This window comes from Pseudomonas sp. CC11G (genome assembly GCF_056174845.1).
Genome location: NZ_JBWBZC010000003.1, coordinates 57672 through 112934, shown reverse-complemented (window position 1 = coordinate 112934; position 55263 = coordinate 57672). Strand labels below are relative to the sequence as shown.

Here is a 55263-nt window from a genome sequence, read left to right as displayed (position 1 = left end):
GCCCTGCCAAGGAGTTCACCATGCTTCGCAAGCTCGTAGTTGCATCCCTGCTTACCCTCGCCAGTGCTCAAGTGTTCGCCGCCGACTGTTCCGTAAACGTCGACTCCACCGACCAGATGAGCTTCGACACCAAAGAAATCAAAATCAGCAAAAGCTGCAAAACCTTCACCGTTAACCTGACCCATAGCGGCAGCCTGCCGAAGAACGTCATGGGCCATAACGTGGTGATCGCCAAGACCGCCGACATGGCCGGCGTTACCGGTGACGGCATGGGCGCTGGCATCGACGCCAACTACCTGAAAGCCGGCGACGACCGCGTGATCGCCCACACCAAAATCATTGGTGCCGGCGAGAAGGATTCGGTGAGCTTTGATGTGAGCAAGCTGAAGGCTGGGGACGACTATTCCTTTTTCTGCTCGTTCCCGGGCCATTCCTCGATGATGAAAGGCGCGGTTACTTTGGTGGACTGAGGACTCAGTCTTTACACCGTCGTCCCCGCGCAGGCGGGGACCCAGAATCTGTCGTCGAACACCTTTCCCTTCAAAATTCTGGATTCCCGCATTCGCGGGAATGACGGAGGTTTTTACGCCTTACTCAAACAATGCACACCGTCGTCCCAGCGAAGGCTGGGACCCAGAATGGGCCGGCGAACGAAGTTTCCCTGATTCCGAAGCGTCGGACCGCCGCCTACGCGGGAATGACGGTGGTTTTGTTCGGGTTAGCGCGTAAGTGATCCTTAGCGCGAGTCAGTCATCTTGAAAATCCCCTGCGCATTGCTGCTATCAAAGTGCAGATCCAACTCCCCGTCTCCTCATCCACTTCCCGCTGAATAAACTCCACAAACGAGCCCGGCACAGTCCGCTGCACGGTCTGCCCGTGGGCGTCGATAAAGTCGCGCTGCACCTGCACGGCCTTGTAGGCGGTTTGCATCACGCGGCGGGAGCTGGAGATTTCGATGCTGTCTTTCATCGGTCGCAGCAGGGTGCGCTGGTGGTCGACCACCGCTTGTAGATCGCTCACCCGGTCGGTGAGGTGGTTGAAGCGGTTGCCTTCGGTGGCGATCCAGGCCATCTCGGCGCTTTCGCTTAGCAGGGCGTGATAGTCGCTTTCCTGCGCGCTGGAGTGCTGGCAGTCGAAGGCCTGGTACAGCGCGGGCATCAGTTCCAGCGCGTCGGCCAGGGTGCAATGGCGGGATTTCCGCAAGGTTTGCAGCGTTGCCTTGTGCACGGCCGACAGCGGATCACGGCTGGTTTCACACACGCGGGTCACCGCTTTCTGGAAGGCTTCGCTGAAGCGCCCCGGATGCAGCTCCGACACAAAGAACTGAGCGATATCCGCCGGCAGGTCCATTTGCCGATACGCATACCCGGTCATTTTCAGCTTGGTGAGCGGATAGGTGCGCACGTCGGTAAAACCCAGCGGCTCCAGCAGGCGAGTAAACGCGTGGCGACCCCGCGGTAGTTCACCGTTTTCCGGCCAGTCGACGGTGCGAATGGCGCCGTGGTCGAACACCACCTGGCGGCCGTCCTGCAGTTGTTCTTCCACATACAGCCGGCCATTGGGCACCGCATCCACCAGCTTGTGGAACAGACAAAGGTTCAGCGCTTCGGCCAGCCAGGCGCGGTGCAGTTGCTGTTCGTTGTTAGCGAACTGGCTCAGGCCGTCGGGAATGGCGACATGGGCAAACACCCACTCGGCGGCGGCTTCACCAATGGCGGCGGCAACTAGCTGGAAGAGATGGGCATCGCGGGACATGACGAAAAGCTCTGGGCTGAGTGCGAGCCGCTATCAAACCTGTCGCCACGGCAGCGGACAAGCGAAAAAAACTGCCGGGTTCATTCCATAAATTCCTGCTGCTGGCCTAGGCGAGCTGCTCGTTAATCCAGCGCACAAAGTCGCGGACCTTGGGCACCTCGGCGGCGTGTTCGGCAAAGGCCAGGTAATAGGCGCTGTTGCTGGTCAGGCTGTGCTGCCAGGGAATCACCAGCTTGCCTTCGGCCAGCTCCTCTTCCACCAGAAAGCGCGGCAGAAGGGCGACGCCGCAACCCACCTGAGCGGCGCGAATGCACATATAAAAACTGTCGAAACGCGGCCCGTGGTAACTGTGTTCCGTGTGCCGGTTTTGGCTGTGAAACCACTCGTGCCAGGCCTCGGGGCGGGTGGCGTTTTGCAGCAGCACCAGGTCGGTGAGCTGGGTCGGGTCGGTGAACGGCTGCGTCGGCAGTACGCTCGGCGCGCACACCGGCACCATTTCCTCACCGAACAACCGCAAGCACTCGGCACCGGGGCGGGCGCTCTGGCCGAAGTAGAACGCCACGTCGCTGCGGCCCTGGGCCAGTTCGTCCGGCTCCACTTCGTTGAATACATCCAGGTGGATATTCGGATGGCGCAGCCGCCAACCCTTTAATCGCGGCACCAGCCAGCGCGCGCCAAAGGTCGGCAGCGTGGCTACTCGTAGCACTTCGGTTTCGCCGCCGTAGGAGCGCAGGTAGTGGGTGGACATCTCCACCTGGGTCAGAATTTTGCGCACCTCGGCCAGGTACAACGAGCCCGCCGGGGTCAGCTGCAAACTGCGCCGCACCCGGCGAAACAGCAGGTGCTGCACCACTTCTTCGAGCTGCGCCACCTGCTTGCTTACGGCACTTTGGGTGAGCGCCAGTTCTTCGCTGGCGCGGGTAAAACTCAGGTGGCGGGCCACTGCTTCAAAGCATTGCAGGGCAGTGAGCGAGGGCATATGGCGCTTGAGCATGGGCATCGGCCGGCGAGATAACGATTTGGCATTACTAAACGGAATGATGTGTGGAGTAAAGGTCGTTTGTTGGGGGCCGCCAGCCAGCTATTACTGCTGCCATCGAATTCACCCGTTATCCATAAGGTGCCGAACACATGGTTGCTGCATTGCTGAACAAACTGGGCGTTGCCCCGTCGAGTTATCAACAGGGCGCCCATGGCGTTTTTTCTCCCATCGATGGCAGCCAGATTGGCTCGGTGCAGTTGCAGGACGCCGCTTCGGTGCAGGCGCAGATCGGCCAGGCCGAAACCGCCTTCCAGGCCTGGCGCCAAGTGCCGGCGCCGCGTCGCGGTGAGTTGATTCGTCTGTTCGGCGAAGCGCTGCGCGCCAACAAGGCCGAGCTAGGCGAGCTGGTGTCGTGGGAAGCCGGCAAGATCACCCAGGAAGGCCTGGGTGAAGTGCAGGAAATGATCGACATCTGCGACTTCGCTGTCGGCCTGTCGCGCCAGCTCTACGGCCTGACCATCGCCTCCGAGCGCCCCGGCCACCATATGCGTGAAACCTGGCACCCGCTGGGCGTGGTCGGCGTGATCAGCGCCTTTAACTTCCCGGTCGCGGTGTGGGCGTGGAACACCACGCTGGCGCTGGTGTGTGGCAACTCGGTGGTGTGGAAACCGTCAGAAAAAACACCGCTGACCGCCCTGGCCTGCCAGGCGCTGTTCGACGGCGTGGCCAAGCAATTCAGCGATGCGCCGGCCAACTTGAGCCAGGTGATTATCGGCGCCCGCGAGGCCGGTGAAGCGCTGGTGCAGGACAGCCGCGTCGCGCTGGTCAGCGCCACCGGCAGCACCCGCATGGGCCGTGAGGTGGCGCCGGTCGTGGCCGCCCGTTTCGCCCGCTCGATTCTGGAGTTGGGCGGTAACAACGCGATGATCCTCGCCCCCAGCGCCGACCTCGATCTGGCCGTGCGCGGCATTCTGTTCAGCGCCATCGGCACCGCCGGCCAGCGCTGCACCACGCTGCGCCGCCTGATTGCCCACGAATCGGTCAAAGACGAAATCGTCAGCCGGCTGAAAACCGCCTACGCCAAGGTGCGTATCGGCCATCCATTGGAAGGCAATCTGGTCGGCCCGTTGATCGACAAGCAAGGCTTCGACGGCATGCAAGCCGCGCTGCGCCAGGCTGAACAGGAAGGCGGTACGGTCTTCGGCGGCACCCGCCAGCTCGAAGATAAATTCCCCAACGCCTACTACGTCGCCCCGGCCATCGTCGAAATGCCCGAGCAAAGCGCCGTGGTCCGCCACGAAACCTTCGCCCCCATCCTTTATGTACTCGGCTACAGCGAATTTGCCGACGCCATCAAACTGAACAACGACGTGCCCCAGGGCCTGTCGTCCTGCATCTTCACCACCGATGTGCGCGAGGCCGAGATGTTTATGTCGGCGGTGGGCAGCGACTGCGGCATTGCCAACGTGAACATCGGCCCGAGCGGTGCCGAGATTGGCGGCGCCTTTGGCGGCGAGAAGGAAACCGGCGGCGGCCGTGAGTCGGGGTCGGATGCGTGGCGGGCGTATATGCGGCGGCAGACCAACACGGTCAATTACTCTCGCGAACTGCCCCTCGCCCAAGGCATCACCTTCGACTGACTCCTACGGCGGGCGTGCTTTTTTGTAGGAGCCAGCTTGCTGGCGAATGGGGTGCGGCGCAGTTGCTTGGGTTTCCTTCGCGTGGGGTCTGGTTATGCCGTTGAAGCAATCGTGTTTGTGGGAAGAGCTAACGCCGCAGCGGCCAAAGGCCGAGGCGTTGGCGGGCGAGCTAAAGGTTGATGTCTGTGTTATCGGCGCCGGCTTTACCGGGTTATCCACAGCCCTGCATTTGCTGGAGCAGGGCAAGCGCGTGGCCATTCTCGAGGCCTATGAAACCGGGCACGGCGGCTCCGGGCGTAATGTCGGGCTGGTGAATGCCGGCATGTGGATCGCGCCCGACGATGTCGAAGCCGGGCTCGGCGAAGCCGTTGGCAGCAAGCTGGTGGCCGAGATGGGCAACGCACCCTCCTTGGTGTTTTCGCTGATCGACCGCTACGAAATCGACTGCCAGGCTAAGCGCCACGGCACCCTGCATATGGCCCACAACGCCAGCGGCACGTCGGACCTGGAAAGCCGTTGCGCGCAATGGGTGCGTCGGGGTGCGCCGGTGGAAATGATCACCGGCGCTGCCTGCCATGCGGCTACCGGCACCCAACGAATTGATGCCGCCTTGCTCGACCGCCGCGCCGGCACGCTCAACCCGATGGCGTATGTCAGCGGGTTGGCCAAGGCGGTGGTGGGGCTCGGTGGTTTGCTTTATCACCACTCGCCCGTCACTCGCCTTGAGCGCCAAGGCGCCGATTGGCTGGTGGCAACGCCCACTGGCGTGGTCACCGCCGAAAAGGTGGTGCTTGCTTCCAACGCCTACACCGAAGGCGAATGGACCGAGTTGCGACGTAACTTTTTCCCCGGCAGCTATTACCAGGTGGCCTCTGTGCCGCTAAGTGGTGCGGCCGCCGAGGCGATTTTGCCGGGCGGCGAAGGCTCGTGGGATACCCGCCAGGTGCTCAGCAGTATTCGCCGCGATGCCGAGGGCCGGTTGTTACTCGGCAGCCTGGGCAGTGCGGCGAACAAACCGCTGTGGGCCGTGCGCGCCTGGGCCGACCGGATTCAGCAGTTCTACTTCCCGCAATTGGGCAAAGTGGAATGGCAAAGCACCTGGACCGGCACTATCGCTTTTACCCCCGACCACCTTATGCGCCTGTTCGAGCCGGCGCCTGGGTTGGTGGCTGTTACCGGTTACAACGGCCGCGGCGTCACCACCGGCACCGCCGTGGGGCGTGCGTTTGCCAACTATTTGCTGACTGGTTCGCGCGATGCGTTGCCGATGCCGTTTCAACCCATGGACGGCATCAGTGCGCCGGGGCTGCGCAGCGGGTTGTATGAGTTGGGGTTCTCGCTTTATCACGCGGGGCAGTGTTTGCGGGTGGTTATCTAGCGCCGGCCGTTCTAGCTCTATGTGGAAGAGGCTTTAGCCGCGATGCTTTTGATTTTAAAAGCATCGAGGCTAAAGCCTCTCCCACAGGAATTGTGTTTGCTTTAGATGCAACCAGTACAGCTATGTGCTCTTTTTCGTCGTAAATGCGACCCCCTTCGCGCATTCCTCAATCCCTGCACTAGCCTGTATTGGTGCGCGTGCAGGTGATTTGCGCACCAGCGGTGTGCACTTCGGTGACAAGTACAGTTACGACGAGTTGCCCTGATTGGGGTGGCTGGTTGCTATTGCCTGATCGTTAGGTTGCTCTTTATTTTCGCGAAAGGTTGCACCTTGCTGTTTTGCGGGGTTGCACCTGTGCGATTTAGGGCCTTTCGAAACCGCCTGTAACTCCATTCAAAGTTTTTTCGGCAGTTCAAAAGTGTGTGGCACGCGGCTTGCTCAAGGCTCTGTGCCTTCACATAACCCCTCAGGAGCAAAACTCCATGCCTCACAAGAAAACTTTTAAGAAAGGTATTCTGGCGTTCGCGGTTGCCAGTGCTATGAGCCTGACTTCCGTAGCCTTTGCCGATGTCGTTATCGGCGTAGCCGGTCCAATGACCGGTGGTAATGCTGCCTTTGGTGAGCAGCTGTGGAAGGGCGCTGAACAGGCCGCCGCCGATATCAACGCCGCAGGCGGTATCAACGGTGAGCAAATCAAACTGGTTAAAGGCGACGACGCCTGCGAGCCGAAACAGGCCGTAGCCGTAGCCAACCGTCTGGTGGACTCGGACAAAGCAGTCGCCGTCATCGGCCACTTCTGCTCCTCGTCGACCATCCCCGCTTCCGAGGTTTACGACGAAGCCGGCATCATCTCCATTACTCCAGCCTCCACCAACCCGACTGTTACCGAGCGCGGCCTTACCGGCGAGTTCCGTATCTGCGGCCGTGACGACCAGCAAGGCGTGGTGGCTGGCGACTACATCGTCGACAAGCTGAAAAAGACCAAGGTTGCGATCATTCACGACAAAGACACCTACGGCCAAGGCCTGGCAGACGCCACCAAAGCTGAGCTGAACAAGCGTGGCGTGAAAGAAGTGCTGTACGAAGGCCTGACCCGTGGCGAGAAAGACTTCAACGCCCTGGTTACCAAAATCCGTTCGGCTGGTGCTGAAGTCGTGTACTTCGGTGGCCTGCACGCTGAAGCCGGTCCTCTGGTCCGTCAGTTGCGCGAACAAGGTTCGACTGCCCTGTTCATCTCCGGTGACGGCATCGTGACCGACGAACTGGTGACCACCGCAGGCGGTGCGCAATACACCAAAGGCGTGCTGATGACCTTCGGCGCCGACCCGCGCAACATCGCTGACGGCAAGCCAGTCATCGAGAAATTCCGCGCCAGCGGTTACGAGCCGGAAGGCTACACCCTGTACTCCTACGCAGCCGTGCAATCCGTTGCCGCCGCCTTCACCGGCATCAAAGGCACCGACGGCGCCAAGGCCAGCGCCTGGCTGAAGTCCAACCCGGTGAAAACCGTTATGGGCGTCAAAGAGTGGGACAAGAAAGGCGACCTGAAAGTCTCCGACTACGTCATGTACGAGTGGGATGACAAAGGCAAATACCACCAGCAGTAAGAACTAGCTCGGCTAATCGCTCAGGTACTACCCGTACCTGGGCGATTAGTGCTTCTGGGCACTGCTGGCGTTCGATTGCATACGCTGCCGATGGTAGCGTTTGTATCTAGCAGTACCCGTCTATCACTAGAGGCGGCAGGCCGAACCCCAAGGCCCTGACCCCAACAGACGAGACTGCGTCAATGGACGGTATTTTCCTGCAACAACTGATCAACGGGTTGACCCTGGGATCGGTCTACGGACTGATTGCCATCGGCTACACCATGGTTTACGGCATCATCGGCATGATCAACTTCGCCCACGGCGATGTGTATATGGTCTCTGCCTACCTCACGGCCATCGGCCTCGCGGTACTGACCTTTTTCGGTCTCGAATCGTTTCCGTTCCTGATCCTCGGCACGCTGATCTTCACCATTGTGGTGACGGGCGTGTACGGCTGGACCATCGAACGCATCGCCTACAAGCCACTGCGTAATTCCACGCGCCTGGCCCCGCTGATTTCCGCCATCGGCATGTCGCTGATCCTGCAGAACTACGTGCAGGTTTCCCAAGGCGCGCGTCAGCAAGGCGTACCCACCCTATTGGAAGGGGTGATCAAGTTTCATGTGGGCACCGGCTACGTGCAGCTGACCTACACCAAGCTCTTCATCATCATCGTGTCGCTGGTGGGCATGGGTGTTCTCACCTACATCATCCAGAACACCAAGCTCGGCCGTATGTGCCGCGCCACCCAGCAAGACCGCAAGATGGCGTCGATCCTCGGCATCAACACCGACCGCGTGATCTCCTACGTGTTTGTCATCGGCGCCTGTATGGCCGCCCTGGCCGGCATGTTGATCACCATGAACTACGGCACCTTCGACTTCTACGCCGGCTTCATCATCGGCATCAAAGCCTTCACTGCAGCCGTACTCGGTGGCATCGGCTCGCTGCCCGGCGCCATGCTCGGCGGTTTGATTCTCGGCGTGGCCGAGGCGCAGTTTGCAGGCCTGGTGAACTCGGACTTCAAGGACGTGTTCTCGTTTTCCCTGCTGGTAATGATCCTGATTTTTCGACCGCAAGGGCTCATGGGTAAACCCCATGTGGCGAAGGTGTAAGCATGTCGGCAAGCAACTCTATTGATATCAAGCGCTGCCTGATCGACACCGTTCTCGCTGGCCTTATTTCCCTGATCGTTTTCGGCCCCATCGTCGGCATCGTGCTGCAGGGCTATAGCTTCGATCTGCACCCGCAACGCTTGGCCATTCTGGTCGGCATCGTGATGGCTGGGCGCTTCTGCCTGAGCCTGTTCCTGCAAACCGCTCAAGGGCAAAAAATTGCCCATTCCATGCAAAGCAAAGACAGCGGCGTGCACGTGCTGCCGGCCGGCCACAAGTCGGCCCTGCGCTTTGTGATTCCTGTGCTGATTCTGCTGGCGATCTGTTTCCCGTTTTTCGCCAACAAATACCTGCTGTCGGTGGTCATTCTCGGCCTCATCTACGTGTTGCTGGGCCTGGGCCTGAACATCGTGGTGGGCCTGGCTGGCCTGCTTGACTTGGGCTTTGTCGGCTTCTACGCCATCGGCGCTTATGGCCTTGGCCTGGGCTACGAATACCTGGGCCTGGGCTTCTGGGCGATGCTTCCTTTGTCGATGCTGCTGGCCGCATTTGCCGGGGCGTTACTGGGGTTTCCGGTGCTCAGGATGCACGGCGATTACCTGGCCATCGTTACCCTCGGTTTCGGTGAAATCATTCGTCTGGTGCTGAACAACTGGGTGTCGCTCACCAACGGCCCCAACGGCATTCCAATTCCCGGCCCAACCCTGTTTGGCCTGGAGTTCGGCAAGCGCGCCAAAGAGGGCGGCGTTCCCGTTCACGAATGGCTGGGCGTGGCCTATAACCCCAACGCCGAACTGATCTTCACGTTCGTGGTGTTGTTCATCGTCGTAATGGCCGTGCTTTACGTAAAACACCGCCTCACCCATATGCCCGTCGGGCGTGCCTGGGAAGCGCTGCGCGAAGACGAAATCGCCTGTCGCGCCATGGGCCTCAACCACGTGTTGGTGAAGCTGTCGGCCTTTATGATCGGCGCCTCAACCGCCGGCCTGGCCGGGGTGTTCTTCGCTACCAAACAGGGCTTTATCGACCCCTCGTCGTTCACCTTCTTCGAGTCGGCGCTGATCCTCGCGATCATCGTGCTCGGCGGCCTCGGTTCGACCGTGGGCGTGGTGATTGCCGCCTTCGTACTCACCGTGGCGCCAGAGCTTCTGCGCAGCTTCGCCGAGTACCGGGTATTGATGTTCGGCATCCTGATGGTGCTGATGATGATCTGGCGTCCGCGCGGCCTGGTACGTATCAGCCGCAACGGTTACGCGATTCGTAAAGGAGTGAAGCCGTGAGCAACGACGTCATTCTCTCGGTCGAGCATCTGATGATGCAGTTCGGCGGCATCAAGGCCCTGAACGATGTGAGCTTCAATATTCAGCGCGGCTCGATTTCGGCGCTGATCGGCCCAAACGGCGCCGGCAAAACCACCGTGTTCAACTGCCTGACCGGCTTCTACAAAGCTACCGACGGTGACATCACCCTGGACGCCCAGGCCAAGCTCACCAGCGTCGGCAAGATCATGGGCGAACCCTTCGAAGTCACCGACTTCGTGTCGCCGCCCAAGTTTTTCAATCGCCTGTTCTACAAGATGTTCGGCGGCACCCACCTGGTAAACCGTGCGGGCCTGGCCCGGACCTTCCAGAACATTCGCCTGTTCAAGGAAATGTCGGTGGTGGAAAACCTGCTGGTGGCCCAACACATGTGGGTCAACCGCAGCATGCTCGCCGGCATTCTCAACCTGCCCGGCTACCGCCGTGCCGAAGAAAAAGCCCTGGATACCGCGTTCTACTGGCTGGAAGTGGTCGACCTGGTGGACTGCGCCAACCGCCTGGCCGGTGAGCTTTCCTACGGCCAGCAGCGCCGCCTGGAGATCGCGCGTGCCATGTGTACGCGCCCGGAAATCATCTGCCTCGACGAACCGGCAGCAGGTCTCAACCCGGCTGAAACCGAAGCCCTGAGCGGCATCATTCGGCGCCTGCGCGAAGAACACCAAATCACCGTTCTACTGATCGAACACGACATGGGCATGGTTATGAGCATTTCCGATCACATCATCGTGCTCGACCACGGCGCGCTGATTGCCGAGGGCAACCCGGAAGAAATCCGCAATAACCCGAAAGTGATTGCTGCCTACCTGGGCGCTGACGAAGAGGAAGTGGCATGAGTAAGCCGATCCTCGAATTCAAAGACGTCGACGTGTTCTACGGGCCCATCCAGGCCCTGAAAAAGGTCAACCTGCATATCAACGAAGGTGAAACGGTGAGCCTGATCGGCGCCAACGGTGCGGGTAAATCCACGCTGCTGATGTCGATCTTCGGCCAGCCGCGCGCCGGTGGCGGCAGCATCGTTTACAACGGCATCGACATCACCAACAAGAGCTCGCACTTCGTCGCCTCCAACGGCATCGCCCAGTCGCCGGAAGGCCGCCGGGTGTTCCCCGATATGAGCGTCGAAGAGAACCTGTTGATGGGCACCATCCCGATTGGCGCCAAGTACGCAGACGAAGACATGCAGCGCATGTTCGAGCTGTTTCCGCGCTTGCTGGAGCGGCGTAATCAGCGGGCCATGACCATGTCCGGCGGCGAGCAGCAAATGCTCGCCATCGCCCGTGCGTTGATGAGCCGGCCGAAGTTGCTGCTGCTGGATGAACCGAGCCTGGGCCTGGCGCCGATTGTGGTGAAACATATTTTCTCCACCCTCAAGGAGCTGGCGAAAACCGGCATGACCATCTTTCTGGTGGAGCAGAACGCCAACCACGCGCTGCGCTTGTCGGACCGTGGGTACGTGATGGTCAACGGCGAAATCCGCATGACCGGCACCGGCCAGGAACTGCTGGGTAATGAGGAAGTGCGTAACGCCTATCTGGGCGGGCACTGATCACGTACCCCCTCGGGGGCGCGTCTTTTGAATTTCGATACTGTCCCGATGCAGCGTCGCGTTCATCGCGGCTGAAACCGCTCCTACAGGTCTCTCGGCCCCTTGTAGGAGCGGCTTCAGCCGCGAGCTCTTAGCGCCCATGCGAGGGCAGCTGGAGCACACCAACCATGAACACCTTGCGTTTTTTCACCAACGCCGACGTCGCTCGCGCGCTGGATTACGCCCCCCTGATCGAAGCCCTGCGCACCGGCCTGGCCGCTGCCTGTGAAGCCCCTGTGCGCGGTTGCCACGACCTGCCGCACGACGCCAGCCTGCTGCATATGCCTGTGTGGCAGAAGGGCCAAGGCATCGGTGTGAAGTTGGTTACCGTATTCCCCCACAACAGCGCCCGCCAACTGCCCTCGGTGGCGGCGGTGTTCACCCTGTTCGATGATGAAACCGGTCAGCCGCTGGCACTGCTGGAGGCCTCGGAGATGACCGCACGGCGCACCGCCTGCACCTCGGCTCTGGCGGCCGACTATCTGGTGCGCCACGACGCCGAGCGGCTGCTGATTGTGGGGGGCGGCACCCTGGCTGCGCATATGGTGCGGGCCCATTGCTGCGTGCGGCCGTACCGGGAGATTCAGATCTGGGCCCGTAGCCCTGAGAAACTCTCTCCACTAGTGGCCCAGCTGCAGACCGAGGGCTTCCCGGTAAGCGCGAGCAGTGATCTGCAAACGAGCGTTCAGCAGGCCGACAGCATCACCTGCATCACCACCTCGCGCGAACCGCTGGTGCTGGGCGCCTGGCTGCAACCCGGCACGCACCTGGATCTGGTGGGCGCCTTTCTGCCGAGCATGCGTGAAACCGACTCGGCGGCGGTGGCGCGAGCGCGCATTGTTGTGGATACCCGCGATGGCGCGTTGCACGAAGCCGGCGATTTGCTGTTCGCCATTGCTGATGGGGTGATCAGCGAGCAGGCGTTGAACACCGAGCTCAAGGACTTACTCAACGGTCGGGGCCAACGGGCCGACGAGCAGGAAATTACCCTGTTTAAATCGGTCGGTTTCGCACTCGAAGACCTCATCGCTGCACGGGCCTTGTTGGCTCAGCATCCACAGGCCTGAACTGTCCCCAAAAGCTGTGGGGCAATCTGTGGGTAAGGTGGGCAAAGGTAGGATTGAGCCGCTATTCACGGGCCCTGTAGAAAACTGTAGGTTTTTTGTACAGGCGCTGTTTTTGCGTTGATTTCAACGTTAAAACAACGCCTTGGCAGCCCTTTGCGCCTGTAAGGCCGCCATGCGGGGTTAAACCCACAAGTTGCCCCCAACAACTGTGGGTAGTGTTGTGGATAAGCGCGGGAGCAATCGCCAGGCCCCAGCAAACACGCGCTGTTCAGCGCATTGCGCAGTAAACGACCAATCCCCTTGAACCCCGCCTAGCGGCACACACGTGCCCTCCACACAAGGGTTTTCCACCGTGCGCGGTGTTTTCCCCATAAAACAAAATTTGCTGTGGATGTAAGCAGAAAAACCTTGTGTATCGCCCCCGGTTTTGCCCACATCTCCGGGCTGTGGAAAAACTGTCCCCAAAACCTGTGGATAGTTCTGTGGGCAAAATGGGGAAAGGTGCGTTTGAGCCCGTAAATCCGTGGCCTGGCGAAATCTGTAGGTTTTTTGACCAATAGATTTTTTGCTCGCAAATCAGCGAATTACCTGGCTTCCAGGCCATTTGTGCAGTAGCTCGACGGAAAAACTAGCGGCCTGTGGATATAACCAGTGGTTTTGGGCCGCCTGTGCATATCAGGGTAAAACACGCCGCAAAAGCAAGGGTTTTTCGGCTGTGTATCCACAGTTTTCCACCGGGGCTCTGTGCAACTGTCCCCAAAAGCTGTGGGGCGTTCTGTGGATAAGGTGGGTAAAGGTGGCAAGGAGCCCCAATTGACGGGGCCTGGCGCAAACCGTGTGTTTTTTAACCAGACGTCCTTTATCGCATTAAAACAGTGAGTTATTCACTTTCCACGCGGGCATAGCCGCATTTTTACCCAGTTGCCCCCAAAGTCTGTGGGTAGAGTTGTGGATAACGGTGGGAGTACTTGGCGGGAGCCTTGCAGCACTAGGTGTGCGCGAAATCGTACAGGAATTGAGCAGGTGGGAATAAAAGCCGGGAGGGGCACTTATGCACAGCCGGGGTCAAACGATATTCGAGGTTTTTCAGCCGGTTAGTGACCGTTTTCTTGACCGGTTGATAAGTTATCCAAACGGCCTGTGGATCAAACTGTGGATAAGGTGGGCGTAAGCTGTGGGTCGTTGCCGTGAACTTTTTAGAGCGCGTTGTTTGCTCGTGCAAGAGCGTTGTGGTTTCTCGAGATTCTGGATCCCAGCCTGCGCAGGGATGACGGTGGAAGGTGCGAAAACCTCCGTCGTCCCAGCGCAGGCTGGGATCCAGGTGCGCAGATCCACAGGGGGCGGCCTTGTACACACTTGCCCCCAAACTCTGTGGGCAGAGTTGTGGATAACGCTGGGAGTACTACTCAGGAGCCGCGTGGCCCGTGGCCTGGCGAAATTCGTACGGTAATTGATCAATTAACCGTGCGTGCCCGTTACGGCACTTATGCACAGCCATCGTCAATCGATATTCCAGGCTTTTCAGCGAGTTAGCGCCGTAAGTTGCCGGGCGATCAAGAAGTTATCCCGTGTGCTTGTGGACGGAGCTGTGGGAAAGGTCGGCATAACCTGTGGATGACTACCCGTGAACCTATCCTGGCGGGCCTTGGGGAAAACTGTACGTTTTGTACCCAGAACCGCGTCCGGCGAGGTATTCAGGGCTGATTGGCGCCCAAAACAGTCGAGCGACCGAGCAATTGCAGGGCGCGGTCGGGGTAATCGGTAATTAGCCCCTGAGCGCCGATGTCGAGCAGATGGCGCATGGCGGGTTGCTCGTTGATTGTCCACAGGTGCACGGTGAGGCCGCGTTCCTGCGCGTCTTGAATAAGGCTCGCATCCACCACCATCGGCCCGCGTTTCTCGGGCACGGCCAGCACTTGGTAAGACGGCGACAACAGCCGCTCCAACCCCAGCCAGTGCAACACCACCAACAACTTGGCGGACGTGGGGCCGGCCCCGGTAGCTACGGTGGGGCAGTGCTCACGGAAGGCTTGCAGGCTGGGCTCGTGGAAACTGCTGACCACGGTGCGCTGCAGTTGATTGGCGGCGGTGAGCAATTGGCACAGTTGCTCGGCGGCGGCGGGATCGGCGTCTTTGATTTCGATCGACTTGGCGATATGCGGGTACTGCGCCAGTACCTCGGCAAATGCCGGAATGCGAATGCCTTGATTGCGATAGGGATAGCTTTCGCCGCCGTCGGCGGTCCATTGGTAGCCGGCGTCCAGCTGCTGCAATTGGGCAAGGTCCAGGTTGGCGACCAGGCCGCTGCCATTGCTGGTGCGCGCCACATCGGCGTCATGGATTACGGCGAGCTTCCCGTCGCGGGTGCGGCGCAGGTCCATTTCCAACATATCCACATCCAGCGCGGCGGCGCGCTCGAAGGCGAACAGGGTGTTTTCCGGCCACAAGCCCATGCCGCCGCGATGGGCGATCACCAGGGGCGCGCTGCCCAGGCTGGTCAAGGCAATCGGCGGAATGGCCGGTTTGCTCGTCAGCAGCAACACGCCAAGGGCGATGGCCAGCAGTAATACCGGCGCAAGGAGAAAACGAGCGACACGCAACATGGCAAGCATCCAAACCTGAAAGGGGCGTGCTGCGACTATGCCAAAGGTGTGCCAGCAAAACCGTGACAGCGACGGCTCTTGTGCACCGTGGCGCTTAGACGCTACCCAACCCTTGCCAATGCTTGGAGCCGATGAAGATAAAGCGCAGCTGCTGCGTCATCTTGGCTTGCGGGGTGAGGTGTTCGGGCAGCTCAACGGCTAGCGGGTCGATCAGCTCGGGCAGGGTGGCAAACACGGTTTTCACCACCAGGTCGGCAATCACCGCTTGAGCGGCCACATCCAGGTGCGGCAGCTTGGGCATATGGCCCAGGTCGCTCACCAGGTCGGCGGTAATGCCTTCGCGCAGTGCCCCGATGGCCTGACGCACGACTTTGGAGCCGCCGTACTGCTCACGGGCGAGAAACAGAAACTGCGAACGGTTGGCGGAGACATTGGTGAGGAAGATGCGCACCGAAGCGTCGATCACGCCACCCATCTGCATTTCGTTGTGGCGCACCTGGCGAATGGCTTCGCGAAAGGTTTCGCCCACTTCGGTTACCAGGGCCAGGCCCAGTTCATCCATGTCGGTGAAGTGGCGATAGAAACCGGTGGGCACGATGCCTGCGTGGCGGGTGACCTCACGCAGGCTCAGGCTGCCAAACCCACGGCCGCTTTCCATCAGATACCGCGCGGCATCGAGTAATGCCTGGCGCGTCTGCTGCTTCTGTTCGGCACGAGGTGACATGCGTGGCGCGGTTCCCTGCGTTGGTGTGCCGCGCACTCTAGCAAAAGCATTTGGTGGGCGTCGAACTCGTGCTAAACCTTGGTTCAGTGAACGAGTGTTGACTGAAACGGGTGGCTCTGGCAGTTTGGTGAACAGTTGTTCACCCAATGTGACATTCCCCAGGTGCGCTCCATGACCTTTATCCCTTTTGCGCTGGTGCGCCGCAGTGCGCGCTGGCTAGCGCCGCTGCGTGTGCTGGTGGCCCGTGGCTGGCTGCGCGAGGCCAGTGTCGACGCGGTGTTGGCCGTGCTGCACCCGGCCTGGCGGCTGAACCGGGTGTTCGCCCGCCTGCAGGCCCGCCGCTGGGTAGCGGACGATATGCTGGCCCTGACCCTCAAGCCCAACGGCAACTGGCGCGGCGCCGAGCCTGGGCAACATATCCAGGCGTATGTGGAAGTGGCCGGCGTGCGCCTCAGCCGCAGCTACAGCCTTACGGCGCTGAATGCCGATGGCAGTGTGGAAATTGCCATCAAGCGTCATGCCGGCGGACGTCTGTCCAATCGCTTGCTGGATTACCTGGCCGTGGGGGCTGTGCTGGAAATCGGCGAACCGTTCGGTGAATTGCACTGGCCGCACCAGGCTGAATCGGTGCTGTTGTTGGCCGCTGGCAGCGGCCTGACGCCGTTACTCGGCCTGCTGCGTAACGCCCTGCAGAAAGGCTTCAGCGCCCCGGTTGAATTGCTGCATTACGTGCACGACGCCGGCCAGCAAGCTTTTGCCGACGAGCTCAACGCGCTGCAGCAGCAATACCAGAACCTGCGGGTGCGCCCGATGCTCAGCAGCCAGTTGGGACGGTTTGCCCCGAACACGTGCACGGCAGCGGCGCCACCGAAGTGCTCACCTGCGGCCCCTATGGGTTTGTCACCAGCGTGCGCGAGTGGTGGGGCAGCAGCGGCGGCACCCCCCCCGTTCAAGCCGAATCATTTTCCCCGCCGACCCTGAATGGCGAAGCCGGCCATAGCCCCCTGCTGATGCGCTTTGCCCGCGCCCAGCAAGAAGTGCTCGGCGACAGCGCCCGCTCGCTGTTACAGCAAGCCGAAGCCGCCGGGTTGCGCCCGGCCCACGGCTGCCGTCAGGGCATCTGCGCCAGCTGCACCTGCCTGCTGCTCAGCGGTGTGGTGCGCGACTTGCGCAGCGGCGCACTGCTCAGCGAGCCCGGCCAGGCCATTCGGCTGTGCGTGAGCGTGCCGATGGGCGATGTGGTTGTGGATATTTAGGAGAGCCTTATGCGAGTTGACCGCCAGCTAACCCCTGCCGAACTGCAAAGCTTCGCCGCCGAACTTGACGACCTAGGCCGCCGCACCCGCGCCGATCTGGGCGAGGTGGACGCCCGCTATATTCGCCGCCTGCGCACCGTCATCCGCCTGTTTACATTCGCCGGCCGTGGCCTGCTGTTCTTCGGCTGGTTCCCACCGACCTGGCTGCTCGGCACCCTGCTGCTCGGCCTGGGCAAGATTCTGGAAAACATGGAGCTGGGCCATAACGTGATGCACGGCCAGTACGACTGGATGAACGACCCGGAATTCAGCGGCCGCACCTACGAATGGGATATCGCCGGCCCTTCGGATTTCTGGCGACATACCCACAACCATATCCACCACACCTACACCAATGTGTTGGGTATGGACGACGATATCGGCTACGGCGTGGTGCGCCTGTTTCCCGAGCAACGCTGGAAGCCGTTCTACCGTTGGCAGCCGCTGTGGGTAACCATCCAGGCGCTGCTGTTTCAGTACTCGGTAGCGGTGCAGCACCTGCGCTTGGACAAGGTCTACAAAGGCAAGATGAGCCGCGCCGAACTGCGCCCGCTGCTCAAGGTATTCACCGCCAAGATCGGCCGGCAGTGGTTCAAGGACTACCTGTTTTTCCCGCTGCTGGCGCTGCTGATTGGCGCCAACGCTTTCGCCGTATTGGCCGGCAATGCCGTGGCCAACTTGCTGCGCAATCTGTGGACCTTTCTGATCATCTTCTGCGGCCACTTCACCGAGCGTGCGGCCGTATTTCCTAAAGAGATTGTGGTCGATGAAAGCCGTGGCCATTGGTACCTGCGCCAGCTGCAGGGCTCCAGCAACCTCAGGGGCAGCAAGCTGTTTCATATCCTCAGCGGCAACCTCAGCCACCAGATCGAACACCACCTCTACCCGGACCTGCCGGCACGCCGTTATGCGGCGATGGCGGTGGAAGTGCGCGAGATCGCGCGGCGCTATGGGCAGACTTACAACTGCGGTTCGCTGGCTGCGCAGTTCGGTACGGTGATGCGGCGGATCTGGGTGTACCGGCGTCCCAATGTGGTGGAGCCGATGCCAGCAAGTTGAATCAATTGGCCATCCACTGAGTCGATAACTCTATAGCGCCAAACCAGGCCGTTGCCGAAGCCTGTGGACAATGGAGAGTTGTGGATGACGTTGGCCCGTAAGATTGTGCTTTGGTGCCTGGCCATTTTCCTGGCCCTGGTGGCGATTGTGCTGGTGGTCGTGGCCACCTTTGACTGGAACCGGGTGAAGCCGACCCTCAACGAAAAGGTCAGCGAACAGCTCGGCCGCCCGTTCGCCATCAACGGCAATCTGGCGGTGCTCTGGTCCCGCGCGCCGGAAGAGACTGGCTGGCGCTCCTGGCTGCCCTGGCCGCGTTTTGTGGCCGAAGACATCACCCTGGCCAATAGCGAATGGGGACAGGCACCGCAGATGGTCAGCCTGAAAAAAGTCGAGTTCCGTCTCGCCCCGCTGCCACTGTTTTTTCACACTGTCACCATTCCGCGCATCGACCTCACCGAGCCCACCGCCAGTCTCGAACGCCTGGCCGATGGTCGCAATAACTGGACCTTCACCCTGAAACCCAGCGACCCCAATGAGCCGCCATCGGAGTCGCCGTGGGTGATGGATATCGGCACCATCGGCTTCGACAAGGGCCAGGTGAACGTTGACGACCAGAGCCTGAAAACGAAGGTCGAACTGCTGATCGACCCGCTGGGCAAACCGGTACCCTTCGCCGAAATCGCCGGCAAGCCCAAGGCCGATCAAGCCGCAGAGCAGGGCGCCGCACCGCAGGACTATGCGTTCGGCTGGAAACTCAAAGGCCAATACAAAGGCCAGGCGTTGAGCGGTAACGGCAAGGTCGGCGGCCTGCTGGCGCTGCAAGACAGTCGCCAGCCCTTCCCGGTGCAAGCCAATGTGCAGATCGGCACCACCAAGGTGTCGCTGGTGGGCACGCTCACCGACCCGAAAAACTTCGGCGCCCTGGACCTGCGTTTGCAATTGGCCGGCACCAGCCTGGGCAATCTGTACCCGCTCACCGGCGTGACCTTGCCCGATACCCCTGCCTACGCCACCGACGGCCACTTGCGCGCCCAACTGCGTGACCCGGCCGGCATGCAATTTCACTACGAGCAATTCAACGGCTCGATTGGCGACAGTGATATCCATGGCGACCTGAGTTACGTGGCCGGAAAACCACGGCCCAAACTGACCGGCGTGCTGACCTCCAACCAGGTGCGCTTCGCCGACCTGGCGCCGCTGATTGGCGCCGACTCCAAGGCCGACCAGAAAGCCCGTGGCGTCACCAGCAACCAGCCGACCGACAGGGTGCTGCCGGTGGAAGAATTCCGCACCGAGCGCTGGCGCGACATGGATGCCGACGTGACCTTCACCGGCAAGCGCATCGTGCACAGCGAGAAGCTGCCCTTCAGCGACCTCAACGCCCATGTGCTACTCGACGACGGCAAACTGAGTCTCGACCCACTGCGCTTTGGCGTGGCTGGTGGGCAACTCAACTCCACCATCCGCCTCGACGGCAGCCGCACGCCCATGCAGGGCCGGGCGCAGTTGAGTGCGCGTAATTTCAAACTGAAAGAGCTGTTCCCCAACTTTGAACCGATGCAAACCAGCTTCGGTGCGTTGCAAGGCGATGTAGATCTGGCCGGTACCGGCAACTCGGTGGCGGCGTTGCTCGGCACGTCCAATGGCGATGTGCGCATGTTGATCAACGACGGCGCCGTCAGCCGCGAGCTGATGGAGTTGGCAGGGTTGAACGTGGGCAACTACGTGGTCGGCAAACTGTTTGGCGACAAGGACGTGAAGATCAACTGTGCCGCTGCCGATATGGGCGTGAAGGACGGGCTGCTGACGACGCGGTTGGTGGTGTTCGATACCGAGAATGCGTTGATTCATGTCGACGGCACGGCGAACTTCAAGACCGAGCAGCTGGATATGACGATTGACCCGCAGTCCAAGGGCGTACGGATTATTTCGCTGCGCTCGCCGTTGTATGTGCGCGGGACGTTCAAGAAGCCGGATGCCGGGGTGAAGACGGTGCCGCTGTTGGCGCGTGGGGCGGGGATGTTGGCGTTGGGGGCTATCGTTGCGCCGGTTGCCGGGTTGGTCGCTCTGGTGGTGCCGAGCGGGGGCGGTGATCAGGTGAATGAGTGTGCGCCGTTGTTGGAGAAGATGAAGGCAGGGAAGTTGTAGTGGCGCCTTTGGCGCGTTCTTTCCAGATTTGGCATTCTGCATTACCGCGTGCGCTGGGCGTTTTGTTTCGCGCCTTACGCGCGAGTCACTTTTAGCATCGCCCTAAAAGTAACCAAAAGGTCTAGCCCCCACCTTGGGTTTTCACTGCGTGAAAACTCCCCTCGCTCCATCGCTGCTCCGGGGGCACGCCACGACGGGCCGTCCCTGGCCCATCGTGCCTCTCGCGGCTTCCCTGCCGCTCAACCCCCTCCACAACGATTCCACTCGGCCGGCGCTCAAGGGGCGGGCAGATCAAGATCAAAAGCCAGATCAACAGCCAATCAACGGCCCCTCTCCCCAGCCCTCTCCCGCAAGCGGGAGAGGGGGCAAATCGGAGTGGATTTTTCGCCCTACTTCACCCCTCGCCCGCGTGCGGGAGAGGGGCCGGGGGAGAGGGGCATTTGATCTGGCTTTTGATTTGCCCGCCCCTTTAGCGCCAGGCCGAGCGTAGTCGTTGCGTAAGGGGTCGTAGCGGCCGGGAGCCGCGGAGAGGGCTGGGGCCATGGATGGCCCTCAGCCCGACCCCTGGAGCAGCGACGGAGCGAGGGAAGTCGGAGCGCAGCGCCGACCCCAGGTAGGGGCAAGCCGTTTTGGTTTCTTTTATGGCGACTGATAAAAGAAACTCGCGCGTAAGGCGCGAAACAAAACGCCCAGCACACGCGGTAAAGCAGACCCACCAAAGAACCAAACTCAAACGTTCCCCGGCAACACCGGCAACCGAGCCAACCGCGCCGAAACCCCCAACGCCCCAATAAGCAGCGCCCCAATAAACACCCCAACCCCCAACCACCCATAGTGATGCCAGAACACCCCACCCAAAGTCCCCGCCACACTGGACCCAAGGTAGTAGCAAAACAAATACATAGAAGAAGCCTGCCCTTTGGCAACAAAAGCCCGCCGCCCAATCCAGCTACTGGCCACCGAATGCGCGCCAAAGAACCCAAAGGTAAACAGCAGCATGCCAGCCAGAATCAACGGCACCTGCGCAAACATCGTCAGCAGCAACCCCACAAACATCAACACAATCACCGCCCACAACACCTTGCGCCGCCCCAGCTTGTCCGCCAGCGAGCCCACCCAGGCCGAGCTGTAAATGCCCGAGAGATACACCACCGACAACAACCCCACCACCGCCTGGCTCATGTGGTACGGCTCACCCAGCAGCCGATAGCCGATGTAGTTGAACAGCGTGACAAACGCCCCCATCAGCAAAAACGCTTCCAGAAACAGCCACGGCAACCCCTGGTCACGCAGGTGCAGGCCGTAGTTGCCGATCAGGTTTTTCAGGTTCAAGGGCGTCGCGCGAAAGTGTTTGCTCTCGGGCAGGATGCGCCAGAACAACAGCGCCCCCAGCAACGACATCACCCCCAGCGTGCCAATCGCCACCCGCCAGTTCACGAAGTCCACCAGCACCCCGGCAATCAACCGCCCGGCCATTCCGCCAATGGCATTGCCGCCGATATACAAGCCCATGGAAAGACCTATAAACCGCGGATGAATCTCTTCGCTCAGGTACGTCATACCCACCGCCGCCAACCCGCTTAGCGACAGCCCGAGCAAGCCGCGCATCAGCAGCACGCCATGCCAGGTCGGCATGCACGCGCTGGCCAGGGTGAACAGGGCCGCCGAGAGCAGTGAAATCACCATGATCTGTTTGCGGCCCAAGGCGTCGGAAATCGGCCCGGTAATCAGCAGCCCGATGGCCATCATGATGGTCGAGATCGACAGCACCAGGCTGCTCTGCGCGGCGTTGAGGTCGAATTCTTTCGACAGCACCGGCATCAACGGTTGCACGCTGTACAGCAGGGCAAAGGTGGCGAAGCCGCCGGCGAACAGGGCCAGTGAGGTGCGCACGAATTGCGGGGTGCCTTTTTCGATAAAGGCTTCGGTTTGTTCAACCGTGCTGACGACATCGGCCGCCGCATCACGGGCGGCGTCGATCAGAGCGGGGGAAGCGGAAGGGCGCACACAGACCTCGGGGGTTCTTGCTGGAAAAGCCATGTGCAAAGAATAGAGAGCGGTGTTTATTATCTCCAATATATTGTTCGTGTTGATTGATCTGTTCTACGACCTAATCGCCTGGAGAATCCGCCCATGGAATTGCGCCATCTGCGCTACTTTGCCGCCGTTGCCGAAGAGCTGCATTTCGGCCGCGCCGCTGAGCAACTGGGCATCTCTCAGCCGCCGTTGAGTCAGCAGATTCAGGCGCTGGAAGAAGAGATTGGCGCGCGCCTGTTCGAGCGCACCAATCGCCGTGTAGAGCTCACTGAAGCGGGGCGGCTGTTTCTCGATGAAACCCGGCAGATTCTCGCCCAGGTGGAAAAGGCCACGCAGATTGCCCGCCGCGCGCAGCAGGGCGAAATCGGCGAACTGAATGTGGGTTTTACCGCTTCGGCGCCGTTTACCTCGACCATCCCGCGCAGCATTTTCGCCTTTCGCCAGACCCACCCGGACGTGCACCTGAGCCTGCGGGAGATGAGCAGCAAGGAGGTGATCGAATCACTGCAGGAAGAGGCCGTGCAGGTCGGCGTCATCCGGCCTTTTCCGCTGCCGGACAACATCAAGGCCGTGGAGCTGTTCCGCGATCCGCTGGTGGCCGTCCTGCGAGCGGACCATCCCTTGGCGCAGGAAAACGAAGACGGAATTTCCATCGCGGCACTGGCCGACGAGCCCTTTGTATTCTTTCCGCGCAGTTACGGCACCGGCCTCTACGACCAGTTGATCGGTCTGGCGCGCAATGCAGGCTTTAGCCCGCGCATTGCCCAGGAGGCCAGCGAGGCGATGACCATTATTGGCCTGGTGGCTGCGGGGATGGGCGTGTCGATGTTGCCGGCGTCGTTCCGCCGTACGCGGGTGGACGGCGTGGTGTATCGCACCCTGCTGGATGAGGGGGCGACCAGTGCGGTGTGGCTGGTGGTGCGCAAGGATCAGCGCGCGCCGTTGGCGCTGGCGTTTGTGGAGCAGGTAACGCGGGAAGCGGCGGCACTTCAAGCCGGCAGAGGGGCAGCAGAAGATCAACAGCATCGAGGCTAAAGCCTCTCCCACCGGAACAGTTGCCGCCTGTGGAAGAGGCCTTAGCCTCGATTGTTTTCGGGCGTATTACTTGACCGAAGCCAACTGCGCCTTCAGCGCAATACCGGCCATGATCGCGCCAGCGTGGCACTCATAGTTGTCCGGGTTCTTGTATTCCACGCCCTTGTAGTTGCTGGCGATCTCGATCACCGCGTTGGCGCCGGCTGCCTTGGCCGCGTTGGCCAGTTTGATCACGGCCGATTGCATGGCCCAGGCGCAAGCTTCTTCGTCGCTTTTGCCGAAGGCGTTGGTTTTCTGGCTGGTGGTGATCTGGGGGTTGATCACGTTCACTTTGCCCGCAGGCTTCTTGCCGGCCATGTAGAACTTCACGGAGCCATCCAGCTTGCCAGCGGCGGTCGCCTGGGCGACTGCAGCTTCCAGCGGCAGGTAGTGGACGGTGTCGCGCGCCTGGCTGATACCGGGAATGGTGGCCAGCAACAGGGCTGCAGCGGCGGTGAGGCTTTTCAAGTGCATAGTCGTCTCCTTGACGGCGGTTGGGTGTTTTTTATCTGGGTGTAATCACTTCCAGCGGCGGAAGATCAACGAGGTATTGACCCCACCAAACGCAAAATTGTTGTTCATCACGAATTCGTTGTTCATCTGCCGCGGTTCGCCGCGCAGGTAGTCCAACTCGGCGCACTGCGGGTCAACGGTGTCGAGGTTCAGGGTGTGGATATAACGGTCGCTGTTGAGCATTTCGATGCTGAACCACGACTCCAGTGCCCCACACGCGCCCAGGGTGTGACCCAGGTAGCTTTTCTGCGAGCTGATGGCCATGCCCGAGCCGAACAGGCTGGCGGTGGCGTGGGTTTCGGCGATATCGCCTTGCTCGGTGGCGGTGCCGTGGCCGTTTACGTAGCCGATGGCGTGTGGGTCGAGGTTGGCATCTTGCAGGGCCAGTTCCATCGCGCCGCGCATGGTGACTTGCTCGGGCTTGGTGGCGTGCTGGCCGTCGGCGTTGCAGCCAAAGCCAACGATCTCGGCATAGATGGTGGCGCCGCGTGCCTTGGCGTGTTCCAGCTCTTCGAGCACCAGCATGCCGGCGCCTTCACCGATTACCAGGCCGTCGCGGCCGCTGTCGTACGGGCGCGGCGAGGTGTGCGGGGCATCGTTTTTCAGGCTGGTGGCGTACAGCGCATCGAACACCATGGCTTCGGTCGGGCACAGCTCTTCGGCGCCGCCGGCGAGCATCATGGGCAGGCGGCCGAACTTGATCGCTTCGTAGGCATAACCGATCCCCTGGCTACCGCTGGTGCAGGCGCTGGAGGTGGGAATCAGACGGCCTTTCAAGCCAAAGAAAATGCTGATATTCGCCGCCGTGGTGTGCGGCATCATGCGGATATACGAGTTGGCGTTCAGGCCGTCAGCCACCGAATTGAGCAGCATATTGCCGAAGGCTTTGATCTCTTCGGTGCTGCCGGTGGACGAGCCGCAGGCAACTCCCATGCGGCCATCGCGAATGCTTGCATCGTCCAGCAGGCCGGCGTGGGCCAGGGCTTTTTCCGCCGCCATCACCACCAGCCGCGACACCCGGCCCATGCTGCGCAATTGTTTGCGGTTCCAGGTTTTGGGTACTACGAAATCGTCGATGGGGCCGGCCAGACGGGTGTTCAGTTCGGCGAAGCGATCCCACTCATGCATGCGGCGAATGCCGCTCTTGTTGGCGCTGAAGTTGGCTTCGATGCTGGCCCAATCGCTGCCCAGGGATGTGATGCCGGCCATGCCGGTAACTACCACGCGTTTCATCAGCACAGGCCTCCATTGACCGCGAGCACTTGGCGGGTGATGTAGGCAGCTTCGTCCGACATCAAAAAGTTAACCGCGCCAGCGACTTCTTCCGGGGTGCCCATACGTTGGGCGGGGATCATCTTCATCATTTCTTCAATCGGCAAATCGTCGTCGAGCATGGCTGTGTCGATCAGGCCCGGCGCGACGCAGTTCACGGTGATCTTGCGTTTGCCCAGTTCGACGGCCAGCGCCTTGGCGGCGCCGATAACGCCGGCTTTCGAGGCGCTGTAGTTCACCTGGCCACGGTTGCCGATCATGCCGGAAACCGAAGTGATGCAGACAATACGCCCTGGCTTGCGACGACGAACCATCGGCATGACCAGCGGATGCAGGATGTTGTAAAAGCCGTCGAGGTTGGTGCGCAGCACCACGTCCCAGTCTTCTTCGCTCAATGCCGGAAAGGCGCCATCGCGGGTCAGTCCGGCATTGCACACCACGCCGTAATACGCGCCGTTGGCTTCGACATCGGCCTCGAGAATTTCCCGGCAGGCTGGGCGGTCGGCTACATCGAATTGCAGGATGCGCGCTTGCTGGCCGAGGGCGACCACTTCGGCTTGCACCGCCTCTGCGTCGGCACGGCCGCTGCGGCAGTGCAGCACCAGGTCGAAGCCGGCGCGGGCCAGACGCAAGGCGATGGCGCGGCCGATGCCACGGCTGGAGCCGGTTACCAGAATGGTGTCAGTCATGTGCGGGTTCTTCCAGATAGCTGGCCACGTGCGGTGGGCGGAAAACATTGAGGCGCGCCTCGGCATGAATGCCGGGGCCGGTCAGGTGGCATTCGAACACGCCCATGCCGTTGTCATCTTGCAACGAGCGCAGGGCGTGAATCTGCAACTCGGCACCCAGCGGAAACGCCTCGACATTGCATTGGTAATTACGCGTGCCGAGCAAAAAGCCCAGCTCCACCGGCAGGCCAACCTGACGCGCCTGGCAGCCGGCAAACGCGGCCACGCTTTGCGCCATCAGCTCGATGCCGACCCAGGCCGGCAAGCTGCCGTCGGGCTGGTTGAACAGGCCGCCAGCGCGCACCTGCAAACGGGTGGTGACTTCTTCGTCGGCGAAGCTCAGCACTTCGTCCACCAGAATCATGTCACCGGCGTGCGGGACCAATTCGGCAATCGGCCAAATCGTCATACGTCCACCTGCCCGAGGATCAAACTGATGTTGTTGCCGCCAAAGGCGAAGGAGTTGCTCATCATGCGGTGTGGGCCAGGGCCATTCAGGTGGGTGTTGCTATCGGTGAACGAGAGGGCGGGCAATTGGTCATCGCTCTGGCCATCCCAACTGTGCGGGGGCAAGCGTTTGGCGGCGAGGCTCAGCCAGCAGAAGGCGGCCTCCAGCGCGCCGGCTGCGCCCAGGGTGTGGCCGGTGAAAGCCTTGGTCGAGGAGCACAGCACGCCGGCCGGGAAGACGTTGGCCACGGCCAGGCTTTCCATGGCGTCGTTGTGTTGGGTGGCGGTGCCGTGCAGGTTCAAGTAGCTGATGTCTTCGGCGTTCAGGTTGGCTTTTGCCAAGGCCTGGCGCATGACGAATTCGGCGCCTTTTCCGGTGGGGTCCGGCGCAGAAATATGGTGAGCGTCGGAGTTGGCGGCGGCGCCGAGCAAGGCAATCGGTGCCGGCGTTTTACTCATCAGGAAGAGTGCGGCGGCCTCGCCGATGTTGATCCCACTGCGGTTACGCGAAAACGGATTGCAGCGCTCATCCGACAGCGCTTCCAGCGAGCCAAAGCCATTGAGCGTCAGCTGGCACAACGAATCCACGCCGCCACACAACACGGCATCGCATAGGCCGCTATTGAGCAAACGCTGCGCGCTCAGCAGTGCGCGGGCGCTGGAAGTGCAGGCGGTGGAAATCACATAGCACGGCCCGGCAAGATCGAGCTGCGCGGCGAGAAACTCGGCCGGCGCGGCCAGTTCCTGTTGGCCGTAGTCGTAGCTGTCGGGAAACACGCCATCTTGCAGATAACGGCGGATGCCTTGCGTGGCTTCATCGATGCCGGTGGTGCTGGTGCCGAGCACCACGCCGATACGGGCACGGCCATAGCGTTCGATTGCCTGCTGAATATCGCCCTCGATCTGCTGCGCGGCGGCCAGCAAAAGTTGGTTATTGCGGGTGTTATGTGCCGTGCTCACGCCGTGCAAAACCGGTAACTCGGCCTGCACCGCGCCCACCGGCAACGGGCGCTCCGGCACCCAGCCGGCTTGCACCTGCATGCCGCTGGTGTCGCCGGCAAACAGGCGCTCGCTCACCTTGAGTTTGTCGTTGCCCAGGGCGCACAGCAGGCCCAGGGCATTGAGGTAGGCAGTCATGGCAACATCTCGACGCGGTAGTTCGGACCCGCTTGGGTGCGAAGCTGGAAATTCATGGGCTCTTCGTAAATCACCTGCCAACGCGTACCGGCGCTTTCGCGTAACCAGCGCTGTTGGCCGTGTTGCTGCCAATCGGCGCCGGGGTAGTGCGCGGGCACCTGTTCCGCCGGGGTAAAGGCGAACAGCAAGGCGGCGAACAGTTCGCGCGCCTCGGGGTTGGGCGGCAGCAGGCCGTCATTCTGCCACTGGTTGCCGGTGAGCAGTTGCCGGGCCAGCGGAATGCCCATTGGGTCCATCAGCGACCAACGCAGCGCCGGCCCTTCCTGTTGCACCACCAAGAGCCAGTCTTGCGTCTGCCCAGCCTGTTCACGCTGCACATGCAATTGCATGGGCAGGTCCAGGCGCGGCGGTGTTTCCGGCAGCGGCGCTTGCTGGGCGCAGGCGCTCAGCAACAGCAGCAGGAAGAGGGGCAGTAGTCGGCTTATCACAGGGGCATTCACAACGGTTTGCGCACAGCAGCGTTAACCAGGGTTTCATTGCGCAGGCCCACGGCCTTGGGCTTGAGCAGCTTCCAGCGCTCCAGCAACCCGAAGTCGCTGGAACGGCTCCACCACAGGTACGGGTAGGAGACATTCTCTGGGCCGAATTCAAAGCCCTGGTCACGCAGCATCTGCAAATATTCCTCGGCGGTACGCTGCACATGCATGGGGTGGCGGAACAGCCAGCGGATCACCCACGTATCGATGTAGTACTTGGTCGACTCGGCAAACAGCAGCCAGCCACCGGGTTTGAGCACCCGCCAGAACTCGGCCAGTGCCGCTTCCTGTTCCACCAGGTGGTGGAAGGTCTGGTGGCAAAACACCACGTCGACGCTGGCGTCCGGCAGCTGGATCGACGCGCAGTCGCTGCTGTGCAGCTGCACCGCCAAGCCTTCGCGTTCAGCTTCAGCGCGGCTCATCACCAGGCTGTGCGGGTCGGCATCCAGGCCCAACAGCTGGGCCGGGGCAAAGGCGTTCTGCAACAGGCGAAAGGACTTGCCCTGGCCGCAGCCGGCATCCAGCAGCACCGCGCCTTCGGGCAGCGGTTGTCCGAGCAGGTTTTTCAGGTCGTTGATCGCCACGCGCAGCACATGGTGCTGCCATACGTGGCTCTGCAGAAACCAGAAGCCGAAGCGGGTTTCCTCGACGTACTTGTTGCCCGCCGGGTTGTGGGGCACGGGCTGCATCGGTGCATTCATGGCGTCCCTTCCTGTCTGGTTACGAGGTGGCGCAAAGCTCGGCCAATACCCGCAGGCGGCGCTTGGGCTCGGCGACGTAGGGGTTTTTCAGGTCCCACGCGTAGCCTGCAAGAATCGAGCTGATCATGCGGCGAATTTCCGGCGAGCTGCCGCGATGGTAGATCACGTCCTGGAAGCTCTCGTCGTACCAGCCTTCCACATACGCGCGGAACGCATCCACGCCGCGCTTCAGTGGCGCGGCGAATTCCACTTCCCAGTCCACCGTCTCGCCATTCAACTGACGATTGAGCAAACCGGCAGCCATGCTCGCCGACCGCATGGCGATGGTGACGCCGGAGGAGAACACCGGGTCGAGAAATTCAGCGGCATTGCCCAGCAGCGCAAAGCCCGCGCCGTGCAAGGTTTTGACGTTGGCCGAGTAGCCACCGAGGCTGCGCACCGGGGTGTCCCACACGGCGTTCTTGATCAGGTTGCCCAGGCTTGGCGTCTCGGCGATAAAGCTGCGCAGCGCAGCTTCCAGGTCTTCCGGGCGGCCCTGGTAGCGCTCGCTGGAGGCGACTACGCCCATCGAGCAACGGCCGTTGCTGAACGGGATCAGCCAGAACCATACGTCACGCATGGTCGGGTGGGTGGTCACGAGGATTTTTTCGCGGTCGAAGGTCGCGTCGTCGATGCGGTCTTCGATATGGGTAAATAGCGCCTGGCGCACCGGGAAGGCCGACGGCGCTTCCAGATCGAGCAAGCGCGGCAGCACGCGGCCATAGCCGCTGGCGTCGAGCACGAAGTCAGCCTGCACCTGGTACTCGCTACCATCCAGACGGCGCACGGTGGCGGTCGGTTTGGCGCTGAAATCGGTGGCGATGATTTCTTCTTCGTAGCGGATTTCCACGCCCTGCAATTCGGCCTGATCGGCCAGCAGTTTGTCGAAGGTGGCGCGCTGCACCTGGAAGGTCCAGCCCTTGCCTCGGTGAATTTTTCGCGGAAGTCAAAATGCGTACGGCGCTCGCCCCAGGCAAATGCGGCGCCGTTCTTGCGCTGGAAACCAGCGGCTTCGACGGCCTCGAGCATGCCGGCTTCTTCGACAAAATCCAGGCAGTGGGCCAACAGGCTTTCGCCGATCGAGAAGCGCGGGAATTGCTGGCGCTCGATGATCAGCACGTCGTGCCCGTTGCGTTTGAGCAAGGCCGCGGCGATAGCACCCGACGGACCTGCGCCAATAACCAGAACGCGGCGCTGTTCCACTTCAAGCGACACCATGGGACCTCCTTGTAGGCGAAAAAATACGGCGTTTACCCACACCCAACAGTGCCGGCAACAGGGTAGAAAACAGGCTCATCAGCAGCAGGCTGAAATAGGTCAGGGCGTCGATCAGTTGCAGTTGCAGCAACAGGTTGAGGAACACCACTTCGGTCAGGCCGCGAATATTGAGCAGCACACTTTCCGACCATTTCAGACGCTGGCTGGCACCGGGCATGGCCCAGTGCAAACCGAGCCAGCTGCCGAGCAGTTTGCTCAACACCGGCAGCATCAACAGGGCTCCCAGGTTGAGCCAGGAATAGCTGTCGCCGATGCCGTGAAAATCCACCCGCAGCACGCCGCAGGTAAGAATCAGCGGAATGGCCAGGCCGTTGAGCAGCAGCTTCCACTGGCGCGCCGGCAGGGGCAGGGCGAAGGGTTGTTTCAGCCAGGCCAGGCACAGCATATAGCCGATGCCAAACACCAGGGCATTGAGCTTGAGCTGCTGGAACACCAGCATCAGGGCGAAGAACGGCAGGCTGTAAAACAGCGCGTGGCGCAGGCGTAGCAGCTTGTGCAACACCAGCGGCAACGCGGCGGCGAGCACCGGCCACAGCAGGGTATGCGGGTCGGCGCTGCCTTGCGCCAGGCCGAACAGGCTCCAGCACATCAGGTCCATCAGAATGGCCGCGTGCAGCAGGCGTTTGATGCCTTCGGGCGGGTACTGAATGTTCTGCAAATACAAAAACAGCACCGGAATCGCGGTGATGGAAAACAGCAGGCCGATGCCAATCGCGCTCAGCCAGCTGCGCTCACCGGGCAGCAACCACAGCGCCGCCGCCAGGCCCGCCAGCAGCGGCACGAGAAAACTCGGCAGGGCGATTTTCAGGCTGGAACTGCTCACCTCAAGGTCGACCACATCGCTGAGGATATAGCCCAGCAGTAGGGCGAAACTCAGGTTGTACAGCAGGCTTAACCAGGTCGGTGCCAGCAGGTCTTTGGCAGTCAGTTGCCAGTGCGGCTCCACCCAGCCGAGCAGCAGCGCAGGAATGGCGATGCTCGCCACCAGCAGTTGGCCGACGATGGGAATCAGGCGCTGACGGCCGAGTAGCGCAACGGCGCCGTACACGGCCAATGCCAGTAACCAGAAGACAATAACGTTCACGGCAGATGTTCCTTATCCGGGTGGCTGTCGTGTTCACCCGCCCAGGGCGACAGCAGAAAACTGAAGGTCAGACCGATGCTGATGGTCAGGCCAAAGTTACTCACCGCAGGCGTGCTGGACAGCGCCAACAGACCAAAGGACAGCCAGGTGGTCAGCGCCGACAGCAACGTCCCCAGCAAACTGGTGGCCGCACCGCCCACCCGTTCACGCATGATGATCGCGTAGTCCACGCCGATGGCCGTCACCAGAAGCAAACCGAACAGGCTGAACAGCGTCAGCGGCTGGCCCAGCCAACCGAGGCTAGCCAGGCTGGCCAAGGCGGCGAGCAGCGACACCGCCAATACCCGCGCCGCGCCGCGCGGGCCGAACGGCAGGCAGAGCAGGGCGAAAATCAGCAGGCAGGAAGCCAGTTTCAATTCTGCCGCGCTGATCTGCGTGGCGGCGAACAGGCGGTTCAACTGGCCCAGGCGGTCCACCAGTTTTACCCCCGGCAACCCGTCTGCCTGGGCCGCCAGCAAATCGGTGTTGCTCAGGCCCTGCAGGCTCACCAGCCCAGCCACCTGGCCGTCGCCGTCGCTGCCCAGCCACAGGTTGCGCCACGGCTCGCCGAGGGTGCCGGCCAGGCTTTGTTCGATGTTGCGATCCGGCAGGGCCTGCAGCTGACGCACTTCTTCCTGCACCTGCTCGCGGGTAACGCCAAGCGCTTGCAGGGCCTCACTGGCCGCCGGTACTTGATCGAGCGACGCACGCAGGCTGGCCTGTTCGGAGGCCGGCGCTACCAGTTGGCTCAGGGCCATATAGTTTTTCAGCTGGCCGCCGGCAATCAGCGTATCCAGACGTTCGCTCAGCACCTGCTGGCGCTGCAGCAGTTGCTCTTCGTCTTTGCCGCGCACCAGGTAGAACTGGCTGGTGGGCTGAAAGCCGATGATTTTGCTGATGGCTATCGACTGTTGCAGCAGCGCCGGCGGCGTACTGGCCCACTGGCGCAGGTCGTCTTTGTGCTGGAGCTGGAAAACGCCTGCGGCGCAGAACAGCAGAAAAATCAGCAGCAGCCACGGCGTGCCTATACGCAGCAAAAGCCGGCGGCGCCAATCGAGCAGGCGCTCGGCCAGGCCATACGGTTTGTTCCACGGCACGATCTGCACCTTGCCCAGCAAAGCCGGCAACAGGCACACCGCACACAGGTAGGAACCGAGCAGCCCGGCCGAGGAGAAAATCGCCACCTGGCTCAGCGCCGGGAACGGCGTAAAGGCTAGCGCCAGGTAACCGATGACATTGGTGGCCAGGCCCAGGCTCAGGCCGAGGAAGGTGGCGCGCAGAGCTTTCCAACTGTTCCACGGTTGCAGCGTCCAGCTTTTGGACAGCAGGTGCAGCGGGTAGTCGATGGCCACGCCGATCAGGCTGGCGCCGAGCACCAGGGTCAGCACATGGATGGTGCCGAACACCGCCACCGTCGCGGTCAGTCCGGCGAGCACGCCGATGGCGGCCGGCAGCAAGGCCATCAGCACGCGCATCCGGCGGAAGGCCAACAGCATCAGCAGCAAGGCGCCGACGCTGGAAATGCTGCCCATAAAACTGATTTCACTGGTGGCCTGGCGCTGGCCGTGGGCCGAGTACAGCAGGCCGCTGCTGGCGAGCAGTTCGCCGCCTTGCGCTTCGATGTCGGTGCGGGCGTTGGCCACCAGGGTTTCCACCGCCAGCGGCAGGTTGCCGTCGAAGGCATCACCGCGGGTGCGGGCGCGCAGCAAGGCCCAGGTTTTGCCTTCGCTCTCGGCCAGCAAGGCGCCGCTCAGGTCGACCTGCACGTTATGAAAATGCGGCAGGCTTTTTTCGATGCGTGCGCCCAGGCCTAGCCAGTCCTGTTCGGTGCTGAGCAGGCCTTGGCTGTGGAACGGATCAAAGAGGTCTTGCACGCGGCGTTCGACAAAGGCGCGCGGGTCTTGCTGAAGCAGCTGGCGGTCCGGGGTGTCGAGCAGCGCCAGGCGGCTGTCGAGCAGTTGCTGGCGCAGTTGGGCGAGGTCGTAGTTGACGTCCCATTGCACCTTTTCAAACAGTTTTTCCTGCTGCCATTGCGCGCCGATCACGGCGGCCTGGCGCAGGGTTTTCTGCCGATCGGGAAAGCTGATCAGCAACACCAACTCGCGGTTCAGCGGCTCGGCGATGATCTTTTCCGCGCGCTGTTCCAGCACATCCGGCGTGTCGCTGGGCACCAGCTCCAGCAGGTTGGCGGAGATCGGCGCGCCCGCGCGCCATTGCCAGGCGGTGAGCGCCAGCAAGGCCACCAGGGCGACGGTAAAGAGCCGTGGGCCCCAGTGCTCAATCCGCGAAAGCATGACGGTCCGTGTCACTGAGCTGGCTGTCGGCGTGGCTGTCGGTCAGGCGTAGCACCGTGCTGTCGCCCTGGGTTTCGCGCAGTTCGATTCGCGCCACCTGCTCGCCACCGGAAATCTGGATAGCGGTGAATATCTGCTTGAGCAGCAGGCTGCGCGGCACCAGGTCGAGCGTCCAGGCGTTGGCTTCGCCGGTTAGTGTCAGCTCGAAGTCCTGGCGCAGGCCGCTGCTGTCGCCTTTGAGCACGGCGAGAAACAGGCGGTTTTGCTGCGCGCTGGCGTTCTGTTGCGGCACCTGCTGCCAGCCTTGCGGCGTGCGTTTGGCGATGCCGTTGCCGTCGATGCGGTAGTCCTGTTGCAGCGGTTTTTCCAGCAGCCAGAGCAGGCCGAGGTCGCGGCTCAGCACAAACTGGCCGGTGCTGGTCAGCGGCTTGGGCAGCGCGCGCAGGTGTTTTTCCTGAATAAACGGGCCACGCACCACGGCGGGTTTGGCCAACTGGGCGGCCAACTGATCGAGGTCGAACGCGTGCGCCAGTGGCGCTAGCGCCAGGGTCAGCAGCAGGGCAAGAAAGCGTTTCATGCGATGGCGCGCTCCACGGCTTGAACGAACACGGTGGGGGAGGCCAGCTGCATTTCCAGGCTGGCGATTTCCACAGCCACCTGCACGCTGCTGGCGCGGGTCATGCGCTCGCCCGTTGCGGCATCGGTGATCAGGTAATTGATCTTCAGGCGGTTCTCCCACTCCACCAGATCGGCACGCACCGTCAGGCGCTGGCCGAACTTGGCGCCGCGCATGTAGCGCAGCTGCAGGTCGATGATCGGCCAGGCGTAACCGGCGTCGCGCATGTTGGCGTAGTTATGACCGATCTTGTCCAGCAGGGCGCAGCGCGCCACTTCCAGGTATTTGACGTAGTGGCCGTGCCAGACCACTTCCATCATGTCGACGTCGAAGAACGGCACGAGCACTTCCACCTCGGCCTGAATCACCCCATTGCTACGCATACAGGCTCCAATGGCGGCTGCGGATGCGGGTCAGGCACAGGCGCAGTTCACGCTCCAGCGCGCGGTCTTCGATCACCGGCGGGAAGTCTTCGCCCAGTTGCTGGTGCATGGCGGCCAAGGACGGCGGCAGCGGCCGCGCGTCTTCTTCGTGGCCACGCAGCCATACGCCCTGATTGGCGGCGATGAGGGTGGCGGCGGCCACCTGTTCGGTCAGCTCCAGGCTGCGCAGGGCATCGCGCGCGGCGATGGTGCCCATGCTCACTTTGTCCTGGTTATGGCATTCGGTGGAGCGCGAGAACACGCTGGCCGGCATGCTGTTTTTCAGCGCCTCGGCGGTCCAGGCACTGGCGCCGATCTGCACGGCCTTGAAGCCGTGGTTGATCATGGCGGTGTGCGCCGGTGCGCCGGAGAGGTTGCTCGGCAGGCCGTGGTTATAGCGGGTGTCGACCAGCAGGGCGAGCTGACGGTCGAGCAGGTCGGCGACGTTGGCCACCAGGTTTTTCAGACCGTCCATGGCAAAGGCGATATGCCCACCATAGAAGTGCCCGCCGTGCAGCACGCGTTCGGCTTCGGCGTCGATGATCGGGTTGTCGTTGGCGCTGTTCAGCTCGATTTCGATGAACTGGCGCAGCCAGCCCAGGCTGTCGGCCAGCACGCCGAGCACGTGCGGCGCGCAGCGCAGCGAGTAGCGGTCTTGCAGGCGATGCAGCGGCGCGGTCGGTGCGTCGATGGCCAGGTCTTTGCGCAACCAGGCGGCCACCTGGGTTTGCCCCGGATGCGGCTTGGCGGCAAACAGGCGCTCGTCGAAGTGCTCCGGGTTGCCTTGCAGTGCGACGACGTTCAGCGCGGTGATGCGCGTAGCCAGTTGCAGCAGGTAGTCGGCGCGCGAATACGCCAGGCATGCCAGGCCGGTCATCACGGCGGTGCCGTTCATCAAGGCCAGGGCTTCTTTCGGGCGCAGGGTCAGCGGTTGCCAATCCAGCTCGGCATGCACGTCGGCAGCGCTGCGCACTTCACCTTTGTAGAGCACGTCGCGCACGCCGGTGAGGGTGGCGGCCACATAGGAGAGCGGGGTCAAGTCGCCGCTGGCGCCCACCGAGCCTTCTTCGGGAATCAGCGGCAGAACGTCGTGGTCGAGGAAGGCTTGCAGGCGTTCCAGCAGCTCAACACGCACACCGGAAACGCCCTGGCACAGCGACTGCAACCGCGCCGCCAGCACCGCACGGGTGGCTACCGGGTCGAGCAGTTTGCCCAGGCCGCAGCCGTGGAAGGTGAACAGGTGTTGCGGCAGGGCCTCCACATGCTCCAGCGGCACGGCCACCACGCAGGAGTCGCCGTAGCCGGTGGTGACGCCGTAGATCACGCCTTCCTTGTCCAGCAGCGAGTCAAGAAACTGCGCGCCTTTGGCAATGCGCTGGCGGAACGCGCTGTCGCTTTGCAGGGCGGTCGGGCTGCGTTGTTCGGCCAGGCTGACCACTTGCTCGATGCTAAGCGGTTGGGCGCCGAACACGACGGTGGGGGCGTGCGTGTTAGTCATGGGCAATCCAGAAAGGGAAGAAGTTGAACCATTGCTGCGGCGCCTTGAGGCAGTAGTGCGCCAGCCGCTCGGCATACGCTTGGGCGTGGCGCTCGATCACCTGGTCGCGTTCGCTTCGGCGCCATTCAATGCGCTCGGCGAAAGGTTCCAGGGTGACCTGGTAGCGGCCGTTGAGTTTGAGACAGAAGAGCAAATTGATCGGGCATTGCAGCAGGCCGGCCAACAGCCACGGGCCTTGCGGCAGTTCGGCCGGGGCACCGAGAAAATCCACCCGGGCGCGGCGCCCGCCATGCAGCGGCACGCGGTCGCCGGCAATCGCCAGCCACTCGCCGCGCTCCAGGCGCTGGCTAAGTTGCAGCATGATGCCAGCGTCCAGCTCGCTGACCTGAATCAGGCGCAAATGGGTGGCGCCGGCCTGGTTCAGCAGGCGGTTGAACTGCTCGGCGTGCTTGGTGTGCACCAGCACATTCATCTGCACTTTCTCGCCGAGTTCGGCCAGGGCGCGACAGACTTCGAGGTTGCCCAGGTGCGCGCCTACCAGCATCTGCCCGCGTTTTTCGCGGTGCAGCTTGCCGCGAATATCGTCGGCGTCGAGCAGGGTGATCTGCTCCAGCCCCAGGCGCCCGCTCCACACATCGAGCTTGTCGAGCAGGGTGTCGGCGAAGGCCATAAATTGGTTGAACACCGAGCGCCGGGTTGGCTGCAATTCAGACCGCCCGCTCCAGCTGGCCAGGCGCTGCTGGTACTCGCGCACGCTGTGCCGCGCACTGCGCCCGGCCACATAGAAATACAGCACGATCACATGCAGCAGCGGGCTCAGTACGCGGCGCCCGAGGTTGCGCGCCAGCCATGCTGTCACGCTCATCAGCAGGTAGCTGCCGCGCTCGTTGTGCTTGGCCCAGTGCTCGCTGCTCATGCGAACACCCTCTTGGCCAGAATGACCGGCGAGCGCCAGAGCATGCCGAAGAACAGTTTGGCGTGCATTTTCGAGATCAGCACGTTGTCCAGCAGCAGGCGGAAATGCGACAGGCCGTCCTGCGGGTAATGCACCTTGATCGGCAGCCAGCTCATGGGTTGGTTGCGCCAGCTCAGGCGCACCAGAATCTCGGTATCAAAATCCATGCGCTTGCCGATGTTCACCGCGTTGATCAGCGCCAGGGTCGGCGTCAGCGGGTAGATGCGAAAGCCGCACATGGAGTCGCGAATTTGCAGCGACAGGCTGTTGATCCACACCCACACATGGGTGAGGTAACGGGCATACAAACGGCCCTTGGGCACGCTGTGGTCGTACTGTGGATAACCGCAAATCAGGGTGTTGGGTTGCGCGGCGGACTGCTGCAGAAAAATGCGCAGATTTTCCAGGTCGTGCTGGCCATCGGCGTCCACTTGCAGCGCATGGCTAAAGCCCAGATTGGCCGCTTCGCGCAGGCCGGCCATCACCGCGCCGCCTTTGCCCTGGTTGACCGGCAGATGCACGACATAGGTGTCGGCCTGCTCGCCCAATTGGTCGATTACCACGGTGCATTCCGGGCTGGAGGCATCGTTGACCAGCACACACGGCAAGCCAGCGGCGCGCAGGGCGTCCACCACGGCGGGCAGGGCGTGCTCGTGGTTGTACACGGGAATCACGGCGCACACGCGGTGCGCGGCTGGGGCGTCAGGCAACGACACGCGCGGCCTCCAGCAGAATGCGCCCAGACGAGCAGGCAGCCTCGCCATTGCGGTAGCTGAAATACAACTTGCCGCGCTCGGCATCAAACCGCAGGTGCAGTTGCAGGCGGTCACCGGGGCGGGCCAGTTGCTGGAACTTCAGCACTTCCATGCCGCAGAACCGCGGCGGTAAATCCATCAGGCCATGGGCCAGGGTTTGCGCCCAATCGACTTGCACCACACCAGGCAGAATCGGCGTTTTCGGGAAGTGGCCGCTGAAGTGCGCGAGGTCCAGTGGCACGTCCAGCTCCAGGTGCCACTCGCCGTTTTCTTCGCGTTGGCTGACCACTTCCGGCAGCAGCGTGCGCGGTGCGTAAAGCGCTTGTTCCAGCACCGCCTGGGGCAGCTTGCCCTGGGCATTGAGCGGCAGATGACGCACCAGCCGCCAGCGACGTGGCAGGGCCAGCGCAATGCAATGCGGGCTCAGGTGCTGACGCAGGCTGTCGGTAACGGCGCGGCGCCCTTGGTTGCGCAGGGCATGCAGGCCGGCATCGTTCAGGGCGACCAGCGCGCCGAGGTAGGCGCGTTTGTCTTGCACCACGCCAAAGCGCGCGTCCGCCACCCACGGGTGACTGGCCAGCGCCTGCTCAAGCATGGGCAGGGAGATGCGTTTTTCTTCCAGTTTGACGATGCGGTCCAGGCGCCCGAGCAGCTCGAAGCGGCCGTCAGCGTTAAGCGTGGCGCCGTCAGCGGTCTGCTCGGTGTGGCCGGGGGCGAGGTACGGCGAGCGGATAAACAGCGCGCCTTCATCGTTCAAACCCACCTCGACATCGGCAAACGGCTGCCACAGCGAACCGCCCTGACGCCAGGCGATGCCGCCGGTTTCCGAGCTGCCGAAGATTTCGGTCGGCACCTGGCCGAGCAAGTCGCCCAACTGCGCCGCCGTGTCGGCCGGCAGCGCGCCGCCGGAGGAAAACACCCGACGCACCCGCCCCAGGGCTTGCCAGTCGAGGTTGTCGCCCATGCGCTTGAGCAGCGCCGGGCTGGCGATCCAGGCGAAGTTTGGCTGGGCCAGGCTCCAGCGTTGCAGGTCTTCCGGAAACGGCTGGGCGCGGCGGATAAATACCCGGCCGGCACACAGCGGCCACAACACGCGGAATAGCAGGCCATAGATATGCTGCGCGGCCACGCTGCCGACGATCACCGCATCGCCCAGTTCCTCGCCCCACAGCGCTTGCAGACCAAGCACTTCAGCGTGCATCTGGCGCAGGGTTTTATCGATCAGCTTGGGCTCGCCGCTGGAGCCGGAGGTGCACAGCGTCAGGCCGATGAAATCGAGGTCCAGCTCGGCCGCTGGCAGCGGTTCGGCATACAACTCGGCCAGGCGTGCATCGCCGTCCTGCTCACTTATCCACAGGTCGACATGCGGGGTCAGGCGCTCGCGGCTCTGCGCCTGCAAGTCGGCCGGCAGCAGTACACGCACGCCGGCACGCCAGGCGCCGAGCAGGGCAATGGCCAGCTCGCCGCTGTCTTCCAGGTGCACCGCCAGGTTGCGAACGCCGCGCGCTTGCAGGCCGGCGGCCAGGCTTAGCGCCTGTAGGCAGAGGTCGGCATGGGACAGCGCCGGTTCAATCGTGACCGGGCGCGCCAGCGCAGGGCTGAGCAGGTGTTGCAGGTCAATCCACTTACTCATACATGGCCTCGCACACGTTGGCGCACCAGCCATTCACCGGCGAACAACATGCCCATCAAAACGTAGGAAATCACCCCGGTGTACAGCGTCCACCAACTGATGGGTGCCCACAGGGTCAGCGCGCTCACCAGCACGGCATTGAACAGAAAGAAACCCACCCACACTTTGGTCACCTGCCGCGTGTAGGCAATCGCCACCTCGGGCAACTCCGGCTCGCGCAGGCGCGCCAGGCGCTCCACCATCGGCGGGCCGAACTTCAGGCTCAGGCCGAACAGAGCCAGGCCAAACAGGCTGATCAGCGCCGGGTACCAGCGCAGCAGGGTAGGGCTGTCGACCACACCCAGCAGCACACAGAAACTCAAGGCGGCGATGGCCATGCCGCGGCTACCCGGCTTGTTGCCCTGAGTTAAAAAGCGCGCCAGCCACAAGCCACCCAGCAGCAACGCGAAAAAGCGCGGTGCCAGGTGTTGGTGGCCGTAATACACGGCAAAGGGGTAGGCGAGCCCGGCCACCAGCAGCACCAGGCCAATCAGGCGGTTCATACCCGGCTCATCAAGCGGCGGGAGCGTTGACCAGGCGGAAGACCGCCTCGACCACGTCACCGACCGTACGCACGGCCTTGAAGTCTTCGGCGGCGAGTTTCTTGCCGGTTTTGCGCTTGATGTGGTCGATGAGATCGACCGCGTCGATGCTGTCGATTTCCAGGTCCTGGTACAGGTTGGCTTCCAGGGTTACGCGCTCGGGTTCGAGTTCGAACAGTTCAACCAGCGAGTCGCGCAGGGTGCTGAAAATTTCGTCACGGTTTTGCATGGTGTTCTCTCTTACGCGGCTTGCTGTGCGGACACGAACACAGCGAGGCTGGCCACGTTGGCAAAATGCTTGCGGGTGTCTTTGGCATCGGCGTCGATCTTGAAACCGAAGCGCTTCTGAATGGCCAGGCCCAGTTCCAGGGCGTCTACCGAATCCAGCCCGAGGCCTTCGCCGAACAGGGCCATGTCGGCGTCGATATCGTCGGGGCCGATGTCTTCAAGGCCCAGGGCCTCGATGATCAGGTTTTTAATCTCTAGCTGCAGATCGCTCATCTTTGGCGAGCTCCTTAATAAAGTGGTGGTGCAGGTGTTCGTTCAGCTTGCGCGAGGCGATAGGCGCCGAACTGTGCGCGCTGAACTGCTGCGGGTCGATATCCTCGCCGACGCGCATTTCAAAGTGAAAGCGCCGCGACGGAATGCGGCACCAGGGCTCGGCCTTGGTCAGGGTGGTGGGGGTAACGCTGATCACCACCGGGGTAACGATGCGCGCGCCGCGCAGGGCAATGGCCGCTGCGCCGCGGTGAAACTCGGGCGGCTGGCCGGGCGTGGTGCGGGTGCCTTCGGGGAACACGATCAGGGTCTGGCCGCCGCGCAGGGCGTCGGAGGTTTCGTCGAGCATGTCCATGCTGCCGCTGTTGCTGATGTACTCGGCAGCGCGAATCGGCCCACGCATGCACGGGTTGTCCCACAGGCTTTGTTTCACCACGCAGTTGGCATCGCGGATAAAGGCGATGAGCACCACCACATCGATGAGCGAGGGGTGGTTGGCGATCACGATCTGCCCCGGGCGGCCGAGGCGCTCGATGCCTTGCACTTCGAAGGTCAGCACGCCGGTGCGGTGCATAAATTCGACGAAGGCGCGGAAGGTCCAGCTCACGGTCGCGCGGGCGCGGGTACGCCGGGCCACGGCATCACCCGGCAGCAAGGACAGCAGCGGGAAAACCACGATGCGCAAAAACACGCCGCCCACGCCGAACAGCGTAAAGCTCAGGGCGGTGGCGATCAGGCGCCACCAATAGGGCGCGCTGTAACGGCTCAGGCGCTGTTCTGTTGCCAGCTCCATTGTCGACTCCTCCAACGATGCTCCAGGGAGGTTGCGCCGCCACTAAGGGCGCGAACCAGGTTAAGTGCGTGCGGCCACTCTGCGGTGGCTGTATCGGCAGATGATGCGGTTTCTTGCAGGTTCAGGTGCCAGTCCCGGCCGGGCTTTAGCAACAGCGCAACGGCGTAAGGGAAGGGCACATCGGTAATCCACGGCGCGTAGGCGGCGGGCGGGGTGTCTTCGGCAATGACCAGCAACACCGCCGGCGCGCCTTCGGCCAGCAGCAGCTGCGCTTCGAGCACGGCGTGCTCCAGGCCATCGCCTTCGCCGGCCAGGGCGGTCATTTCGCTGGTGTCGCCGCGCATGATCGACCACTGGCCGATGATGGCGTTATGCACCGAGAGGCTGAATTGGGTGGGCGATAACGGTGCCTGGGCGCTGACATCGCTCAGCAAGGCAAAGGTGCGTGGGGTTTCGCCGTGGCGCGACATGAACACCAGCGGCAGCGGCGCGCCATGGGCGTCGGCCAGCGGCCAGGCCACGCTGAAGGCCATCCGCGCCAGGGGGCTGAGACGGCGGCGTTGCATGGCCGGGAGAAAATTAACGTCGGGCAACGAATCGCTGACGGCAAGCGGCTCGGACTGTTGGCTCCATGCCTGCCAGTCGCTTGAGTCTTCCAGGCCGGGGGCCCAGGCGCGCCATTGATCGATTGAAAAATGCATCGGCTGCTTTTTGCGTCCATGTAAAAAAAGGCGATCGCTCCTGGCTCCGGGGACCAGGTCTATCCGACAGCAACAGCTGTCTTCGCCGTTGTGGGAAAGCACAACCGCAATAGCGCCATAGCAAAGTGCCGGCATTATCCCGACGTGGCGGGGCTCAGGCAAACATTCAGCAAAGATTTGGCTGGTATGTTTGTAAGGCGTTACCTACAAGCGCGATTGCGGGCGCTATTTTGCCCATCTTTGCGTGAAATATCCGCGCCGCTGGTCACTGTTCAATACTGCACCTCGCTCTGGCTCTGCGCTTTGCATAGAATCCCAGGCTATTCGAGGCTCAGGACGAGGTGGAATATGCGACGTGTAGTGTTCAACCAGAAAGGCGGCGTGGGGAAATCCAGCATTGCCTGCAACCTGGCCGCAGTGAGTGCCAGCCAGGGCTACCGCACCCTGTTGATCGATCTGGACGCCCAGGCCAACTCCACGCAATACCTGACCGGCCTGACCGGTGAAGACATCCCCATGGGGATTGCCGATTTCTTCAAGCAAACCCTCTCCACCGGCCCCTTCTCCAAGAAAGGTCAGGTGGATATCTACGAAACCCCGTTCGAAAACCTCCACGTGGTAACCGCCACCCGCGAGTTGGCCGACCTGCAGCCCAAGCTGGAGGCCAAGCACAAGATCAACAAACTACGTAAGTTGCTCGACGATTTGGCCGAGGACTACGACCGCATCTACCTGGATACCCCGCCGGCGCTCAATTTCTATGCCGTTTCGGCGCTGATCGCGGCGGATCGCGTGCTGATTCCGTTCGATTGCGACAGCTTTTCCCGCCAGGCGCTATACGGCCTGCTTGGCGAGATCAACGAACTGAAGGAAGACCACAACGAAGGCCTGGAAGTCGAAGGCATCGTGGTTAACCAGTTCCAGGCCCGCGCCAGTCTGCCGCAGCAGTTGCTGGATGAGCTGATTGCTGAAGGGTTGCCGGTGCTGCCGGTGTACCTGACCAGCTCGGTGAAAATGCGCGAATCGCACCAGGCCTCGATTCCGCTGATTTATCTCGAGCCCAAGCACAAGCTGACGTTGCAGTTTGTGGAGTTGCACGATTTGTTGGAAAAGGGCGCTTAACCGCCGCGCAGCTCAGTCCAAAGCAAAAAGCCCCGCATGCGGGGCTTTTTAGTGGGCAACACGAGGCAGTGGTCAGACCTGCTTATGCGCCTGCCAAACCTTGGGCTTGAAGAACAAGGTTTCACCACGCACCAGCCCGGTGAGGCTGTCGTGGTCTTTCACCACTTCCGCTTCGATCAGCTCATCCTGCGCCGGCACTTTCAACGTCACGCGGGTGATCGCGCCCAACGGGCGAATATCACGCACTTCGGCCGCCTGGTGGCCTTCTACTTCGTGACGCGACAAGGAGATTTCGTGGGGACGGAACAGCACGTGCTCTTCGCCACCTACGTGCAGGCGGTTGGAGTCGCCGAGGAAGTGGTACACGAAATCGCTGGCCGGGTTCTCGTATACCTCGCCCGGTGAGCCGATCTGCTCGATCACGCCTTTGTTCATCACCACGATGCGGTCGGCCACTTCCATGGCTTCTTCCTGGTCGTGGGTCACGAATACCGAGGTCAGGTTGATGTCCTCGTGCAGACGCGCCAGCCAGCGGCGCAGTTCTTTACGCACCTTGGCATCCAGCGCACCGAAGGGTTCGTCGAGCAGCAGCACTTTGGGTTCTACCGCCAGGGCGCGAGCCAGGGCGATACGTTGGCGCTGGCCACCGGACAGTTGCTCGGGGTAGCGGTCGGCCAGCCAGTCGAGCTGCACCATGTTCAGCAGTTCGTGCACTTTCTCGGCGATGCGGGTTTCGGTCGGGCGCTCGCCCTTGGGCTTCATGCGCAGGCCGAAGGCCACGTTGTCGAACACGGTCATATGGCGGAACAGCGCGTAGTGCTGGAACACGAAGCCGACGTTGCGATCACGCACGTCGTGGCCGGAGACGTCTTCGCCGTGGAACACGATGCTGCCGGCGTCCGGGGTTTCCAGGCCGGCAATAATGCGCAGCAGGGTGGTTTTGCCGCAGCCGGACGGGCCGAGCAGGGCCACCAGTTCGCCGCTGTGGATATCCAGGTTGATCTGGTTAAGCGCCTTGAAGGCGTTGAAGTTCTTGCTGACGTTACGGACTTCGATACTCATGACTTATTCCTCGTCCGCTTTGGCTTTAAGGCGGGTGATACGGGACTCGCTCCACTGCTTGAGCAGAAGGATGAACAGCGCCAGGATCAGCAACAGGCTGGCCACAGCAAAGGCAGCGACGTGGTTGTATTCGTTGTAGAGAATTTCAACGTGCAGCGGCAGGGTGTTGGTCACGCCGCGGATATGCCCGGACACCACCGACACCGCGCCAAACTCGCCCATGGCCCGTGCAGTACACAGCACCACGCCATAGATCAGGCCCCATTTGATATTCGGCACGGTCACATGCCAGAACATCTGCCAGCCATTGGCGCCCAACAGCCGAGCGGCTTCTTCTTCCTGGGTGCCTTGCTCCTGCATCAGCGGAATCAGCTCACGGGCCACGAAGGGCACGGTGACGAAGATAGTCGCCAGCACGATGCCCGGCAGGGCGAAGACGATCTGGATGTCATGGTCCTGCAGCCACGGGCCAAATATCCCCTGGGCGCCGAACATCAGCACGTAGACCAAACCGGCGATCACCGGCGACACCGAGAACGGCAGGTCGATCAGCGTCACCAGAATGCTTTTGCCTTTGAACGAGTATTTGCTCACGCACCAGGCGGCGCTCACGCCGAACACCAGGTTGAGCGGCACCGAAATCAGCACGGCAAAAACCGTGAGCTTGAGGGCCGACAAGGCATCGGGTTCGAAAATGGCGCTGAAGAAAGCCCCTAGACCGTTCTTCAGCCCCTGGGACACTACGATAAACAGCGGCAGTACCAGAAACAGCACGAAAACCAGCCAGCACAGGCCGATAAGAATGCGTCGGGCGTTGACGTTGCCCCGGCGAGCGGCGTTGGCAGAAGCGGCCGCGCTAAGCGTTGGTGAAGACATGGCGCGCTCCTTATGGTTTTTCGATGCGGCGCTGCAGCAAGTTGATCAGCAGCAGCAGAACAAAAGACACCACCAGCATCAGCACACCAATGGAGGTGGCGCCGCGGTAGTCGTATTGGTCGAGTTTCACCATGATCAAGAGCGGCAAAATCTCGGTTTTCATCGGCATGTTGCCGGCAATAAAAATCACCGAACCGTACTCGCCAACGCCACGGGCAAAGGCCAGCGCAAAGCCGGTAAGCCAGGCGGGCAGCAGGGCCGGGGCAAGAATATAGCGGAACACCTGAAACGGCTTGGCGCCAAGGCACGCAGCGGCTTCTTCGATTTCACGCGGGATATCGGCCAACACCGGCTGCACTGTGCGTACCACGAAAGGCAGGGTCACGAAGGTGAGCGCCAGGGTGATACCCAGCGGGGTGTAGGCGATTTTGATGCCCAGGTCAGCGGCAAACTGGCCGACCAGCCCGGTGGGCGTGTACAGCGCGGTCAGGGCAATACCGGCGACGGCGGTGGGCAGGGCGAACGGCAAGTCGATCATCGCGTCGATGACCTTGCGCCCCGGGAAGGTGTAACGCACCAACACCCAGGCCAGCAGGGTGCCGATCACACCATTTATAAGGGCCGCATACAGCGCGGTGCCAAAGCTCAGTTTGAGCGCGGCGATGACGCGAGGAGCGGTGATGATGGCCCAGAACTGGTCCCAGGTCAGTTGAGCGGCGTGGACGAACATGGCCGCCAGCGGAATCAGCACAATCAGACTGAGGTACACCAAGGTGTAGCCCAGCGTCAGCCCGAAGCCGGGTATGACTGGAGAGATACGACGTGACATAAATTTCCCTGGTTTGAACACACGAAAACCCGGATATGACTCCAGGCTTTGTGCTGTCCGTAGGATGGGTAGAGCAATAGCGAAACCCATCAATCCGCGTAACGATGGGTTTCGGCGCTGCCTCTACCCATCCTACGTCGAACGGTTTGCTTCAACGATTACTGGGCTTGGTAGATCTGGTCGAACACGCCGCCATCGTTAAAGAATTTCGGTTGCGCAGTTTTCCAGCCGCCGAAGTCCTTGTCGATAGTTACCAGGTCCAGTTTCGGGAATTGGCTGGCGTATTTGGCGGCGACCTTTGCATCACGTGGGCGGTAGAAGTTCTTCGCCGCGATTTCCTGGCCAGCCGGGCTGTACAGGTGTTTCAGGTATTCGGTCGCGATGGCGGTGGTGCCTTTTTTCTCGGCGTTCTTGTCGACTACAGCCACTGGCGGCTCGGCCAGGATCGACAGCGAAGGCACGATGATGTCGAACTTGTCGGCGCCGCCGTCTTCTTTAAGGGCCAGGAAGGCTTCGTTTTCCCAGGCCAGCAGCACGTCACCCTGACCGTTGTTCACGAAGGTGATGGTTGAGCCGCGAGCACCGGTGTCCAGAATCGGCACGTGCTTGTACAGCTGCTCGACGTAGTCTTTGGCTTTGGCTTCGCTGCCACCGGCTTTCAGGCCGTAGGCCCAGGCGGCGAGGAAGTTCCAGCGGGCGCCGCCGGAGGTTTTCGGGTTCGGGGTGATAACCGAAACGTCCTTCTTGATCAGATCGCCCCAGTCCTTGATGCCTTTAGGGTTGCCCTTGCGCACCAGGAACACGATGGTCGAGGTGTACGGGGTGCTGGCTTCCGGCAGACGGGTTTGCCAGTTTTCCGGCAGCAGTTTGCCCAGTTTGGCCACTTCGTCGATGTCGCCGGCCAGGGCCAGGGTTACGACGTCAGCGCGCAGACCATCAATGACAGCGCGGCCTTGTTTGCCCGAACCGCCATGGGATTGCTGGATAACGACTTTGTCGTCCTTGTGGCTTTCTTGCCAGAATTTGATGAACTCGGCGTTGTATTCCTGATACAGCTCGCGAGTTGGGTCATACGAAACGTTCAGCAGCTCGTAATCCTTGGCGACGGCGGTACCGGCGAAGAGGGCGCTGGTCAAAGCTGCCAAAGCGAAACGGCGAATGGACATGGTGTAACTCCTAAGATTTCAAATTTTGTTCAAGTGTTATGGCTGAGTTTCTTATGGGGTTCAGCTGCACATTCGCGGCTGCCAACGGGTGTTTCTGTTCATCTGTTTGCCCTCTGGTCGTCCAGTAAGGGGTTGTTCAATTCGGCTTAGGCTTGCTTACCGGCAGCGGGTGGCTGCAGACGGAATTTCTCTTTGCGCTCGATCTGTACGACCTGGCCGTTGTGCACGGTGATTTCCACCGAGCCAAAACGCAGGCCCTGCAGGGCAGCGGAAATTTCGCGGAGGATGCCGGCTTCGTCCTGGCCCTCAACGCTACGAAGGGGTGCGCTCATCTATCTGCTCCTTGAAAAAAATGCCCTGAGGTTTGTTCGTGGTCAGTGGGCGTGGAGCGGATAGTAGGGAATGCCTAATATTCTTAAAAATACTATTTAAGAATTTTTATATAACCATTTTGAATTTCCACGCTTGCCCATCTCTATATCGCGACGCGCGCGGGCGCGGAGCGTGTGGATAAATGCCTGAAAGGCCTGGAAATAGAGGGCTCTACGGGTAGAAGGGGGAAAACTGAAGCGGCTTTTTGCCAGTATTCATATATCACTTAATGCATAAGTAAATAATTTCTTATTCCTTAACGAGTATATGACCCCTCCCTATACTGGCCTCCACACCGTACTTCGCAGGAGGCGTTTCCCATGCGCAGCGAATCGATCCGCTATCTGATAGTGCCCGGCTGGCAAGGCTCGCCGGACGAGCACTGGCAAAGCCATTGGCAACGCAGCCTGCCCAACAGCCAGCGCGTGGAGCAAGCCGACTGGCTGAGCCCCGACCGCGCCAACTGGGTAAACGAACTCGACCGCGCCATCGCCGCGCAGCCCACGCCGGTGATTCTGATTGCCCACAGCCTGGGTTGCGTAACGGTGGCCCACTGGGCCGCCAATGCGCCGGTGGAGTTGCTGCGCCGCGTACACGGCGCCTTGCTGGTAGCGCCGGCCGATGTGGAACGTCCGGCTTGCCCGGAAGCACTCAAAGGCTTCGCGCCCATTCCCCGTGAGCTGCTGCCGTTCCCCGCGCAAGTGGTGGGTTCGGACAACGACGCCGCCGCCAGCGCCGCGCGCGCCATTGAGCTGGCCCGCGACTGGGGCGCCGAAACGGCGATTCTCAGCGGCGTGGGGCATATCAATGTGAAGTCCGGGCATCAGCGTTGGGAGCGCGGTTTTTCCTACCTCTACCGCCTGCAAAACCGCATCGAACAGCACGCCCGCCGCAGCGCCTGATTCCGCGTCTTTTTTTTCGCTTTCCGTTACCCAAGCCGCAGCACGGTCTGTCGGCTTGGTTTGGAGTTTTCGTATGTCACGCACCGAACACCCGGGCCAGCCATTGCTGACCTTTCCTGACGCCGACAAAAGCCCGCTGAGCATTCGTGCCAAGGCGCTGGTGTTTATCGACGCCCGCTCGCGGCAACTGCGTGAAGAGGTCAACCAACTGGCACCGAGCCATTTGCCGGTGTTGATACAGGGCGAGATGGGCACCGGCAAGGAACTGCTGGCGCGGCATATTCACCGCGAAAGCGACCGCGCCGGGCTGTTCGTGGCCTTGAGCTGCAGCAGCCTCAGCCAGAACCACGCCGAGGCCGAACTGTTCGGCTATGCGGCCGGCGCCTATAGCGGCACCGCCAGCAGCCGCGCCGGCTGGTTTGGCTCGGCCAACGGCGGCACGTTGTACCTGGACGAAATCGGCGACCTGCCGCTGGCGCTGCAAGACAAGCTGCTGGCCGCCCTGGAAAACCGCGAAGTCACCCGCGTCGGTTCGGGGCAGGCCAGCCCCGTGGATGTGCGCTTGGTCGCCGCCACCAGCATCGACCTCGGCCAGGCGGTCGAGGCCGGCAAGTTTCACCCACGCTTGTACCAATACCTGAACGAAGGCCGCCTGGCCCTGCCGCCGCTGCGCGAACGCATCGGCGATATCTTGCCGATGGCTGAATATTTTCTCGGCATCTACACCCAGCGTCTGGGCCTGCCGATGCCGCTGATTGGCGCCGCGGCGCAGCAGGTGCTGGAGTGGCACCCGTGGCCGGGCAACACCCGCGAGCTGGAAAACGTTATTCACTTTGCTCTGCTGGTCAGCAGTGGCGAGGAGATTCTGCCCGAGCACCTGGAACTGGCCGGGGTGCGTGCGCCGTTAAACGCCATCGAACAGCAACTGCGCCAATGGCTGCAACGCGCCGGGGCCGATGGCGCCGCGCAGCTGCAGGCGCTGGTGCAGCAGGTAACCGCTTAAGGTTTACGCCACACGCTGGCCAGCCAGGGTTGCTGGTCGCGTGGCAGGCCGGCGGGGCGGTAGTAGTGTTCCAACTCGCTAAAACCGGCCTCGCCGAGGTACTGCTGCCAGGCCGCCAGGTCGTGATAACTGCCGTAGCGCGGGCCATTCCAACCTTCCTGGTTGTCGCCGCGCGGGTTGGAACTGAACAGCACGCCGCCGGGTTTTAACGTGGCGTAGAGCTGGCGCAGCACGCGCGGCAATTCCTGGCTCGGCACGTGGAACAGCACGGCATTGGCAAAGACGCCGTCGAAGCGTTCGGCCGGTAAATCCAGGGCGAGAAAATCCTGCTGCCAGACTTCACAGCCGCTATCGATGCGGGCCATGTCGGCAAACTTCGCCGAACCATCCAGGCCCACCGGGACGTGGCCCATATCGCGGAACACCTTCAGATCGCGGCCCGGCCCGCAGCCGAAATCGAGAATTTGCAACGGCGCTGGCGTATCGATATGACGCAGCAGGGCGGCGATATTCTGGCTGACGTCGTGGTCACGGGTGCCCTCGCGAAAGCTCTCTGCACTCTGGTTGTAGTGCTGGAGGGTGAGGGTGGTGATTTGGGTGAGTTGGTCGGGGGTCAGGGGCATGGAAGCTCTGTGCAGGGTCGTAGGTTGGGTTGAGCAAAGCGAAGCCCAACGTGGGGGGAGGGCGTTCTGTTTGGTTGCGGGGGGCGGGCGGATTTTTGCGTATCGTTGGGCTTCGCCTTCGGCTCAACCCAACCTACGCTTTTACCCCGAACTTACCGCGGTACTCGCTGGGCGAAAGGTTGGTGATTTTCTTGAAGGCTGCGCGAAACGCGCCGGTGTCCTGGTAGCCCACCGTCCAGGCAATGTGATCGACCGTGCCATTGGTGAACTCCAACATCTCCCGCGCTTTCCCCACCTTTACATGTTGGCAATACTCGGTCGGCTTCAGCCCGGTGGCGGCGCGGAAACGACGCAAAAACGTACGCGCTTCCAGCCCGGCGACATCGGCCATCGCCGCCAGGCTCACATCCACCGCGCCATTGCCTTGCAGCCAATGCTGCACCTTGAGCACCGCCGCATCGCCATGGGCGAGGATGGGCGCGAAGTTGCTGCCGCATTCGCGTGCGCTGTCGCTGTGTTCCACCATCAGATAACGCGCGGTGCGGTTGGCGATGCTCGGGCCGAGCAGGCGGTCCACCAGGCGCAAGCCAATCTCGGCCCAGGCCATCAGGCCGCCGGTGGTGATGATGTCGCCGTCATCGATGATGGGTTTGTCGACATTCACCTTCAGCAAGGGAAACTGGCTGGCGAGTATTTCCCCGTGAGTCCAGTGGGTGGTCGCTTGGCGGCCGTCCAGCAGGCCGGTGATCGCCAGCAAAAATGCCCCCAGGCAAATGGAGCCGACGATGGCGCCCTGTTGGTGGCTACGCTTGATCCAGGCGGCGAGCTCGCGGGCTTCGTCGCCGCTGGGCATATCGTCCATGCACGGCGGAAGCACGATGGCGCCGAGGCGGCTCGGTACATCCGGCAGGCTGTCGTAATGACGCTCTGGTGGTTCGCTCGGCGTGGCGGCGCTCCAGTGGCTGACCCGCAGCCGCGGCAACTGCTCAGACTGCTGCTCGCAGGCCATGCGATTGGCGATGGCAAACAGATCGGTTAAACCATGCACGGCAGCGGTTTGGGCGCCGGGGTACACCAGCAGGCCAATCTCCAGCACCGGACGGTTTTCATGCTTTGTCATTTTTCCCACCGCTATTGTCGTTCCAGCTAAGCGTCGGTCGCGTGGCGGCGGCCGATACTGCGAACCACGGAACATTACCCACCTGCACCGAGGAACACACCATGTCCAAACAAGCGCTCATCCTAGTGGATATCCAGAACGACTACTTCGCCCCCGGCAAATGGCCCTTGGTCGGCGCAGAAGCCGCCGCCGAAAAAGCCGCGCAGGTGCTTAAAGCGTTCCGCGATGCCGGTGACCTGGTGGTGCATATCCGCCACGAAGCCACTGATGCCGACGCGCCGTTTTTCGTCGCCGGCTCCGAAGGTGCGCAAATCCATCCGACCGTGGCCAACCAGGCCAACGAGCCGGTGATCGTCAAACACCACATCAACTCCTTCCGCGACACCGAGTTGAAAGCGGTGCTCGACCAGCACGGCATCGACAAGTTGGTGATCGTCGGCAGCATGAGCCACATGTGCACCCACGGCATCGTTCGCGCCGCCGTGGATTTTGGCTACGACACCACCGTGATTCACGACGCCTGCGCCACCCTCGATCTCGAATTCAACGGCGTGAAAGTACCGGCCGCCCATGTGCATGCTGCCTTTATGGCGGCGCTTGCCTTTGGCTATGCGCCAGTGGTGTCGGCTGCGGAGTTTTTGGCGTGATCGCCAGGGCGCTTTAAGGTCACGAAGCGGCGCGGCATTCGCTGTTGAGTTTTTTGAATGACCCGCGCCGTCTGCATATTTTGCGAAATGTGTCTAATATTCTAAAAAAGCATTAAAAACAAACTAATAAGTCTTTTTAGATTTATGGGATTTTTATTACTGTTGCGCGGTCGCCGCCGGCCCCCCCGGAGCGACCCACACCAAGCAAGCTGAAATCGCTGGTCTCCTTGCAGTGTCGGACAACTAAAAAGAACTGCATCTGGAGCAAGCACCATGACCAAATCCCCTTTGGCGTTGGCCGTCATTCTCGGCGTCATCGCTCAACAAGCTGGCGCGGCCGGCTTTATTGACGACAGCAAGGCCACCTTGGGTCTGCGTAACTTCTACTACGACAACAACGTGAAGCACTCCGCTGCCGACGCGCCTTCGCAGCAAGAGTGGGGTCAAGGCTTCCTGTTCAACTACACCTCGGGCTTCACCCAAGGCACCGTAGGTTTTGGTCTGGACGTAGTAGGCCTGGCCGGTATCAAACTGGATTCCGGCGGCACCGCCACCAAAGCAGACCGTAGCCGCACCCCGGGCGCTCTGTTCCCGCTGGAAAGCGACGGCAGCGCCACCGATAGCTACGGCAAAGCCGGCGCCACCGGCAAAGTACGTATTTCCAAAACTGAAGGCCGTATCGGCACCCTGCAACCGAAACTGCCGGTTGTGACCTTCAACGACGGTCGCCTGCTGCCACAACTGTTCAATGGTGGCCAGATCACCTCCAACGAAATCGACGGCCTGACCCTGATCGCCGGGCAGTTGGAAAACACCAAGACCCGTAGCTCCACCGATGACGTTGGTCTGCGCGTAGCTGGGGCTCAAGTGGTTCGCGGCCAACAAGCGGACACCAACAAGTTCTACTACGCCGGTGGTGACTACAAAATCACCAAGGATCTGACCGCGCAGTACTACTACGGCAACCTGGATGACTTCTACAAACAGCACTTCCTTGGTCTGATCCACAACTGGGCGATCGGCCCGGGCGTACTGAAATCTGACCTGCGTTACTTCGACAGCAGCTCCGACGGCAAGAACAGCAGCGCTTCAGGCCGTGCAGAAGGCTACGGTGCTACCGGTTACTACGGTGATACCCCTGCCGGTGCATCCATCGTTCGTGGCGAAATCGACAACCGCACCTGGAGCGGCCAGTTCACCTACACCCTGGGCGGCCACTCGCTGAGCGCCGGCTACCAGCAAGTGTCGGGCGACAGTGCTTTCCCGTTCCTCAACCAGGGTGACGGCTCCACTGCCTACCTGATCACCGACCGCCAGATCGGCAAGTTCCAGAACGCCGGCGAGCGCACCTGGTTGGCTGAATACGGCTACGACTTCACCTCCCTGGGCGTACCGGGCCTGAAAGCCGTCGGTACCTACCTGAAGGGCGACAACATCGACCGCGCCGGTAGCGATGGCCGTGAGTGGGAACGTGACTTCCGCGTTGACTACGTGCTGCAAGACGGTGACCTGAAAGGCCTGGGCTTCACCTGGCGTAACGCCAGTCAGCGCGGCAACTTCGCCGCTGACAACGACGAAAACCGCCTGATCGTCAGCTACACCCTGCCGCTGTTGTAAGCACCACGCGGTAATAAAAAGCCGGGCAATTGCCCGGCTTTTTTGTGCCTGCTGGAATATCAAAAGCTCGAGGCTGCGCAAGCGTTGGATCGTCCCGTTGGGCTTCGCCTGGCGCAACCCAACCTACGGCAAATACGCCGCCACTTTGCGCTTGAGCAACTCCACCAACTCCGGCTGCATAAACTGGTAGTCATCGGGAATGCCCAGGTTGACTACGCGTTTGTTAGCCAGGTGACGGCGAAATTTAGTGGCCAGTTTTCGCCGATGCACCGACTCCATCACCAGTATCAGTTCAGCCCATTCCAGCAACTCGGGGCTGACCGGATTATCCGCGTCGAGATTGACCCCGGCCGAGGCGGTATTCACCCCTGGCCAGTCAGCAAACACCTGCTCGGCGGTGGGGCTGCGCAGGCGGTTCTTGCTGCAGATAAACAGAATATTCACGGCGTTTCCCTACGAAAAAAAATCCCGGCACAGTGGCCGGGCTTGGTGTGTTGCAACGGGCGCTTACTGACCGTTGTACACCTGATCAAACACCCCACCATCATTAAAGTGAGTCTTCTGAATCACCGGCCACTCGCCAAAGGTTTTCACCACCGGCAAGAAATCCACTTTCGGGAAACGATCCGAGAACTCGGCGAGGATTTTCGGGTTGCGTGGGCGAAGGTAGTTGTTGGCAGCGATGCGTTGACCTTCATCGGACCACAGGTACTTCAGGTACGCCTCGGCTTCTTTGCGGGTGCCTTTCTTGTCGACCACTTTGTCGACCACGGCTACCGGCGGCTCGGCTTCGGCCGACACGCTCGGGTACACCACTTCGAAGCTGCCACGGCCGAATTCACGGGCGATCATTTCCGCTTCGTTTTCGAAGGTCACCAGCACGTCGCCGATGTTGTTCTGCATAAAGGTGGTGGTAGCGGCGCGGCCGCCGGTGTCGAGTACCGGGGCTTGCTTGAACAGCTTGCCGACAAATTCGCGGGCGGCTTTTTCGTCGCCGCCTTGCTTGAGCACATAGCCCCAGGCCGACAGGTAGGTGTAGCGGCCGTTGCCGGAGGTTTTCGGGTTCGGTACTACCACTTCTACGCCGCTTTTCAGCAGATCAGGCCAATCTTTCAGGCCCTTCGGGTTGCCTTTGCGCACGATAAATACGGTGGCCGAAGTGAACGGCGCGCTGTTGTCCGGCAGGCGGGTGGCCCAGTTTTCCGGAAGCAGGTTGCCGTTGTCGTGCAGGGCGTTGATGTCGGTGGCCATGTTCATGGTGATGACGTCAGCCTGCAGGCCATCAATTACGGCGCGGGCTTGTTTGCTCGAACCACCGTGGGACATCTGCAAGGTGAGCTCGGGGTTGCCCTCGGCCTGCCAGTGTTTCTGGAACGCGGCGTTGTAGTCTTTATAGAAGTCGCGCATCACGTCATACGAAACGTTCAGCAGGGTGGCTGCCTGCACGCTGGAAGCCAGGGCCAGGCCGGCGGCCAGCAGGGAGGTAGAGAGCAATCGCTTCATCGAAATTTCCTTAGTCCAGGATCCATAGACAAAAAGCCCATAGGCAATGAGGGTAACCGGCGAATGATAGAAGCCCGGAGTTATTCTGATAAAGAATAATTGATTCCTTGCTTATGCCATCAAGCGGCATCGAGCTTTTGGCCTCATATTCCATAATCATATAAATAAATTGTTATTTATTCTTTTTAATTTGCACGCAGCCTGAGCATAGTGAGCCCCACGCACCGACATGCACCAGGAGCTGCACCATGAGCCTCAGACTCGGCGACATCGCCCCCGACTTCGAACAAGACTCTAGCCAAGGACGCATTCGTTTTCACGAATGGTTGGGCAATAGCTGGGGCGTGCTGTTTTCGCACCCGGCCGACTTTACCCCGGTGTGCACCACCGAGCTCGGTTTTACCGCCAAATTGAAAGACCAGTTCGCTGAGCGCGGCGTAAAAGTAATCGCCCTGTCGGTGGACCCGGTCGACTCGCACCTGAAATGGATCGACGACATCAACGAAACCCAGAGCACCCTGGTGGGTTTCC

The 55263-nt window shown here is 61.5% G+C and carries 51 protein-coding genes and 3 pseudogenes (1 of these 54 cut by a window edge); 19 read left to right on the top strand and 35 right to left on the bottom strand.

Features of this window, described 5'->3' with window-relative positions:
• The first annotated feature begins 20 nt into the window (after nt 1-20).
• On the top strand, nt 21-470 hold the full coding sequence (gene azu / locus AC0V2S_RS05255; protein WP_475508815.1) for an azurin: 450 nt from the start codon (nt 21-23) through the stop codon (nt 468-470).
• 280 nt (nt 471-750) lie between these two features.
• On the opposite strand, the gene AC0V2S_RS05250 is transcribed toward azu, so the two are convergent.
• Both AC0V2S_RS05250 and AC0V2S_RS05245 read right to left on the bottom strand, forming a co-directional pair.
• Nucleotides 751-1755 carry a 2-oxoadipate dioxygenase/decarboxylase family protein gene (locus tag AC0V2S_RS05250; protein WP_475508814.1) on the bottom strand — a complete coding sequence of 335 codons (1005 nt, stop codon included), beginning with the start codon at nt 1753-1755 and terminating at the stop codon, nt 751-753.
• Nucleotides 1756-1861: 106 nt separating this feature from the next.
• Nucleotides 1862-2749 (bottom strand): LysR family transcriptional regulator, encoded by an 888-nt coding sequence (locus AC0V2S_RS05245; protein WP_475508813.1) that lies wholly within the window; start codon nt 2747-2749, stop codon nt 1862-1864.
• A 137-nt stretch (nt 2750-2886) separates the two neighbouring features.
• On the opposite strand from AC0V2S_RS05245, the gene amaB reads away from it, so the two are divergent.
• The 8 genes from amaB (at nt 2887) to lhpI (ending at nt 12430) form a co-directional block, all read left to right on the top strand.
• The gene (amaB, locus tag AC0V2S_RS05240) at nt 2887-4377 is read left to right on the top strand and encodes an L-piperidine-6-carboxylate dehydrogenase (RefSeq protein WP_475508812.1); all 1491 of its coding nucleotides are present in this window, start codon (nt 2887-2889) and stop codon (nt 4375-4377) included.
• A 94-nt stretch (nt 4378-4471) separates the two neighbouring features.
• Nucleotides 4472-5755: an L-pipecolate oxidase gene (gene amaA / locus AC0V2S_RS05235; protein WP_475508811.1), complete on the top strand. Its 1284-nt coding sequence runs from the start codon at nt 4472-4474 to the stop codon at nt 5753-5755.
• A gap of 482 nt (nt 5756-6237) precedes the next feature.
• On the top strand, nt 6238-7362 hold the full coding sequence (locus AC0V2S_RS05230; protein ID WP_475508810.1) for a branched-chain amino acid ABC transporter substrate-binding protein: 1125 nt from the start codon (nt 6238-6240) through the stop codon (nt 7360-7362).
• Between the two features lie 182 nt (nt 7363-7544).
• A complete protein-coding gene (locus AC0V2S_RS05225; protein ID WP_108097860.1) occupies nt 7545-8459 on the top strand; it encodes an ABC transporter permease subunit in 915 nt (304 codons plus the stop codon).
• A gap of 2 nt (nt 8460-8461) precedes the next feature.
• Nucleotides 8462-9739 (top strand): high-affinity branched-chain amino acid ABC transporter permease LivM, encoded by a 1278-nt coding sequence (gene livM, locus AC0V2S_RS05220; RefSeq protein WP_475508809.1) that lies wholly within the window; start codon nt 8462-8464, stop codon nt 9737-9739.
• 32 nt (nt 9740-9771) lie between these two features.
• Entirely contained in the window at nt 9772-10611 is an 840-nt protein-coding gene (locus AC0V2S_RS05215; RefSeq protein WP_475508986.1) for an ABC transporter ATP-binding protein, read from the top strand.
• Complete coding sequence (locus AC0V2S_RS05210) at nt 10608-11324, top strand: ABC transporter ATP-binding protein (RefSeq protein ID WP_475508808.1); 717 nt, start codon at nt 10608-10610, stop codon at nt 11322-11324. The genes AC0V2S_RS05215 and AC0V2S_RS05210 overlap by 4 nt, the downstream gene beginning before the upstream one ends.
• Nucleotides 11325-11491: 167 nt before the next feature.
• On the top strand, nt 11492-12430 hold the full coding sequence (lhpI, locus tag AC0V2S_RS05205) for a bifunctional Delta(1)-pyrroline-2-carboxylate/Delta(1)-piperideine-2-carboxylate reductase (RefSeq protein ID WP_475508807.1): 939 nt from the start codon (nt 11492-11494) through the stop codon (nt 12428-12430).
• 1694 nt (nt 12431-14124) lie between these two features.
• Here lhpI and AC0V2S_RS05200 read toward each other — a convergent pair.
• Both AC0V2S_RS05200 and AC0V2S_RS05195 read right to left on the bottom strand, forming a co-directional pair.
• Nucleotides 14125-15033: a glycerophosphodiester phosphodiesterase family protein gene (locus AC0V2S_RS05200; RefSeq protein ID WP_475508806.1), complete on the bottom strand. Its 909-nt coding sequence runs from the start codon at nt 15031-15033 to the stop codon at nt 14125-14127.
• Nucleotides 15034-15127: 94 nt separating this feature from the next.
• Nucleotides 15128-15757 (bottom strand): TetR family transcriptional regulator, encoded by a 630-nt coding sequence (locus AC0V2S_RS05195; protein WP_475508805.1) that lies wholly within the window; start codon nt 15755-15757, stop codon nt 15128-15130.
• 171 nt (nt 15758-15928) lie between these two features.
• On the opposite strand from AC0V2S_RS05195, the pseudogene AC0V2S_RS05190 reads away from it, so the two are divergent.
• The 3 genes and pseudogenes from AC0V2S_RS05190 to AC0V2S_RS05180 all read left to right on the top strand — a co-directional run bounded on the left by AC0V2S_RS05190 (nt 15929) and on the right by AC0V2S_RS05180 (nt 20259).
• Nucleotides 15929-17013 (top strand): annotated as a pseudogene (locus AC0V2S_RS05190) (flavin reductase family protein).
• Nucleotides 17014-17022: 9 nt separating this feature from the next.
• Entirely contained in the window at nt 17023-18111 is a 1089-nt protein-coding gene (locus AC0V2S_RS05185; protein WP_475508804.1) for a fatty acid desaturase family protein, read from the top strand.
• 84 nt (nt 18112-18195) lie between these two features.
• Nucleotides 18196-20259 carry an AsmA family protein gene (locus tag AC0V2S_RS05180; protein WP_475508803.1) on the top strand — a complete coding sequence of 688 codons (2064 nt, stop codon included), beginning with the start codon at nt 18196-18198 and terminating at the stop codon, nt 20257-20259.
• A 729-nt stretch (nt 20260-20988) separates the two neighbouring features.
• On the opposite strand, the gene AC0V2S_RS05175 is transcribed toward AC0V2S_RS05180, so the two are convergent.
• Complete coding sequence (locus AC0V2S_RS05175) at nt 20989-22299, bottom strand: MFS transporter (protein ID WP_475508802.1); 1311 nt, start codon at nt 22297-22299, stop codon at nt 20989-20991.
• Between the two features lie 93 nt (nt 22300-22392).
• Between AC0V2S_RS05175 and AC0V2S_RS05170 the strand changes: the two genes are divergently transcribed.
• Nucleotides 22393-23331, top strand: a complete 939-nt coding sequence (locus AC0V2S_RS05170; protein ID WP_475508801.1) for a LysR family transcriptional regulator — start codon at nt 22393-22395, stop codon at nt 23329-23331.
• Between the two features lie 66 nt (nt 23332-23397).
• On the opposite strand, the gene AC0V2S_RS05165 is transcribed toward AC0V2S_RS05170, so the two are convergent.
• The 21 genes and pseudogenes from AC0V2S_RS05165 to AC0V2S_RS05065 form a co-directional block, all read right to left on the bottom strand.
• On the bottom strand, nt 23398-23844 hold the full coding sequence (locus AC0V2S_RS05165; protein ID WP_475508800.1) for an excinuclease: 447 nt from the start codon (nt 23842-23844) through the stop codon (nt 23398-23400).
• Nucleotides 23845-23889: 45 nt separating this feature from the next.
• Nucleotides 23890-25116: a beta-ketoacyl-ACP synthase gene (locus AC0V2S_RS05160; RefSeq protein ID WP_475508799.1), complete on the bottom strand. Its 1227-nt coding sequence runs from the start codon at nt 25114-25116 to the stop codon at nt 23890-23892.
• Entirely contained in the window at nt 25116-25844 is a 729-nt protein-coding gene (locus AC0V2S_RS05155; RefSeq protein WP_475508798.1) for a 3-ketoacyl-ACP reductase FabG2, read from the bottom strand. Before AC0V2S_RS05155 ends, AC0V2S_RS05160 begins: the two co-directional genes overlap by 1 nt.
• Nucleotides 25837-26292 (bottom strand): hotdog family protein, encoded by a 456-nt coding sequence (locus AC0V2S_RS05150; protein WP_475508797.1) that lies wholly within the window; start codon nt 26290-26292, stop codon nt 25837-25839. The genes AC0V2S_RS05155 and AC0V2S_RS05150 overlap by 8 nt, the downstream gene beginning before the upstream one ends.
• Nucleotides 26289-27467 (bottom strand): beta-ketoacyl-[acyl-carrier-protein] synthase family protein, encoded by a 1179-nt coding sequence (locus AC0V2S_RS05145; RefSeq protein ID WP_475508796.1) that lies wholly within the window; start codon nt 27465-27467, stop codon nt 26289-26291. The genes AC0V2S_RS05150 and AC0V2S_RS05145 overlap by 4 nt, the downstream gene beginning before the upstream one ends.
• On the bottom strand, nt 27464-27955 hold the full coding sequence (locus AC0V2S_RS05140; RefSeq protein WP_475508795.1) for a DUF3261 domain-containing protein: 492 nt from the start codon (nt 27953-27955) through the stop codon (nt 27464-27466). The genes AC0V2S_RS05145 and AC0V2S_RS05140 overlap by 4 nt, the downstream gene beginning before the upstream one ends.
• A gap of 8 nt (nt 27956-27963) precedes the next feature.
• Nucleotides 27964-28704, bottom strand: coding sequence for a class I SAM-dependent methyltransferase (locus AC0V2S_RS05135; RefSeq protein WP_475508794.1), 741 nt, complete (start codon nt 28702-28704; stop codon nt 27964-27966).
• 19 nt (nt 28705-28723) lie between these two features.
• Nucleotides 28724-29961 (bottom strand): annotated as a pseudogene (locus tag AC0V2S_RS05130) (NAD(P)/FAD-dependent oxidoreductase).
• Entirely contained in the window at nt 29948-31105 is a 1158-nt protein-coding gene (locus AC0V2S_RS05125; protein WP_475508793.1) for a sodium:proton antiporter, read from the bottom strand. Before AC0V2S_RS05125 ends, AC0V2S_RS05130 begins: the two are co-directional and overlap by 14 nt.
• On the bottom strand, nt 31102-33438 hold the full coding sequence (locus AC0V2S_RS05120; protein ID WP_475508792.1) for an MMPL family transporter: 2337 nt from the start codon (nt 33436-33438) through the stop codon (nt 31102-31104). The genes AC0V2S_RS05125 and AC0V2S_RS05120 overlap by 4 nt, the downstream gene beginning before the upstream one ends.
• On the bottom strand, nt 33422-34015 hold the full coding sequence (locus AC0V2S_RS05115) for an outer membrane lipoprotein carrier protein LolA (RefSeq protein WP_475508791.1): 594 nt from the start codon (nt 34013-34015) through the stop codon (nt 33422-33424). The genes AC0V2S_RS05120 and AC0V2S_RS05115 overlap by 17 nt, the downstream gene beginning before the upstream one ends.
• Nucleotides 34012-34437: an acyl-CoA thioesterase gene (locus AC0V2S_RS05110; RefSeq protein ID WP_475508790.1), complete on the bottom strand. Its 426-nt coding sequence runs from the start codon at nt 34435-34437 to the stop codon at nt 34012-34014. Before AC0V2S_RS05110 ends, AC0V2S_RS05115 begins: the two co-directional genes overlap by 4 nt.
• Complete coding sequence (locus tag AC0V2S_RS05105) at nt 34430-35974, bottom strand: HAL/PAL/TAL family ammonia-lyase (RefSeq protein WP_475508789.1); 1545 nt, start codon at nt 35972-35974, stop codon at nt 34430-34432. The genes AC0V2S_RS05110 and AC0V2S_RS05105 overlap by 8 nt, the downstream gene beginning before the upstream one ends.
• The gene (locus AC0V2S_RS05100) at nt 35967-36890 is read right to left on the bottom strand and encodes an LpxL/LpxP family acyltransferase (RefSeq protein ID WP_475508788.1); all 924 of its coding nucleotides are present in this window, start codon (nt 36888-36890) and stop codon (nt 35967-35969) included. Before AC0V2S_RS05100 ends, AC0V2S_RS05105 begins: the two co-directional genes overlap by 8 nt.
• Nucleotides 36887-37639 carry a glycosyltransferase family 2 protein gene (locus tag AC0V2S_RS05095; protein WP_475508985.1) on the bottom strand — a complete coding sequence of 251 codons (753 nt, stop codon included), beginning with the start codon at nt 37637-37639 and terminating at the stop codon, nt 36887-36889. Before AC0V2S_RS05095 ends, AC0V2S_RS05100 begins: the two co-directional genes overlap by 4 nt.
• The gene (locus tag AC0V2S_RS05090) at nt 37632-39317 is read right to left on the bottom strand and encodes an ApeI family dehydratase (protein WP_475508787.1); all 1686 of its coding nucleotides are present in this window, start codon (nt 39315-39317) and stop codon (nt 37632-37634) included. The genes AC0V2S_RS05095 and AC0V2S_RS05090 overlap by 8 nt, the downstream gene beginning before the upstream one ends.
• Complete coding sequence (locus AC0V2S_RS05085) at nt 39314-39859, bottom strand: COG4648 family protein (protein ID WP_475508786.1); 546 nt, start codon at nt 39857-39859, stop codon at nt 39314-39316. The genes AC0V2S_RS05090 and AC0V2S_RS05085 overlap by 4 nt, the downstream gene beginning before the upstream one ends.
• 10 nt (nt 39860-39869) lie before the next feature.
• The gene (locus AC0V2S_RS05080; protein ID WP_475508785.1) at nt 39870-40127 is read right to left on the bottom strand and encodes an acyl carrier protein; all 258 of its coding nucleotides are present in this window, start codon (nt 40125-40127) and stop codon (nt 39870-39872) included.
• Nucleotides 40128-40138: 11 nt separating this feature from the next.
• The gene (locus AC0V2S_RS05075) at nt 40139-40399 is read right to left on the bottom strand and encodes a phosphopantetheine-binding protein (RefSeq protein WP_108097831.1); all 261 of its coding nucleotides are present in this window, start codon (nt 40397-40399) and stop codon (nt 40139-40141) included.
• The gene (locus tag AC0V2S_RS05070; RefSeq protein WP_475508784.1) at nt 40374-41189 is read right to left on the bottom strand and encodes a lysophospholipid acyltransferase family protein; all 816 of its coding nucleotides are present in this window, start codon (nt 41187-41189) and stop codon (nt 40374-40376) included. The genes AC0V2S_RS05075 and AC0V2S_RS05070 overlap by 26 nt, the downstream gene beginning before the upstream one ends.
• The gene (locus AC0V2S_RS05065; protein ID WP_475508783.1) at nt 41162-41890 is read right to left on the bottom strand and encodes a beta-ketoacyl synthase chain length factor; all 729 of its coding nucleotides are present in this window, start codon (nt 41888-41890) and stop codon (nt 41162-41164) included. Before AC0V2S_RS05065 ends, AC0V2S_RS05070 begins: the two co-directional genes overlap by 28 nt.
• A gap of 348 nt (nt 41891-42238) precedes the next feature.
• On the opposite strand from AC0V2S_RS05065, the gene AC0V2S_RS05060 reads away from it, so the two are divergent.
• Entirely contained in the window at nt 42239-43012 is a 774-nt protein-coding gene (locus tag AC0V2S_RS05060) for a ParA family protein (protein ID WP_475508782.1), read from the top strand.
• Between the two features lie 72 nt (nt 43013-43084).
• Here AC0V2S_RS05060 and AC0V2S_RS05055 read toward each other — a convergent pair whose 3' ends face one another.
• The 5 genes from AC0V2S_RS05055 to oscA all read right to left on the bottom strand — a co-directional run bounded on the left by AC0V2S_RS05055 (nt 43085) and on the right by oscA (nt 47277).
• On the bottom strand, nt 43085-44074 hold the full coding sequence (locus AC0V2S_RS05055; RefSeq protein WP_475508781.1) for a sulfate/molybdate ABC transporter ATP-binding protein: 990 nt from the start codon (nt 44072-44074) through the stop codon (nt 43085-43087).
• Nucleotides 44075-44077: 3 nt separating this feature from the next.
• Nucleotides 44078-44950, bottom strand: a complete 873-nt coding sequence (gene cysW / locus AC0V2S_RS05050) for a sulfate ABC transporter permease subunit CysW (RefSeq protein WP_475508780.1) — start codon at nt 44948-44950, stop codon at nt 44078-44080.
• A gap of 10 nt (nt 44951-44960) precedes the next feature.
• A complete protein-coding gene (cysT, locus tag AC0V2S_RS05045) occupies nt 44961-45779 on the bottom strand; it encodes a sulfate ABC transporter permease subunit CysT (RefSeq protein WP_475508779.1) in 819 nt (272 codons plus the stop codon).
• Nucleotides 45780-45937: 158 nt separating this feature from the next.
• The gene (locus AC0V2S_RS05040) at nt 45938-46945 is read right to left on the bottom strand and encodes a sulfate ABC transporter substrate-binding protein (protein ID WP_475508778.1); all 1008 of its coding nucleotides are present in this window, start codon (nt 46943-46945) and stop codon (nt 45938-45940) included.
• 146 nt (nt 46946-47091) lie between these two features.
• Nucleotides 47092-47277, bottom strand: coding sequence for a sulfur starvation response protein OscA (gene oscA / locus AC0V2S_RS05035; RefSeq protein ID WP_108095379.1), 186 nt, complete (start codon nt 47275-47277; stop codon nt 47092-47094).
• Nucleotides 47278-47637: 360 nt separating this feature from the next.
• On the opposite strand from oscA, the gene AC0V2S_RS05030 reads away from it, so the two are divergent.
• Nucleotides 47638-48219 (top strand): alpha/beta hydrolase, encoded by a 582-nt coding sequence (locus tag AC0V2S_RS05030; RefSeq protein ID WP_475508777.1) that lies wholly within the window; start codon nt 47638-47640, stop codon nt 48217-48219.
• 73 nt (nt 48220-48292) lie between these two features.
• Nucleotides 48293-49222: a sigma 54-interacting transcriptional regulator gene (locus AC0V2S_RS05025; protein ID WP_475508776.1), complete on the top strand. Its 930-nt coding sequence runs from the start codon at nt 48293-48295 to the stop codon at nt 49220-49222.
• Here AC0V2S_RS05025 and AC0V2S_RS05020 read toward each other — a convergent pair.
• Both AC0V2S_RS05020 and AC0V2S_RS05015 read right to left on the bottom strand, forming a co-directional pair.
• Nucleotides 49219-49845 (bottom strand): class I SAM-dependent methyltransferase, encoded by a 627-nt coding sequence (locus tag AC0V2S_RS05020; RefSeq protein ID WP_475508775.1) that lies wholly within the window; start codon nt 49843-49845, stop codon nt 49219-49221. The two genes, AC0V2S_RS05025 and AC0V2S_RS05020, sit on opposite strands and share 4 nt — an antisense overlap.
• Nucleotides 49846-49978: 133 nt before the next feature.
• The gene (locus tag AC0V2S_RS05015; RefSeq protein ID WP_475508774.1) at nt 49979-50965 is read right to left on the bottom strand and encodes a GlxA family transcriptional regulator; all 987 of its coding nucleotides are present in this window, start codon (nt 50963-50965) and stop codon (nt 49979-49981) included.
• 101 nt (nt 50966-51066) lie between these two features.
• On the opposite strand from AC0V2S_RS05015, the gene AC0V2S_RS05010 reads away from it, so the two are divergent.
• Together AC0V2S_RS05010 and AC0V2S_RS05005 are read left to right on the top strand one after the other, a co-directional pair.
• Entirely contained in the window at nt 51067-51612 is a 546-nt protein-coding gene (locus AC0V2S_RS05010) for a cysteine hydrolase family protein (RefSeq protein ID WP_475508773.1), read from the top strand.
• A gap of 273 nt (nt 51613-51885) precedes the next feature.
• Complete coding sequence (locus AC0V2S_RS05005; RefSeq protein WP_475508772.1) at nt 51886-53229, top strand: OprD family porin; 1344 nt, start codon at nt 51886-51888, stop codon at nt 53227-53229.
• A 123-nt stretch (nt 53230-53352) separates the two neighbouring features.
• Here the strand turns inward: AC0V2S_RS05005 and AC0V2S_RS05000 are convergent, their stop codons facing one another.
• Complete coding sequence (locus AC0V2S_RS05000; RefSeq protein WP_475508771.1) at nt 53353-53673, bottom strand: low molecular weight protein tyrosine phosphatase family protein; 321 nt, start codon at nt 53671-53673, stop codon at nt 53353-53355.
• Between the two features lie 63 nt (nt 53674-53736).
• Nucleotides 53737-54732 carry a sulfate ABC transporter substrate-binding protein gene (locus AC0V2S_RS04995; RefSeq protein ID WP_475508770.1) on the bottom strand — a complete coding sequence of 332 codons (996 nt, stop codon included), beginning with the start codon at nt 54730-54732 and terminating at the stop codon, nt 53737-53739.
• 248 nt (nt 54733-54980) lie between these two features.
• Here AC0V2S_RS04995 and AC0V2S_RS04990 point away from each other — a divergent pair.
• Nucleotides 54981-55263, top strand: a pseudogene (locus tag AC0V2S_RS04990) (peroxiredoxin); it runs 355 nt beyond the window's last position.

What these genes read in the sequence shown, in the direction of transcription:
- azu (WP_475508815.1), top strand. Translation starts at nt 21, where the DNA reads ATGCTTCGCAAGCTCGTAGTTGCATCCCTGCTTACCCTCGCCAGTGCT.
- AC0V2S_RS05250 (WP_475508814.1), bottom strand. Translation starts at nt 1,755, where the DNA reads ATGTCCCGCGATGCCCATCTCTTCCAGCTAGTTGCCGCCGCCATTGGT.
- AC0V2S_RS05245 (WP_475508813.1), bottom strand. Translation starts at nt 2,749, where the DNA reads ATGCTCAAGCGCCATATGCCCTCGCTCACTGCCCTGCAATGCTTTGAA.
- amaB (WP_475508812.1), top strand. Translation starts at nt 2,887, where the DNA reads ATGGTTGCTGCATTGCTGAACAAACTGGGCGTTGCCCCGTCGAGTTAT.
- amaA (WP_475508811.1), top strand. Translation starts at nt 4,472, where the DNA reads ATGCCGTTGAAGCAATCGTGTTTGTGGGAAGAGCTAACGCCGCAGCGG.
- AC0V2S_RS05230 (WP_475508810.1), top strand. Translation starts at nt 6,238, where the DNA reads ATGCCTCACAAGAAAACTTTTAAGAAAGGTATTCTGGCGTTCGCGGTT.
- AC0V2S_RS05225 (WP_108097860.1), top strand. Translation starts at nt 7,545, where the DNA reads ATGGACGGTATTTTCCTGCAACAACTGATCAACGGGTTGACCCTGGGA.
- livM (WP_475508809.1), top strand. Translation starts at nt 8,462, where the DNA reads ATGTCGGCAAGCAACTCTATTGATATCAAGCGCTGCCTGATCGACACC.
- AC0V2S_RS05215 (WP_475508986.1), top strand. Translation starts at nt 9,772, where the DNA reads ATGATGCAGTTCGGCGGCATCAAGGCCCTGAACGATGTGAGCTTCAAT.
- AC0V2S_RS05210 (WP_475508808.1), top strand. Translation starts at nt 10,608, where the DNA reads ATGAGTAAGCCGATCCTCGAATTCAAAGACGTCGACGTGTTCTACGGG.
- lhpI (WP_475508807.1), top strand. Translation starts at nt 11,492, where the DNA reads ATGAACACCTTGCGTTTTTTCACCAACGCCGACGTCGCTCGCGCGCTG.
- AC0V2S_RS05200 (WP_475508806.1), bottom strand. Translation starts at nt 15,033, where the DNA reads ATGTTGCGTGTCGCTCGTTTTCTCCTTGCGCCGGTATTACTGCTGGCC.
- AC0V2S_RS05195 (WP_475508805.1), bottom strand. Translation starts at nt 15,757, where the DNA reads ATGTCACCTCGTGCCGAACAGAAGCAGCAGACGCGCCAGGCATTACTC.
- AC0V2S_RS05185 (WP_475508804.1), top strand. Translation starts at nt 17,023, where the DNA reads ATGCGAGTTGACCGCCAGCTAACCCCTGCCGAACTGCAAAGCTTCGCC.
- AC0V2S_RS05180 (WP_475508803.1), top strand. Translation starts at nt 18,196, where the DNA reads ATGACGTTGGCCCGTAAGATTGTGCTTTGGTGCCTGGCCATTTTCCTG.
- AC0V2S_RS05175 (WP_475508802.1), bottom strand. Translation starts at nt 22,299, where the DNA reads ATGGCTTTTCCAGCAAGAACCCCCGAGGTCTGTGTGCGCCCTTCCGCT.
- AC0V2S_RS05170 (WP_475508801.1), top strand. Translation starts at nt 22,393, where the DNA reads ATGGAATTGCGCCATCTGCGCTACTTTGCCGCCGTTGCCGAAGAGCTG.
- AC0V2S_RS05165 (WP_475508800.1), bottom strand. Translation starts at nt 23,844, where the DNA reads ATGCACTTGAAAAGCCTCACCGCCGCTGCAGCCCTGTTGCTGGCCACC.
- AC0V2S_RS05160 (WP_475508799.1), bottom strand. Translation starts at nt 25,116, where the DNA reads ATGAAACGCGTGGTAGTTACCGGCATGGCCGGCATCACATCCCTGGGC.
- AC0V2S_RS05155 (WP_475508798.1), bottom strand. Translation starts at nt 25,844, where the DNA reads ATGACTGACACCATTCTGGTAACCGGCTCCAGCCGTGGCATCGGCCGC.
- AC0V2S_RS05150 (WP_475508797.1), bottom strand. Translation starts at nt 26,292, where the DNA reads ATGACGATTTGGCCGATTGCCGAATTGGTCCCGCACGCCGGTGACATG.
- AC0V2S_RS05145 (WP_475508796.1), bottom strand. Translation starts at nt 27,467, where the DNA reads ATGACTGCCTACCTCAATGCCCTGGGCCTGCTGTGCGCCCTGGGCAAC.
- AC0V2S_RS05135 (WP_475508794.1), bottom strand. Translation starts at nt 28,704, where the DNA reads ATGAATGCACCGATGCAGCCCGTGCCCCACAACCCGGCGGGCAACAAG.
- AC0V2S_RS05120 (WP_475508792.1), bottom strand. Translation starts at nt 33,438, where the DNA reads ATGCTTTCGCGGATTGAGCACTGGGGCCCACGGCTCTTTACCGTCGCC.
- AC0V2S_RS05115 (WP_475508791.1), bottom strand. Translation starts at nt 34,015, where the DNA reads ATGAAACGCTTTCTTGCCCTGCTGCTGACCCTGGCGCTAGCGCCACTG.
- AC0V2S_RS05110 (WP_475508790.1), bottom strand. Translation starts at nt 34,437, where the DNA reads ATGCGTAGCAATGGGGTGATTCAGGCCGAGGTGGAAGTGCTCGTGCCG.
- AC0V2S_RS05105 (WP_475508789.1), bottom strand. Translation starts at nt 35,974, where the DNA reads ATGACTAACACGCACGCCCCCACCGTCGTGTTCGGCGCCCAACCGCTT.
- AC0V2S_RS05100 (WP_475508788.1), bottom strand. Translation starts at nt 36,890, where the DNA reads ATGAGCAGCGAGCACTGGGCCAAGCACAACGAGCGCGGCAGCTACCTG.
- AC0V2S_RS05090 (WP_475508787.1), bottom strand. Translation starts at nt 39,317, where the DNA reads ATGAGTAAGTGGATTGACCTGCAACACCTGCTCAGCCCTGCGCTGGCG.
- AC0V2S_RS05085 (WP_475508786.1), bottom strand. Translation starts at nt 39,859, where the DNA reads ATGAACCGCCTGATTGGCCTGGTGCTGCTGGTGGCCGGGCTCGCCTAC.
- AC0V2S_RS05080 (WP_475508785.1), bottom strand. Translation starts at nt 40,127, where the DNA reads ATGCAAAACCGTGACGAAATTTTCAGCACCCTGCGCGACTCGCTGGTT.
- AC0V2S_RS05075 (WP_108097831.1), bottom strand. Translation starts at nt 40,399, where the DNA reads ATGAGCGATCTGCAGCTAGAGATTAAAAACCTGATCATCGAGGCCCTG.
- AC0V2S_RS05070 (WP_475508784.1), bottom strand. Translation starts at nt 41,189, where the DNA reads ATGGAGCTGGCAACAGAACAGCGCCTGAGCCGTTACAGCGCGCCCTAT.
- AC0V2S_RS05065 (WP_475508783.1), bottom strand. Translation starts at nt 41,890, where the DNA reads ATGCATTTTTCAATCGATCAATGGCGCGCCTGGGCCCCCGGCCTGGAA.
- AC0V2S_RS05060 (WP_475508782.1), top strand. Translation starts at nt 42,239, where the DNA reads ATGCGACGTGTAGTGTTCAACCAGAAAGGCGGCGTGGGGAAATCCAGC.
- AC0V2S_RS05055 (WP_475508781.1), bottom strand. Translation starts at nt 44,074, where the DNA reads ATGAGTATCGAAGTCCGTAACGTCAGCAAGAACTTCAACGCCTTCAAG.
- cysW (WP_475508780.1), bottom strand. Translation starts at nt 44,950, where the DNA reads ATGTCTTCACCAACGCTTAGCGCGGCCGCTTCTGCCAACGCCGCTCGC.
- cysT (WP_475508779.1), bottom strand. Translation starts at nt 45,779, where the DNA reads ATGTCACGTCGTATCTCTCCAGTCATACCCGGCTTCGGGCTGACGCTG.
- AC0V2S_RS05040 (WP_475508778.1), bottom strand. Translation starts at nt 46,945, where the DNA reads ATGTCCATTCGCCGTTTCGCTTTGGCAGCTTTGACCAGCGCCCTCTTC.
- oscA (WP_108095379.1), bottom strand. Translation starts at nt 47,277, where the DNA reads ATGAGCGCACCCCTTCGTAGCGTTGAGGGCCAGGACGAAGCCGGCATC.
- AC0V2S_RS05030 (WP_475508777.1), top strand. Translation starts at nt 47,638, where the DNA reads ATGCGCAGCGAATCGATCCGCTATCTGATAGTGCCCGGCTGGCAAGGC.
- AC0V2S_RS05025 (WP_475508776.1), top strand. Translation starts at nt 48,293, where the DNA reads ATGTCACGCACCGAACACCCGGGCCAGCCATTGCTGACCTTTCCTGAC.
- AC0V2S_RS05020 (WP_475508775.1), bottom strand. Translation starts at nt 49,845, where the DNA reads ATGCCCCTGACCCCCGACCAACTCACCCAAATCACCACCCTCACCCTC.
- AC0V2S_RS05015 (WP_475508774.1), bottom strand. Translation starts at nt 50,965, where the DNA reads ATGACAAAGCATGAAAACCGTCCGGTGCTGGAGATTGGCCTGCTGGTG.
- AC0V2S_RS05010 (WP_475508773.1), top strand. Translation starts at nt 51,067, where the DNA reads ATGTCCAAACAAGCGCTCATCCTAGTGGATATCCAGAACGACTACTTC.
- AC0V2S_RS05005 (WP_475508772.1), top strand. Translation starts at nt 51,886, where the DNA reads ATGACCAAATCCCCTTTGGCGTTGGCCGTCATTCTCGGCGTCATCGCT.
- AC0V2S_RS04995 (WP_475508770.1), bottom strand. Translation starts at nt 54,732, where the DNA reads ATGAAGCGATTGCTCTCTACCTCCCTGCTGGCCGCCGGCCTGGCCCTG.